The sequence below is a fragment of the Pseudomonas sp. TAE6080 genome (genome assembly GCF_018732265.1).
Classification (GTDB): domain Bacteria; phylum Pseudomonadota; class Gammaproteobacteria; order Pseudomonadales; family Pseudomonadaceae; genus Aquipseudomonas; species Aquipseudomonas brenneri.
In genome coordinates this window covers 460268-507158 of the sequence record NZ_JAHIDY010000001.1, presented here as the reverse complement: position 1 = coordinate 507158, position 46891 = coordinate 460268, and the positions used below count along the sequence as shown (strand labels likewise).

Annotated in this window: 61 protein-coding genes (1 of these 61 only partly in view); 11 read left to right on the top strand and 50 right to left on the bottom strand. The window is 58.5% G+C overall.

The genetic code is table 11. The features are described 5' to 3' along the window. Window positions 1–205: 205 nt before the first annotated feature. The 13 genes from KL786_RS02395 to KL786_RS02335 all read right to left on the bottom strand — a co-directional run bounded on the left by KL786_RS02395 (window position 206) and on the right by KL786_RS02335 (window position 8522). Complete coding sequence (locus KL786_RS02395) at window positions 206–712, bottom strand: phage major tail tube protein (protein ID WP_215516608.1); 507 nt, start codon at window positions 710–712, stop codon at window positions 206–208. Continuing rightward, window positions 712–1878, bottom strand: a complete 1167-nt coding sequence (locus KL786_RS02390) for a phage tail sheath protein (protein WP_215516607.1) — start codon at window positions 1876–1878, stop codon at window positions 712–714. Before KL786_RS02390 ends, KL786_RS02395 begins: the two co-directional genes overlap by 1 nt. Window positions 1879–1880: 2 nt before the next feature. Then, window positions 1881–2084, bottom strand: a complete 204-nt coding sequence (locus tag KL786_RS02385) for a hypothetical protein (RefSeq protein ID WP_032858404.1) — start codon at window positions 2082–2084, stop codon at window positions 1881–1883. Between the two features lie 90 nt (window positions 2085–2174). Then, window positions 2175–2411 carry a tail fiber assembly protein gene (locus KL786_RS02380; protein ID WP_090291892.1) on the bottom strand — a complete coding sequence of 79 codons (237 nt, stop codon included), beginning with the start codon at window positions 2409–2411 and terminating at the stop codon, window positions 2175–2177. A gap of 11 nt (window positions 2412–2422) precedes the next feature. Beyond that, entirely contained in the window at window positions 2423–3178 is a 756-nt protein-coding gene (locus KL786_RS02375) for a hypothetical protein (protein ID WP_215516606.1), read from the bottom strand. A gap of 33 nt (window positions 3179–3211) precedes the next feature. Continuing rightward, window positions 3212–3745 (bottom strand): phage tail-collar fiber domain-containing protein, encoded by a 534-nt coding sequence (locus tag KL786_RS02370; protein ID WP_032858408.1) that lies wholly within the window; start codon window positions 3743–3745, stop codon window positions 3212–3214. Further along, window positions 3742–4380, bottom strand: coding sequence for a phage tail protein I (locus KL786_RS02365; protein ID WP_154841805.1), 639 nt, complete (start codon window positions 4378–4380; stop codon window positions 3742–3744). Before KL786_RS02365 ends, KL786_RS02370 begins: the two co-directional genes overlap by 4 nt. After that, on the bottom strand, window positions 4377–5372 hold the full coding sequence (locus KL786_RS02360) for a baseplate J/gp47 family protein (protein WP_032858412.1): 996 nt from the start codon (window positions 5370–5372) through the stop codon (window positions 4377–4379). The genes KL786_RS02365 and KL786_RS02360 overlap by 4 nt, the downstream gene beginning before the upstream one ends. Further along, complete coding sequence (locus KL786_RS02355; RefSeq protein ID WP_215516605.1) at window positions 5369–5701, bottom strand: phage baseplate protein; 333 nt, start codon at window positions 5699–5701, stop codon at window positions 5369–5371. The genes KL786_RS02360 and KL786_RS02355 overlap by 4 nt, the downstream gene beginning before the upstream one ends. A gap of 9 nt (window positions 5702–5710) precedes the next feature. Beyond that, window positions 5711–6322 carry a phage baseplate assembly protein V gene (locus KL786_RS02350; RefSeq protein ID WP_215516604.1) on the bottom strand — a complete coding sequence of 204 codons (612 nt, stop codon included), beginning with the start codon at window positions 6320–6322 and terminating at the stop codon, window positions 5711–5713. Between the two features lie 3 nt (window positions 6323–6325). Next, window positions 6326–6838, bottom strand: coding sequence for a hypothetical protein (locus KL786_RS02345; RefSeq protein WP_215516603.1), 513 nt, complete (start codon window positions 6836–6838; stop codon window positions 6326–6328). 21 nt (window positions 6839–6859) lie between these two features. Further along, window positions 6860–7192 (bottom strand): phage holin family protein, encoded by a 333-nt coding sequence (locus KL786_RS02340; RefSeq protein WP_032858418.1) that lies wholly within the window; start codon window positions 7190–7192, stop codon window positions 6860–6862. A gap of 601 nt (window positions 7193–7793) precedes the next feature. Continuing rightward, window positions 7794–8522, bottom strand: coding sequence for a LexA family transcriptional regulator (locus KL786_RS02335; protein ID WP_082445537.1), 729 nt, complete (start codon window positions 8520–8522; stop codon window positions 7794–7796). Between the two features lie 832 nt (window positions 8523–9354). Between KL786_RS02335 and KL786_RS02330 the strand changes: the two genes are divergently transcribed. Then, entirely contained in the window at window positions 9355–9894 is a 540-nt protein-coding gene (locus KL786_RS02330) for a hypothetical protein (RefSeq protein WP_215516602.1), read from the top strand. A 442-nt stretch (window positions 9895–10336) separates the two neighbouring features. Here the strand turns inward: KL786_RS02330 and KL786_RS02325 are convergent, their stop codons facing one another. The 3 genes from KL786_RS02325 to KL786_RS02315 form a co-directional block, all read right to left on the bottom strand. Further along, entirely contained in the window at window positions 10337–12328 is a 1992-nt protein-coding gene (locus KL786_RS02325; RefSeq protein WP_215516601.1) for an acyltransferase family protein, read from the bottom strand. Between the two features lie 271 nt (window positions 12329–12599). Further along, window positions 12600–13877 carry a translesion error-prone DNA polymerase V subunit UmuC gene (gene umuC / locus KL786_RS02320; protein ID WP_215516600.1) on the bottom strand — a complete coding sequence of 426 codons (1278 nt, stop codon included), beginning with the start codon at window positions 13875–13877 and terminating at the stop codon, window positions 12600–12602. After that, window positions 13870–14295: a LexA family protein gene (locus KL786_RS02315; protein WP_215516599.1), complete on the bottom strand. Its 426-nt coding sequence runs from the start codon at window positions 14293–14295 to the stop codon at window positions 13870–13872. The genes umuC and KL786_RS02315 overlap by 8 nt, the downstream gene beginning before the upstream one ends. Window positions 14296–14396: 101 nt before the next feature. Here KL786_RS02315 and KL786_RS02310 point away from each other — a divergent pair, with 101 nt between their 5' ends. Further along, the gene (locus tag KL786_RS02310) at window positions 14397–15098 is read left to right on the top strand and encodes an SOS response-associated peptidase family protein (RefSeq protein ID WP_215516598.1); all 702 of its coding nucleotides are present in this window, start codon (window positions 14397–14399) and stop codon (window positions 15096–15098) included. On the opposite strand, the gene KL786_RS02305 is transcribed toward KL786_RS02310, so the two are convergent. The 34 genes from KL786_RS02305 to KL786_RS30015 all read right to left on the bottom strand — a co-directional run bounded on the left by KL786_RS02305 (window position 15095) and on the right by KL786_RS30015 (window position 42708). After that, window positions 15095–15280 (bottom strand): hypothetical protein, encoded by a 186-nt coding sequence (locus KL786_RS02305; RefSeq protein WP_215516597.1) that lies wholly within the window; start codon window positions 15278–15280, stop codon window positions 15095–15097. The genes KL786_RS02310 and KL786_RS02305 overlap by 4 nt on opposite strands. Window positions 15281–15363: 83 nt before the next feature. After that, window positions 15364–16158, bottom strand: a complete 795-nt coding sequence (locus KL786_RS02300; protein WP_215516596.1) for a DNA adenine methylase — start codon at window positions 16156–16158, stop codon at window positions 15364–15366. Between the two features lie 149 nt (window positions 16159–16307). Further along, window positions 16308–16850, bottom strand: a complete 543-nt coding sequence (locus KL786_RS02295) for a lysis system spanin subunit (RefSeq protein ID WP_215516595.1) — start codon at window positions 16848–16850, stop codon at window positions 16308–16310. After that, window positions 16832–17395, bottom strand: coding sequence for a glycoside hydrolase family 19 protein (locus KL786_RS02290; protein ID WP_215516594.1), 564 nt, complete (start codon window positions 17393–17395; stop codon window positions 16832–16834). The genes KL786_RS02295 and KL786_RS02290 overlap by 19 nt, the downstream gene beginning before the upstream one ends. A gap of 63 nt (window positions 17396–17458) precedes the next feature. Next, on the bottom strand, window positions 17459–18502 hold the full coding sequence (locus KL786_RS02285; protein ID WP_215516593.1) for a phage late control D family protein: 1044 nt from the start codon (window positions 18500–18502) through the stop codon (window positions 17459–17461). Window positions 18503–18518: 16 nt separating this feature from the next. Beyond that, the gene (locus tag KL786_RS02280; RefSeq protein ID WP_191947129.1) at window positions 18519–18725 is read right to left on the bottom strand and encodes a tail protein X; all 207 of its coding nucleotides are present in this window, start codon (window positions 18723–18725) and stop codon (window positions 18519–18521) included. Continuing rightward, window positions 18700–19545: a phage tail protein gene (locus KL786_RS02275; RefSeq protein ID WP_215516592.1), complete on the bottom strand. Its 846-nt coding sequence runs from the start codon at window positions 19543–19545 to the stop codon at window positions 18700–18702. Before KL786_RS02275 ends, KL786_RS02280 begins: the two co-directional genes overlap by 26 nt. Before the next feature lie 9 nt (window positions 19546–19554). Continuing rightward, entirely contained in the window at window positions 19555–22065 is a 2511-nt protein-coding gene (locus KL786_RS29820; RefSeq protein WP_215516591.1) for a phage tail tape measure protein, read from the bottom strand. 140 nt (window positions 22066–22205) lie between these two features. Beyond that, window positions 22206–22508, bottom strand: coding sequence for a phage tail assembly protein (locus KL786_RS02265; RefSeq protein ID WP_215516590.1), 303 nt, complete (start codon window positions 22506–22508; stop codon window positions 22206–22208). Window positions 22509–22522: 14 nt separating this feature from the next. After that, window positions 22523–23026, bottom strand: coding sequence for a phage major tail tube protein (locus KL786_RS02260; protein WP_215516622.1), 504 nt, complete (start codon window positions 23024–23026; stop codon window positions 22523–22525). 18 nt (window positions 23027–23044) lie between these two features. Further along, entirely contained in the window at window positions 23045–24217 is a 1173-nt protein-coding gene (locus tag KL786_RS02255) for a phage tail sheath subtilisin-like domain-containing protein (RefSeq protein ID WP_215516589.1), read from the bottom strand. 91 nt (window positions 24218–24308) lie between these two features. Further along, window positions 24309–24761, bottom strand: a complete 453-nt coding sequence (locus KL786_RS02250) for a phage tail assembly chaperone (protein WP_215516588.1) — start codon at window positions 24759–24761, stop codon at window positions 24309–24311. Between the two features lie 3 nt (window positions 24762–24764). Beyond that, window positions 24765–26690, bottom strand: a complete 1926-nt coding sequence (locus tag KL786_RS29350; RefSeq protein ID WP_252193541.1) for a phage tail protein — start codon at window positions 26688–26690, stop codon at window positions 24765–24767. Further along, a complete protein-coding gene (locus KL786_RS02240; protein WP_215516587.1) occupies window positions 26687–27292 on the bottom strand; it encodes a phage tail protein I in 606 nt (201 codons plus the stop codon). The genes KL786_RS29350 and KL786_RS02240 overlap by 4 nt, the downstream gene beginning before the upstream one ends. A 1-nt stretch (window position 27293) precedes the next feature. Beyond that, a complete protein-coding gene (locus KL786_RS02235) occupies window positions 27294–28175 on the bottom strand; it encodes a baseplate assembly protein (protein ID WP_215516586.1) in 882 nt (293 codons plus the stop codon). Continuing rightward, window positions 28172–28498 carry a GPW/gp25 family protein gene (locus tag KL786_RS02230; RefSeq protein WP_215516585.1) on the bottom strand — a complete coding sequence of 109 codons (327 nt, stop codon included), beginning with the start codon at window positions 28496–28498 and terminating at the stop codon, window positions 28172–28174. Before KL786_RS02230 ends, KL786_RS02235 begins: the two co-directional genes overlap by 4 nt. Window positions 28499–28503: 5 nt before the next feature. Then, window positions 28504–28803: a hypothetical protein gene (locus KL786_RS02225; protein ID WP_215516584.1), complete on the bottom strand. Its 300-nt coding sequence runs from the start codon at window positions 28801–28803 to the stop codon at window positions 28504–28506. Window positions 28804–28862: 59 nt separating this feature from the next. After that, window positions 28863–29420 carry a phage baseplate assembly protein V gene (locus tag KL786_RS02220; protein ID WP_215516583.1) on the bottom strand — a complete coding sequence of 186 codons (558 nt, stop codon included), beginning with the start codon at window positions 29418–29420 and terminating at the stop codon, window positions 28863–28865. After that, the gene (locus KL786_RS02215; RefSeq protein ID WP_215516582.1) at window positions 29417–29953 is read right to left on the bottom strand and encodes a hypothetical protein; all 537 of its coding nucleotides are present in this window, start codon (window positions 29951–29953) and stop codon (window positions 29417–29419) included. Before KL786_RS02215 ends, KL786_RS02220 begins: the two co-directional genes overlap by 4 nt. Beyond that, window positions 29946–30602 carry a phage tail protein gene (locus KL786_RS02210; RefSeq protein ID WP_215516581.1) on the bottom strand — a complete coding sequence of 219 codons (657 nt, stop codon included), beginning with the start codon at window positions 30600–30602 and terminating at the stop codon, window positions 29946–29948. Before KL786_RS02210 ends, KL786_RS02215 begins: the two co-directional genes overlap by 8 nt. Beyond that, on the bottom strand, window positions 30599–30919 hold the full coding sequence (locus KL786_RS02205) for a head-tail joining protein (RefSeq protein WP_215516580.1): 321 nt from the start codon (window positions 30917–30919) through the stop codon (window positions 30599–30601). The genes KL786_RS02210 and KL786_RS02205 overlap by 4 nt, the downstream gene beginning before the upstream one ends. A 2-nt stretch (window positions 30920–30921) precedes the next feature. Beyond that, the gene (locus tag KL786_RS02200; RefSeq protein WP_215516579.1) at window positions 30922–31917 is read right to left on the bottom strand and encodes a major capsid protein; all 996 of its coding nucleotides are present in this window, start codon (window positions 31915–31917) and stop codon (window positions 30922–30924) included. A gap of 62 nt (window positions 31918–31979) precedes the next feature. After that, window positions 31980–32318, bottom strand: coding sequence for a head decoration protein (locus KL786_RS02195; RefSeq protein ID WP_169900688.1), 339 nt, complete (start codon window positions 32316–32318; stop codon window positions 31980–31982). Continuing rightward, the gene (locus KL786_RS02190) at window positions 32315–33463 is read right to left on the bottom strand and encodes a head maturation protease, ClpP-related (protein WP_215516578.1); all 1149 of its coding nucleotides are present in this window, start codon (window positions 33461–33463) and stop codon (window positions 32315–32317) included. The genes KL786_RS02195 and KL786_RS02190 overlap by 4 nt, the downstream gene beginning before the upstream one ends. Continuing rightward, on the bottom strand, window positions 33460–34941 hold the full coding sequence (locus KL786_RS02185) for a phage portal protein (RefSeq protein WP_215516577.1): 1482 nt from the start codon (window positions 34939–34941) through the stop codon (window positions 33460–33462). The genes KL786_RS02190 and KL786_RS02185 overlap by 4 nt, the downstream gene beginning before the upstream one ends. Next, entirely contained in the window at window positions 34941–35147 is a 207-nt protein-coding gene (locus KL786_RS02180; protein WP_120733737.1) for a phage head-tail joining protein, read from the bottom strand. Before KL786_RS02180 ends, KL786_RS02185 begins: the two co-directional genes overlap by 1 nt. A gap of 1 nt (window position 35148) precedes the next feature. After that, on the bottom strand, window positions 35149–37173 hold the full coding sequence (locus KL786_RS02175) for a phage terminase large subunit family protein (RefSeq protein ID WP_215516576.1): 2025 nt from the start codon (window positions 37171–37173) through the stop codon (window positions 35149–35151). Between the two features lie 3 nt (window positions 37174–37176). Beyond that, window positions 37177–37773 carry a terminase small subunit gene (locus KL786_RS02170; protein WP_191947146.1) on the bottom strand — a complete coding sequence of 199 codons (597 nt, stop codon included), beginning with the start codon at window positions 37771–37773 and terminating at the stop codon, window positions 37177–37179. A gap of 206 nt (window positions 37774–37979) precedes the next feature. Beyond that, window positions 37980–38324 carry a phage holin family protein gene (locus tag KL786_RS02165; protein WP_215516575.1) on the bottom strand — a complete coding sequence of 115 codons (345 nt, stop codon included), beginning with the start codon at window positions 38322–38324 and terminating at the stop codon, window positions 37980–37982. Window positions 38325–38843: 519 nt separating this feature from the next. Next, window positions 38844–39209: a PA0613 family protein gene (locus KL786_RS02160; RefSeq protein ID WP_120733746.1), complete on the bottom strand. Its 366-nt coding sequence runs from the start codon at window positions 39207–39209 to the stop codon at window positions 38844–38846. Next, window positions 39202–41424 (bottom strand): VapE domain-containing protein, encoded by a 2223-nt coding sequence (locus tag KL786_RS02155; protein WP_215516574.1) that lies wholly within the window; start codon window positions 41422–41424, stop codon window positions 39202–39204. The genes KL786_RS02160 and KL786_RS02155 overlap by 8 nt, the downstream gene beginning before the upstream one ends. Beyond that, a complete protein-coding gene (locus KL786_RS02150) occupies window positions 41414–41752 on the bottom strand; it encodes a TraR/DksA C4-type zinc finger protein (protein ID WP_463988061.1) in 339 nt (112 codons plus the stop codon). The genes KL786_RS02155 and KL786_RS02150 overlap by 11 nt, the downstream gene beginning before the upstream one ends. Next, a complete protein-coding gene (locus KL786_RS02145) occupies window positions 41634–42158 on the bottom strand; it encodes a phage regulatory CII family protein (RefSeq protein ID WP_162947755.1) in 525 nt (174 codons plus the stop codon). Before KL786_RS02145 ends, KL786_RS02150 begins: the two co-directional genes overlap by 119 nt. Before the next feature lie 160 nt (window positions 42159–42318). Further along, window positions 42319–42708, bottom strand: coding sequence for a helix-turn-helix domain-containing protein (locus tag KL786_RS30015; protein WP_215516572.1), 390 nt, complete (start codon window positions 42706–42708; stop codon window positions 42319–42321). A gap of 102 nt (window positions 42709–42810) precedes the next feature. On the opposite strand from KL786_RS30015, the gene KL786_RS02135 reads away from it, so the two are divergent. The 9 genes from KL786_RS02135 to KL786_RS02095 form a co-directional block, all read left to right on the top strand. Next, window positions 42811–43560 (top strand): XRE family transcriptional regulator, encoded by a 750-nt coding sequence (locus tag KL786_RS02135; protein ID WP_215516571.1) that lies wholly within the window; start codon window positions 42811–42813, stop codon window positions 43558–43560. Between the two features lie 250 nt (window positions 43561–43810). Further along, complete coding sequence (locus tag KL786_RS02130; RefSeq protein ID WP_215516570.1) at window positions 43811–44401, top strand: hypothetical protein; 591 nt, start codon at window positions 43811–43813, stop codon at window positions 44399–44401. A gap of 9 nt (window positions 44402–44410) precedes the next feature. Next, on the top strand, window positions 44411–44695 hold the full coding sequence (locus KL786_RS02125; protein ID WP_215516569.1) for a phage antirepressor KilAC domain-containing protein: 285 nt from the start codon (window positions 44411–44413) through the stop codon (window positions 44693–44695). Window positions 44696–44720: 25 nt separating this feature from the next. Continuing rightward, window positions 44721–44858, top strand: a complete 138-nt coding sequence (locus KL786_RS02120) for a hypothetical protein (protein ID WP_215516568.1) — start codon at window positions 44721–44723, stop codon at window positions 44856–44858. Then, complete coding sequence (locus tag KL786_RS02115; protein ID WP_215516567.1) at window positions 44851–45177, top strand: pyocin activator PrtN family protein; 327 nt, start codon at window positions 44851–44853, stop codon at window positions 45175–45177. The genes KL786_RS02120 and KL786_RS02115 overlap by 8 nt, the downstream gene beginning before the upstream one ends. 50 nt (window positions 45178–45227) lie before the next feature. Then, window positions 45228–45809 carry a hypothetical protein gene (locus KL786_RS02110; RefSeq protein WP_252193540.1) on the top strand — a complete coding sequence of 194 codons (582 nt, stop codon included), beginning with the start codon at window positions 45228–45230 and terminating at the stop codon, window positions 45807–45809. Further along, on the top strand, window positions 45806–46027 hold the full coding sequence (locus tag KL786_RS02105; protein WP_215516566.1) for a hypothetical protein: 222 nt from the start codon (window positions 45806–45808) through the stop codon (window positions 46025–46027). The genes KL786_RS02110 and KL786_RS02105 overlap by 4 nt, the downstream gene beginning before the upstream one ends. Next, the gene (locus KL786_RS02100) at window positions 46024–46566 is read left to right on the top strand and encodes a phosphohydrolase (protein ID WP_215516565.1); all 543 of its coding nucleotides are present in this window, start codon (window positions 46024–46026) and stop codon (window positions 46564–46566) included. Before KL786_RS02105 ends, KL786_RS02100 begins: the two co-directional genes overlap by 4 nt. A 259-nt stretch (window positions 46567–46825) precedes the next feature. Continuing rightward, window positions 46826–46891, top strand: partial view of a hypothetical protein gene (locus tag KL786_RS02095; RefSeq protein ID WP_215516564.1) — the 5' end (the start) only. The gene runs 213 nt beyond the window's last position; 66 of the gene's 279 nt are visible here — the first part of the coding sequence; its start codon is at window positions 46826–46828; its stop codon lies off the right edge, out of view.

Genomic DNA, 46891 nt, shown 5'->3' with positions numbered 1-46891 from the left:
TGAGTTTGAATTGATCTGAATACTTGCTCATGTGAACACCCCAAGAAATTGGATTGGTGTCCAACTTCTTGGGGGCAGTCCACAATGTGGGAGCTGGCTTGCCTGCGATACAGGCAGCGCGGTCTTTCAGTTGAACTGAGGTGATGCAATCGCTGGCAAGCCAGCTCCCACACTGACCGTGCCTATTTCAGATCCGTAAAAAGGCTTACGGCATCAACACCGCACGCCGGGCATCACCGAGGATGTCGACGCCGTTGAGCACGAACTTCTGGGTGCGCACGTCGATGTCGATCACCGGCACGCCGTTGTCCAGGCGATGGTAGGTGCGGCAGGACAGATCCAGGGTGGTGGTGGCCTTGTCGCCCATCTTCAGCTTGGCTTCTTCCAGGGATTTGAGCTTGCCGCCGACGGTGTGGTAGGTGAAGTAGGTCTTGCCGTCCTGGTCCTGGCCCGCCTCACGCACGTTGAGCAGGATGTCTTCGCCCAAGCGCACGCCCAGGGCCAGCATGATTTCGGGACCGGCGCCTTGCAGCACCAGCTTGGCGCTCAGCACCTTGGCGCTCTTGGCCATTTCCTCGGCGATAAAGCGCCCGCCGGACATGGGCTCCATGTCGAACTCGATCTTCGGCGGGGTGAATTCCTCGACGGTCGCCGACAGCGGCAGGCCCTGGAGAGTGGCCGCAATGGCCTGTCTGACTCGGTTGGTAAACATTAGAGAACGTCCTCCAGGAACTGCTCGATGATTTCATCGCGGGCATTGAGTTGATAAACCATGTGTTCGTTCGGCGCGTAGCGGCCGTAGTCGATCACGATGAACCAGGTGCCGTTCTTGTACTTCTCGACACTGTTGAGTTCCGGGTGCAGGTACACACTGCCGCCCGGGATGGTTTCGTCGGCCACCAGGGTTTGCAGCCAGTCGTTGATGCGCTTGACCTCCTGGTCCATGAACGACTTGGTCAGGTTGTGCGCCATGGCTTTCTGCCCGGCCTTGACCAGCTTGCGGCTGATGGCGTCTTCCAGGCCGACATAGCTGATGAACATGCCGGTGATGGAACGGTTACCCAGCAGCGAGAAACCGCCGAGGATGGTGCGGGCGTAGTAGCTCACGCCGTAGCGGTTGAGCAGGTCGCCTTCGGTGGAGGTGTCGAGGATGTTGTACTCGACCACCCGCGACACGTCTTCGGCGAAGGTCACCTGGTTGCCCGGGCTCTCCCACTGCTTGACCTTGGCCAGCGCGGCGATGGCCAGGGACGACGGCGCGAGGAACACGTTTTTCTTCGCCGCCTTGGAGTACACCGACGGCATGTTGTGTACCAGCAGGCAACGGTCGAAACCCAGGTCGGCACCGCCCAGCTCACCACTGTAGGTCACTTGATCGGCGACGCTGGCGTCTTTGCCGTCCAGCACCACACGGGCCTTGATGCGCTTGCCGAAAGCGGCAAATTCACCGGCCACAGCCTTGGTGCCGGTGAAGCCTGGAGCACCAATGATGGTCAGGTCTTCCGGGACACTGCCAAGTGCTGCGAGGCCCAGCTTGCGACCGGTCACCGGCTCGTTGCCGCCGATCACGTTGTTGAGGGTATCGGCGGGGGTCGCACCCTCTTCGACGATCACCACATAGACCGGCACCTTGACCACTTTGAGGATCTGGTACACCGCATGAAACAGCGTGCCCGACTCAGTGCCGGTGGGGTCCAGCAGAGCCTGGGCGGTGAAACTGTTGATGCGGAACGGGGCGTTTTTCGGGATCGACAGATGCGCATTAGGCGCAGTGCCGACCAGACCGATCACGTTGTCACCCAGGCCACCCATGGCCTCGGGGGATTCGCTGGCATTGACGGTGATGCCGTTATGCTCGAAGTTCAAAACCTCAGCCATGATTATTCAGCCTTCTTGGTGACGGCCTTCTTGGCCGGTGGGGTGTCTTGGGCGGCAGCCAGCACGCTGGTCAGTTCCAGGCGGCCGGCGGTGCGCAGGGCGGTTGCTTCGACGTCCAGCAAGTCCAGTTCCTGGCCGACGGTGGACCAGTGGCCACCTTGGGTGGGGAATGGGATGAGGACGGTGTAGGTTTGGCGGTTGGCCATGGTGGGAATTCTCCGGGTGCAAAAAGCGCAAAGCCCCTGCGGGAGGGACTTTGGGCGGGCGAAAAAAAACCGCTTTCGCGGTGGGGGGGATTACTTCAGGAAGGCCGGTTTTTCGGGCCAGATCACGGCGTCCGGATCGGCGCCCTGATCGGGGATATCGCGCAGGGCCTTGCGGTAGGCGACGAAGACCGGGCGGTCCTTTTCCGTCATGGGGTAATCGGGCATCGCGGCGTAATCGCTGGCGGCGAGATCGGCGTCGCGGGATGCGCGGATTTCCTTCCACTTGATCAAAGGATGTAGTTCAGCAAGTGCAAATACAGGTTTCATTAACGCTCTCCTTAATCCAAAGCCAACATGTATGACCAATCAGCTGGATGAGTAACAACACCCGTACAGGCGCCTGCAAGCATCACCTCAACTTCCCCATCTGCAGAGATACACATCGGGTGGATAAACCAGTAATGGCCAAACATTCGAGTCGGTTGCATAACCACTGAACACCAACGCCACTTGCCCTTTTCAGCCCCTGTACACCACGCGTTATTAACTTCACCACTAACAATCCGAACAAAAGCACCTATCGTCAGGCTAGAGTTCAGAATCAACGGGCGGCCACCACTTACCTTTCCGTCATCGACAGACCTTGGATAAGCGAGCCAAGCAGAACCTCCCGTATTACTCGACCATTTCATTTGCCAGACGTGAATGACATTTCTCCAATATTCAGAGGCCCTAATATCAAAATCAGGAAACTGTTCCCGAACATCCGCTTGGACTTGTCGCATAAAATCGATATCTGCTTGGGGGCGCCCAGCTTGTTGAGAAAGAGTAGTGATTGCCCGCAACTTCTTTGTAGTTACCTGCTGATGGATATCCCATCCCTCAATCAGATTGCCCGTGGCATCCGGCGCCATACTAAAATTTTGTGTAAGCGCCAGCCTGGGCAAGCGCTGATCCAAACTTGCAATCTGTTCACGGTAAGTTCGTTGCGCTACTTCAAGGGCTTTATCAATCTCGCCGATCTTACCCGTCACAACACCCGTCAGATTATTTGCCGCGCTGACAACCGCGGCCAATTGCTGTTCAGTACTCAATGTTTAAACTCCTTGTAGTGCATTGATCTTGTGTTAAGCCTTCGCTTCAAGCGCCATCAATCGAAATAAAGCTCCGATGCCTCGTGCCATGTTGTCGATACTGGCCGTCGAGAGTGACGCCAACTCATCCACCACCAGGATGTTGAGGTTTTCCGACCCCACGATCACGGTGACGCTATCCGCCGGCAACGGCGAAATATCCAACGTAAACTTCTGCAATACCCGCGCCGCCGCCGCCTTGTACGTCAGCAACTTCCCCGCCACCGAGTACACCGCCAACAGCGTTCCACTGGCGAGGTAAAACCCGAATTCGCCAATCTCATATTCACCATCGCCATCAAACAGCGCGGCCATGCGCAGTTGGCGCTGGCCCAGGTCTTCGTAATCCACAATCGCCACGCGCTGGCGCTCATCGCGCAGGGCGGTTTCGTTGCCGGTGGGGTTGTAGCGGCCGGTGCCGGCGGCGATGTGGGTGATTTCGCCTTTCAAGCCTTGGTTCTTTGCCTGCAACACTTCATCCAAACCCTTGGAGGTGAAGCGCACCAGGCGCGTAATGTCATCGGTCATGGCTGCGCCCTGAGGTCGTAGTCGTTAATGGTGTAGTGCTGGGCCACGCCCGCACTGTTAAGCCCTGAACTCAACATGAGTTGCGGCAAGGCGCCCCGCAGCGACAGCTCGCTGTCGCTCAGCGCCGCATGGGCGACGCTGGTGATGGGCAGCCTGCCCACCACCTCATGCACCAGGGTGATGGTGGCCAGGTCGCGCTCGCTCTTGGCCGCGTTGATGCGGCGGATCAAGCGGTTGTGGTCACCACTGGACCAACTGCGGCCGATGATCGCCTGCACGTCGAAGGTGTAGGGCTGGGCCAGCGGGCGCTGTTGGTACCAGGCCAGAATGTTGGGGGTGAACCCCAGGGATTCGACCGCGTGGCTCAACGCCTTGGGCGTACCGGCCTGGCGCTGGATCTGCCAGGACAGGGCGACCGTGAGGCGCTTTTCGGTTTCGTCGGCAGCGGCGTTCCACTCACTGACGCCGCGGTCGGCGGCCAGGTAAGGCAGGAACGCCTGCGGCGTGTGCAGCGGATTCATCAGCGCCGGGAACGGCGGCTCGACCCGTTCGAGCAACTTGCCGAAACCCAGGTCCAGCGCCTTCTCCAGCGGTGAACTGTTGGCCGGCAATAAACTGGATGTGTGCTCACTCATAGCGTCAGCACCTGCACCTCGACACCCGTGCAATACGGAGCCTGGAAGGCCGTGGTGATGATCGGCGCCAGCGGTTCGAGAATCTCCAGTTGTGTAGCCCCGGCGGTGTGGATGGTGTAGTCGATCCAACTCGGGTCCACGCGCCCTTCAAGGCGGTGGCAAGATTCGGCATAACGTTGCAGCAATTGCTGGGCCGCCACTTGCGTCAGCCCCGAGTCCGGGCCGGCGTTGATCCTGGCGACCACGCGGATCTTGTAAGGCACGATCTGCGCGCCCTGCACCGTCACCCAATCGGTTTCCGGGCGCACATCAGGCCGGGCGAAATGGCGGCGCACACCGTCAAGCAAGTCCGTCGATGGCGTGCCATTACCCGAGCGCGAGAGCACTGTGACCATGACCTCGCCAGGTGCCGTACGCCGGGCGTTGCCATCCTTGACCTGGGCGGCATAACCATCCGGGTCGAAGGTATAACTGACTGTCACCACGCCAGCAGCGGCACTCTGCACTTTCACCACCGGCCGCTCGCCAAGGGTGAACACCTCGCGACGATACTGCATGCGTGAACCCGCAGCCGGCGCGTGGGGCGCCAGGTAGTAGCGCAGCCGCGCATCATCGTCACTTTCGAGGGTCGGCGGCACGGGCGGGAACGCCGCCGGGTCGCCTGGGTCGAGCACCTGGCGCTCCAGGCCCATGTCGGCCAGGCGCGCATCCAGGTTGCTGCCAGTGGCCCACCACGCCAGCATCTGCTGGATCCGCGCATTGTATTTGCGCTCATGGGTTTGCAGGCGCACGCAAAAGGCTTCCAGGGCCAGGGTCAGCAACTCGCTTTCGTTGTCCAGGCTGACCTTGAGTTTGGCTGCGCTTTGCGGGGCGCGGGTGGCCACGTAATCGACGACAAACGCCTTGAACTGCGCCAGCAGCGGTTCGAATTCGTCGACGGCGATGAGGTCGGGCGGCGCCAGTTGGTTCTGCCCGGGGATCAACATGCTCATGTCACCACCTCGAAGGATTGCTTGCGGTTTTTCCAGGTGCCGGCAAACCGCAACAGCAGGCCTGCGCCCTGGCGATTGGCGACGATGACTTGCGGGGCAAAATCGGCGATGCCGTTCTGCGGGTTGTAAAAGGCCTGGGCGGCGTGGCTTTGGGCGAGGATCAGCAGATCATCGCCCAGGTTCTGCCCCAGCAGCTGCGGGATCATCGAACCGTAAAGCGGGCGTTTCTGCCGCGTGCCCAAAGGTGTGGTCAGGGCCCGGGTGGCGCGCTGGACGAATTGCAGCCAGTCGTCCACCACGGCCCCGGTGTTTCTCTCAATTCCGATCATGGCAAATCCTTATGCCGTGCTGATAACTCGGCCCTGGTGATCGACCACCGGGCCACTCAAGTGCACGCCGGAGGCATCCAGCAGGATGCCGACGGCACCTACATTCAGGGTAAGCGTCTCGGCAGTCATGGCCAGACGGGCAGCCCCCAGGCGCAGTTCGACCTGCTCGCGCGAACCGCTGAATGCGGTGGGCCCGTTGCTCCAATTGAGCACATGGGCGGCGGCGTCGTAGGCGCTTTGTGTACCGTCCGCATGCTGCCGACGGGTCAGCGTCGCAACACTGGACAGCGGTGGAAAACGATCACTGTTGAGGCCAAACAACGCCACCGACTGCCCCCCACCCTCGCCACCGCCATAGTTGAGCAGCAGGCATTGCTCACCCACCGTGGGGATCCGCGTTTCCGTCTGCGCGCCGGCACTGGGGTTGAAAAAGCGAATCGCCGGGGTCAGCAACTCACCATGACTGACCTTGCAGGTATTGCTGGCCGCATCGACCTCCTGGCACACGCCGATCCGGCAAAAGCTCTCGGCACGCCGATAGAGGTCTTCAAGCTGAGTTTCCATCTGCGCCAAGCGCTCGACGATGGGCGCCAATTGCAGGCGTAACAGTGCATCGAACATGGGCTACTCCTGCAATGGCCGGTATTGATCGGGGTCGTCGATGTTCGACACTTCCCAGGTGCGGGCAAACAGCGGCTTGCCGATGGGGTCGTCGAGCAGTGGCGGGCCGAGGTAAAGGGTCTGGCTGAAGGACACGGTCCAACTGTCATAGTTGGTTTCGGCCCCCGCCAGGCTCGACGGCAGCGCGACGATATTCACCGGCACATCGCACTGGGCCGGCGGCAACTGCCAACGGTTATCCAGTACCAGGTCCATCAGCCGGCTCGCCAGGTCACAAGCGTCAAAGGGTTGCGCGCCCTGGGCGGCCATGACTGTGAGCGAGATCGACAGAACATGGGCCTTGCGCCCTTCAAGGGAGCGCACGCCGGGGCCATTGCGCTCGACCGTGATCGCCACGCCGGTTTCATCCGTCGCCAGAAAGCCCGGCGGGCTGCCCACCCGCAGATCGGGGAACGCTGCACGCAGCGCCTCGCCGACAGCAATCGGCAGCTGTGAAGGTTTTTCAATGAGGGTCATGGTGTGGCTTCCTTGCAACAATCACTTTGAATCCGGGGGTTGGTTGACCCCGATGCGCTTGGCGGCCCAGCGCTCATACAGGCCGATGGCCACGTCGGCACCGGCCATGGCGGTCAGGCACCCGAGGGCGCCCGCCGTCCAGATCGACATGCCGGCGGCATACAGCAGCATCAGTGCCGATACCCCGCACACCATGCACGCCCCGGAACGCAGGGCCAGGCGACGGACCAGCGACCAACCACGGGCGCCCTCCTTGTCGGCGCGCCACATTTCCCCGGATACCCCGCCGATCAGGGCCAGAATAATCACCAGCCAGATAGGCATTTCTGCCAACGCTTGCTGCTCGTTTGTCATGTCACGCCTCCTGGAATGCGTAAAACCGGCAGGTGGCCGGTGCTTTGATCAATAAGTGGTTTGATGTGTCGGTAGGCATTCCAAAAAGCCCGGTTGCCCAGGCTTTTCAGTAATGCGGTCCTTGCGATCTTTCGGCGCTACTGGCGCGGTACGGATCTTTCCTCGATGTTTTTCCGACCACGATCCCTGTCTGCCGGATAACTGCTTCTGGTGCTTTACGCTGCACACCCGGGTCAGTTGCCAACCCTCTGAACCGTTAAGGCCGGTTCATCGCTGCCTGTGGTGAAACCGTGAAACTAAAGAGCGTCGGCATCCTTGCCGGTGCTGCCTGGCGTCCTTGCCATCACTCGGTGGCGTCCTTGCCAGTGTTGCGTGCCTTCCTTGTCTTCCCTGGCAGCATCCTTGCCGCCTCCACCAGACCTTGTTGGCTGGCTTGAGATGAAGAATATGCATGTATGGATATACAGTCAATGCATAAATGCATTTATTTCCACTCAAGCAATGCATATCAGCATAAACATCTTGAAAGACAGCCACTTGGCGGTTTTCCGCAGGCGAAAAAAAGCCCGCTGATGAGCGGGCTGTTTCTTACAAAGGAGGTTTAGCGGGCGTACATGCCCCACCAGAAAACGTGACCGAGGATGCTGATCTGTTCTTCCTGGATATCCTGGAAGCTGTAGTCCTCATCCGGATGCTCATCACGATTGAAACTGCGCAGGCGAATCCCCGAAGGCAGGCGATAGAGTTGTTTGACCCGCAATTGGCCGTTGTGGTTGATGGCATACAAATCGCCATCGACGATATCGCCAATCCCGCTCTTGCCAGCATTGACCCCCACCGTCGCCCCATCGCGCAATACCGGCAGCATGCTGTTACCGCGCACCGTCACACACTTGGCCTGATCGAATTGCACACCGTTATGCCGCAGGCTGCGCTTGCCAAACCGCAGGCTGGCCTTCTCGCTTTCCTCGATGACGAATCTTCCTGATCCAGCAGCCAATTCAACCTCACGCAAAAAGGGGATCGACACCTCGTCGTCATTGACGGGGGTATCGTCGTCCCACAGGCTTATATCCTTGAGCTCCGAATGCATCGGGTCACGCTCATCCAGCCGCACCGGCGCTGCACGCCCGCGCAACTGGTCAGTGCTGATACGGAAATAATCAGCGATACGCGAGATGTGTTTGTCCGACGGATCAACAATCTTGCCGCTGAGGATCCGGGACAGAGTGGATTGAGGCACGCCGGTACGCCGGTGAAGCTCCGTGGGGGAGATCCCGTCGTGGTCGAGCAGCTCTCTTAAGACGATTGAAACGTTGCGTTTTTGCATAACGGGGATAGTGACGGGAGTTTTTGGGGTTGGCAAATGCTAATTTGCATATTTTGTGCATGGCGTATGCACATCCACACCTAATGCCGATTTTCTGTAGGAGCGAGCTTGTCTCCGGGCGGCGTTCCGACGAAAAACCTCAGAGCACCGCGTTTACCCAGCAAGCGCGCATTATCGTTGACGTTCTTCGCGAGCAAGCTCGCTCCTACAGCCAAGATCGGCGTTAGGTGTACTCCGTCTGCGTTTTACCTGACCGTTTGTGAACTGCGAAGCACTGACCTCACATGTTAACCTTGCCGCCATCGCAAAAAATGCTGGGCCAAGCGCCCCCTTTGCCCCATCACTTTCAACGAATCTGCCTACTATCCAATGAGTAAAAACACGTCCGATCTGTCCTCCCACACGCCGATTGTGTAGGAGTATGTGGGGAATTTGGGGGGGTAGGCCCGTGATTGCGGGTTGTGACGCTCGCCCAAGGCAGGTTGCGTAAACGCATAATGGGCATTGGATGGCATAGATTGGCGTACGGTTTGCCCCATTTTTGCCCCATGCGAGGGTCTAGGACTCCCGCCTGCCCAAGCAGCACAATGACCGAAGCAATCTCATCTTACAGCCATGCCTCAACACCCAGGGTTCACGGTCGCGTCAGGCAAGCCTGATGATGGGCAATATGATTTTTGATGGGCTGCTTTCGGCCAAAAGCAGACCATGGACACACTGCTCATACGCCAGTAATGTGTGCCCAAGTCATGTCGCTTTTCCTCTTCGCCTCGCTCTCTGGAACTGCGCGCCGCAGCCCCTTAACCTAAACGTTAGCACTCACGGCAGAATAATGGTTATCCAAACAACTATCGGCGCACTGTTCTTCTCTGCTTACGCGAAAGGCCGGGCGCTGGCTACCGACGAAGCTATCTTTAAACATACGCAACTAGAACCTCGTCTTCCTCCAGGGATGAGCGTCGATTTACTTGAAGCAGTACTAGTCGTACTTAAACCCCAAGTACCAATCAACACCGTTACGATTTCTTGCAAGTGGGTTAAGATTCCAGGTCCTTGGGATGATCGACCATCTGGAGAATGCTTGGATGCACAATCTTGGGTGCTTGGTGAAAAACTTGTTCTCATTGGCACAGAGGACCTCGATAGTCTTAGCATTCGTTTAACAGAGCATGGCCTCTTAAGCGCGCCTTACCCGGTTAACTACTGCAACGATGGTTTTGAGATTTTGTTGCCACTGGTTCCTGCGTGCCGGATAACGTCGTTGCACTTCATAGTGGCATCCAATTCTTACCCAGAGCCTGTAGATTGCTCTGCTTGGTACGCCGTTGATGTACCTCACGGCCACGTATTGACCGCCGTAGGTGAGGGCTAACAACTAGTTCAAGTCACTCGCTTTGCTCATTCGGGACCGGCTAAAGCCAGCCCCTTAATCGTAGAGATGTTTGGTGTTTCGCCCAAGTATGCGCAAGGTTTAGCGGTAGGTACCCTAGATGGAATTCAGTCGCATGGAGGAAATCCGGAGAATGGGCTCACGGTGAAATAGACAGTGGGAGTAGTTGTGGCGGGCCGGATCAACTTTGGCGCATTTTGTTCAAAAGTCCATAAACCGAATGACTGCTTAGGGTCGAATGTGGTCGTAGGGAAACCAATTCAACGATAGGGATTCGAACCCCTCCCAATCTACCTGTAGTCCGCTATAGACCACGAAAACGGGCCCACGCAAGAGGGCTAGACGCACAGATGATGCCCTAGTGAGCGTGCCGCACGTTGCCGCTCACCTGCTTCCGATCACCGACTTAATTGCCATGCTGGCTCTATGAGTTCGGCTGGCCTATTGCTTTAAACATAGGAACCAGAATTTGGCTTCCTCTTTCATTTAAATGATCGTCATCAAAATAAATTGGAAGCCCACCAACATCTCCCCAGCATCTATCCTTACCGCATAGATATGGAACCGGGTCCAAGATTTTTGCACCGCACTTTTCCGCAGCCAAATCGAGAGTTTTTAAAGAGGACAAGTTTCTTTCATTATATTGTTCAATCGTTACTGACACTCTGGTGGACACATCAAAAATCATTGATCGACCCATACTGGACGGGACATTAAACCCCATCTCTGGCACTGGCCGCACAATGTACACTTCTCTATCTTTAGAAAGCTCGCATACGGTTTCGAGGATGCCCTCTCTCATATCAGCAGCAAACCCATCGCTGTGTATATCTCCATTATCAGAAGTAAATTGTGATATCAACTTCGCTAACGGCGGATCAATTTCGTTTGGACCATGCACATAAAGTGAAAAGCGATTCACCAAAACAACGGGCACACTGCTTGGTAACTTCTTAGCTTCCGCGACAACCCAACTCAAATAATTAGTACACTTGTGCTCTTCATTTTTACTATATATACCACCAGCCAAAGGACATGCATTGGCGGCCCACTGCAAAACATCACCTTTTCCAATTGCTGCTTTTAGTGATGTGACCAAAGATGAAGAGTGACTATCTCCAATCATTACCGCTTTGACGCTGCCATCGCTCCCATATTTACAGTTAGGTACCGGACTGTCTTTCGAGCCGATACCAAATGACGCGGCCGCGCATTCTTCCAAGCGTGGGTTCTTGTTCAATGCCTCGTTAAAAATTGCGTTGGCCTGTGCGGAAAGCCGGCTTGGAAAACCATCTTGTTTCCGAACGAGAGTACTAAATGCGCTAATTGTCAAAGCACCAGCCAACAAAAAAACAACAGAGGGGACCATCGCTCTTTTCGACAATCTTATGCGTACGGGTGTTTCAACGTAACGATAGGAGATCCAGCCACAAAACAGAGCCAAAACTAATCCTACCAGCACCGCCAATGAATTACCCTTCAGGTTTAAAAACACCAGAACCACTACAATCGGCCAGTGCCAAAGATACAGCGAATAAGAACAGTCTCCTAACCATTGAGCTAGCCTTGAGCCGCTCCACCACGAATCTTTCCGTGCTGCAACTAACACTAATGCCGCCCCCAACACTGGCACTACTGCACGCCAGCCCGGCCACTGACTATTTTGATCAAATATAAAAATTGATAAAATTATTAGTAAAAAGCCAAGCCCCTCAATCGTTCTCCTAACCCCCTTAACCATCGCAACGTTGTTAGCCCACAAGTAGACAACCCCACCTGCGAGCAACTCCCAAGCCCGACTCTTAAGAAGATAGAACGCTGCAGTCGGCTTATGAGGAGTTATTGTTATGGACCAATAAACCGACAACACAAACCAAAGAAGCACGACTATTTTTAGTGTAGATATTTTTGGACGGATCTTCCACGCAATCAACATCACCAGTGGAAGAATCATATAAAATTGCCACTCAAGCGAAAGTGACCAGGTATGCAGCAATAAATTCTCATGAGAGGCAGGATCAAAATAACCCGATTCGCGCCTAAACTTTATATTCGAGAAAAAACCTAATGCACTCAGCGTGTACGCCCCAAGCGTCTTGTACTCATCTGGTAATAAAATAGCCCATCCGAGAATCAGAACGAAGCCACACAAAACAATTAGCGCCGGAAGAATACGCTTAGCTCTAGACACATAAAAGTCTAGTACCGAAAACCTCTTATTGGAAGTCAGAGACTCGGAAAGACCTTTCGCGATTATGCCAGTCATTAGATAACCAGAAATCACAAAAAAAACATCTACACCAATGAAGCCACCAGAAAACCCGAAAATACCAAAGTGATACAAAACTACAGAAACCACCGCCCAGGCACGCAGCCCATTTATATCACCCCGAAAGTTACTACTTTTAGCGTCCATGTTTTTCAACTTCTCAAGACATACACCCTTTATAACAAGGGCTCATTAAAAATAAGCAATACGCTCACGAATACAAACGTTACCAACTACCAACTACCTTTTGAACAGTTCATGTAGAAGCTGAAGTTGCTATTTCAAACTTTAATTTATGGGCGGTTTCCAAAAATATGAACATTCGAGCTACTGGGAGCAGCAGATATAAGTATGATTCCATGAATGATAGGATTTTGCCAGTAGCCGCGACATCTACGAGATGCAGAACTTTTCCCAATTACACACACGCAACCTTCCATAGCTGATCAAGTTTCGTTGTGTAGCTCTGACTCATCATCTCCCGCCTCATCCCCCAATCTGGGTTGGTCGGCACGCTAGCCGACCGCAGCGTTCCCCTTCCCCACCGTCCATTGATCTGATCCAGCACCGTCATCACCCTGGTAGCCTCCGCAGGCTGCGACACAGCGAATAGATCGTCGGTGTACTCGCCTGGCTGGCAAAGGTTGAGCAACATCACCTCGGCCTTGCTGTATTTAAAGCCTGGCCGGTAGATATGGTCGACAGCATCAACCGCAGCCTTTGTCAGCAGGCGCACGTCGTCGGTTGGATAAGGCAGGTCAACCACCACCCCGTTCGCATACTTGGCCTCTTCAGGATTGAACATCCCGGTACGGATGCAGACTCGGACCTTCTTGCACAGTGAGCCCTGGGCCCGGAGCTTTTCAGAAGCACGCATCATATAGGTGGCTAGCGCCTCCTTGATCGGCGGTAACTCGGTCAGGCGCTTACCGAACATCCGGCTGCAGCAGATCTCCTGCTTCAGCTGGTCGGGCTCGTCCAGCTCCAGGCACGACGTACCGGCCAGCTCTCTTGCAGTCTTCTCAATCACGATGCTGAACTTCTTGCGCAGCGTCCACGGGTCAGCCTTGGCAAGGTCCATGGCGGTCTTGATGCCAAGTGCGTCAAGATGGAGTTTCATTTTTCGGCCGACACCCCACACCTCGGCAACGTCGGTATTGCGTAGCACCCAGTCGCGCTTGGCCGGGTCAATGATGTTCACCACGCCACCGGTCTGGGCTTGCAGCCGCTTCGCAGTGTGGTTGGCCAGCTTGGCCAAGGTCTTTGTAGTGGCGATGCCTACGCCAACCGGGATACCAGTACCACGCAGCACCTGGTCCCGAATCTCTCGACCCAAAGTATCCAATCCACCTATGCCCGTCAGATCGGCGAACGCCTCATCGATGCTGTACACCTCGACCGCCGGCACCATCGCCTCGATCAGGCTCATCACCCGTTCGCTCATGTCGCCGTACAGAGCATAGTTTGACGAGAACGGGACAATGCCGTGCTGCTTGAGCTTGTGCTTGATCTGGAAATACGGCTCCCCCATTTTAATAAATGGCTTGGCATCGTAGCTGCGGGCAATGACACAGCCGTCATTGTTGCTCAGTACCACGATGGGTACCTTCGCCAGGTCTGGCCGGAACACTCGCTCACAACTGGCGTAGAAGCTGTTGCAGTCGATTAGGGCGAAGGTCGGCTCTTGCTTAGACATGGCTGCGCACTGTGCTGGTGATCACGCCCCAGATTGAAAGCTCGTCCCCCTCAAGGATGTACCGCGCCGGGTACTTGGGGTTTTCCGAAAGGAGGATCACCTCTTTACCACGCTTGCACAGGCGCTTGCAGATGGGCTCATTGTTCAGCAGGGCTACGACCACATGCCCGTGGGCCGGCTCGATGGCTCGATCCACCACGGCCAAATCGCCCTCAAATATCCCCACCCCTTGCATGCTCTCGCCAGTAATCACTACCAGGTACACATGAGGCGCACGGATGTTCAGGACCTCATCCAATGAGATGTGCTGCTCGATGTGATCCGCTGCCGGCGATGGAAAGCCGGCCGGAACCTGAAAGGAACACAGAGGCAGTTTTACGCCGGCTTCGGCGATGGGACCTAGAATGGTAAAGCTCATGGCGCGCCTTTCTACAAATACTGTACGAATGTACAGTTAACTTTGTAGGACGCTTGCGGTCAATTTTTCTGTGGGATATTTCGACAGGCGGAGAGGTGCGTATGTGCGGGAGATTCGTGCAGTACGAGGGGATGGCGATCTTTATCGAAGAGCTGAACCCACAGATAGAGCTATTCAGTGGATATGACGCCGCGCCGATCAATCGCTACAACGTCGCTCCTTCGACACGGGTGCAACTGCTGCACACTGTAAAGGATCGCATGCATATCGATGCAGCCAAATGGGGATGGGCGCCATTCTGGGCCAAGGGGAAACGCCCGGACCCGATCAACGCTCGCGTGGAGACGGTCACCACGGGCAAGTTCTTCAAGCAACTGTGGCCGAATGGCCGAGCCGTGGTGCCGAGTGAAGGGTGGTATGAGTGGGTCAAAGACCCCGATGATCCGAAGAAAAAACAGCCCTACTTCATTCGCCTGAAAAGCCAGAAACCCATGTTTTTCGGAGCACTCGCCCAAGTGAGTCTTGGCCTGGAGCCCCAAGAAGGCGACGGTTTCGTGATCATCACCGCTGCCAGTGACCAGGGGATGGTGGACATCCATGACCGCAAGCCCTTGGTACTGACACCTGAGCATGCCAGGGAGTGGCTGGATCCGGGTCTTGCCCCAGAGCGGGCCGAAGAAATAGCCAAAGAGTGCTGCCAACCAACCGAGGATTTTGAGTGGTATGCGGTTGGCAAAGAGGTGGGGAACGTGAAAAATCAGGGAGCCGAATTATTGCTCCCCTTATCCACGAAAGATGATTAGTCCTGCCGGCGCTGCTCGAGCAGTCGAGCGGCCGCCGGGAAGCCTACCCAGGTCGCGTTGTGGTCAAGCCCACGGCCAGCCAACACAACAGCAGCCAAGTCATTAAGGTCAATCTCACCTCGCGAGGCCGCCGCGAGAAGCTCAGAGGGCAGGACATTCAAATAGTGGTCAGCGGTTTCCATGGGGGTCATCCTTCGTTTGCGTGACCACAGTAACGCTCTACCGTAAACACATAGCAAGCCAATCAGATCGACGATTGAGACCATTAAAACAGCCCCCCAAGCGCTGAAGGCTCCCAGTTCATGATCACCAATTCTCCACTGACATCGGCCTTTCCCTGCCGTTGGTTTGTGGTGCTGTAACGGATGTCGACTGTTTCAAAATGGAAGCCTTCAAACACTCGGCGAATATCCTGGTGATCGTTGATGCTGACCATGACCTTCCCCTTGCAACGCCTCATAAAGTCAGCCATTCGCTCGTAATTCTCAAAGGGAAAGTCCACCCCGTAGCCGGCCGTCTGCCAGTAGGGCGGATCCATGTAGTGGAAGGTATGGGAGCGGTCATAGCGCTCAGCACACTCAAGCCAGCCCAGATTTTCAACATAGGTGCCGGACATACGCTGCCACGCTGCAGAAAGGTTTTCCTCGATCCGAAGCAGGTTGATTGCCGGACCAGTCGTCGCGGTACCGAACGTCTGCCCCGTCACCTTGCCGGCGAAGGCATGGTGCTGCAGGTAGAAGAACCGAGCGGCGCGCTGGATGTCGGTAAGGGTTTCAGGGCGGGTCATCTTCTGCCACTCGAACACCTGCCGAGAGCTGAGCGCCCATTTGAACTGGCGCACGAACTCTTCCAAGTGGTTCTGCACGACGCGGTACAACGTCACCAGGTCGCCGTTGATGTCATTGAGGACTTCAACTGGCGCGGCCTGGGGGCGCATGAAGTAAAGCGCGGCGCCGCCGGCAAACACTTCGACGTAGCATTCGTGCGGTGGGAAGAGAGGGATAAGGCGGTCGGCCAGGCGGCGTTTGCCGCCCATCCAAGGGATGATGGGTGTGGACATATAAAAGCAAGACCTTTGCTGTATGAATAAACAGTGCTAGGCTCGCTCCGCTTTGTGCACGAAGCAGGAGCCTTGGCTGGACTTGCAGGGACGATCTGCGGGGAAGGCGGCCGGGCTGGATGTTGACGCATCCTGCCCGGCCGCTCCTTTTACTTCGGCGTAGAAACTTCTTTTGCGTAGGCCTGACAGGCACGCAGGGCGATCAATCCTTGGTCGCCGGCATCGGTGATGGCGATAATTCGTTGAGCATGCGCTGGGTCAAGTTCGGCTCTCGTGGGGCCATGAACCATGCTGCCGGTGGCGGCGGTGGCTGGCACTGAACAGCCGCTGTTGGTTTCGGTGGCGGCGAGTACGACTGACAACCGCAGATCAGTAGTAGCCAGGCGATCACGCAGGCGAGCCTGCTTCGTTTGCTCATCGATCAATTCCTTGTGGTGGGTCTCATCTTTGCTCTGCAGGCGTCGCTCCAGCGCCAGGCGCTTGTCCTGCTCAGTGCGTTGTAGGCTGGCAGATGCCTGGGCCAGCTCGTTGAGGGTGTCAGCCTGGAGGCGCGCTTGGCGCTCCAACTGCTGACCGTACCGCCAGCCTTGGACGGTCCAGGCCAGTGCAGCAGATCCGCCGGCCAGCATCACCAACAGCAGGCCTACGGCGGCGATTCGGAATTGAGCGGGGATCAGGTCGAAGAGACGCATAACACCGCCCTCGCCCTACCCCAGAGCTGCAGCCGATCCTCCAAGCCGTTGAGGCCGCCATTGATCCTGCGGGTGATGGTGTTGAACTGCTCCTTGTCGGCCAGCAGGTTCAGCCCGTTCACCCACCAGAACCACGCTGCCGACTCTGCGGCCCACTGCGGCAGCTCCAACAGTTCCGGTGTGCGTAGCAAGCGCTCGTCACCAAATAGCGCCAGGCTGCAACGCAAGTAGTTGTTGTGCCCGGTGACCTGGATCAGTCCGCGACCACGATATCGCTGACCATCGCCATCGGCCTCCGGGGTATTGCCCAATCGGGTAGCAAGAGTGCCGGTGTCGTATTTACTGAGGTACTGATCGCCCCCCAATTCGCGCACGTATTGCAACTGGCCGGACTCATGCCCGACCTGAGCAAGGAAAGCCGCCTGGCGCTTCGGCGTATCGATCTGTCGATTTGCCATAGCTGCGTTTAGGGCAGATACAAAAACGCCCGCTTGGCGGCGGGCGTTGGGCATGATGCGTTGGAGTTGCTGCTCGGTGATGGACATCGCGTTTTCCCAGACAAAAAAAGACCGCTCGAAGGCGGCGGGTGATGAAACAGAAAGGCCAGGTCACAGCTCCAGAACTTTGACCTCCTTGGACTTTTTCGCTTTCTTGCCGACTGCCTTGGCTTTCCCCTTCTTCCCTGCATTGCATTCGACTGAGGTGCTCCAGCCGGACTGGGTGAATACCTGTTCCACCGAGTCCACCAGAAACACTCCGTCGAGGCCTTCCTTGAAGCCTTGCGCGTTAATCTGCCGTTCCGCGAACAGGTCCGTACGCCCGACCATCTCCAGCCGGACCTCGGCGGTTGAGCGGTTGAACGCTGCAAGGCGTGCCTTGGCTGCCTGCTCGGCGGCGGACTTGTTCGGATGGATGTGCCGATCGGTATGCACGGGTGGCAATCCTGCCGGCGCGTCGTCGTTGTCCAGAGTCAGGTTGACCAGCTCGCCGGTTTTCTTGTCCTGATACTTGGCCTTAACGGCCTTCTGCGTGGTGCGGTCAGTGAACCGGAACTGCCAGCGACTGACGTCGCCACGACGGATGATGACCGCCGACAAGGATTTACCGCTGGCTGTTTGGCCGCTTTGGCGAGGCAACACCAGCAACTTACTGTCGGCCACTTTCGCAGTGCAATCGTGATCCTTGGCGAGCCGAGTGATGAAATTGAAGTCTGATTCATTCAACTGATCAGCCCGAGGCACTACGGTTGCCACTGAACACTCGGGTGCCCAACCGTTGCGAGCAGCGATGTCGCTGACAATCCGCGACAACGGGACGTTTTCCCAACTGCCACTACGGGTGGTTTTGCCCGTTCCTCGCATGTCGCTGGCCTTGCCACGTATGACCAGGGTGTCGGGCGGGCCAGAGACCTCGATGTCATCAACGGTGTATCGGCCCAAGCGGGCCAGTGCGTTGCTACCATATCCGAGGTAGATCTCGATACCGGCGCCGCGCTTGGGCAATGTGACGGCGCCGTCACGGTCGTCGATACGCAGCTCGAACTCATCCGACTCCATGCCGGGTTTGTCCAAGGTACGCAGCAACAGCAGACGGTCATTGATCAATGCGGTGATATCGGAACCATCAGCAACAATCCGAAAGGTGGGTTTCATGCTTGTACCTCGTTGTTCAATCCCACAACTGCACCTGCTCGACCATCGGTTCTGCAACATCGGGAAAGCTGATTAACAGGCCCGCCCGAAACGGCTGACGCTCATCCGCCAACAGCCGATTCGCCGCCAGCACCGCCTCGACCGTGCCGTTCAGATGCCCGTACTGCTGAAAACACAAGGTATCCAGCAGGTCACCATCAGACGTTCTGCATATCGTCGCCATAGCGCGTGAACTCCAAACTGAAAGTTTGCTTACGCGGGATCCCGCCAGCCAGCAAGGCGCCCTGCTCTTCCTCCAGGCTGCGCAAGCACCAGGTGCCGAGCACGAAACCATAGCCGGTGGTAAGGTTGAGCGGTAGCAGCTTGGCCCCGATGGAGCGCAGGGTATCCAGTTGCTTCAGCCCGCCCTTGAAGGTGGGAAAGATCGCACCCTTGAGGCTCAATTTTTCCTCCCCCATACCCACTCCCTGCTGCGCCGGCCGGCGACTTAGGCGCTCTTGCGAGGCCCAGCGAAACTCTGTCTGCCGGCGAAGTTCGTCGAAGGCCGCCGTGTCCAGGTTGAAGTAGAACGGCTGGGCATTGGTTTGCAGCGGCTGCAGGATCAGCAAATGCGGAAACGGCTTGACCGCTTCCGCCATGGGTGTGGCATTGGGCGCCAGGGCGCTGGTGGGCAGGATGTTCGCCAGACGGGGATCAACCTTGCCGGCGATCTGGTTGATTGCCGTCCCGGCACGGTATGCCTGCTCCTTGAGGGTTTCCATGCGCTCATCCAGTCCCGACATCGTTCGCGTGCCCTTGTTATAGGTGGCGAGGACGGTGCCGACCTTCGACTGCGCGGCGCCGATCCCGCGCATGACACGCTGCAGCTTTTCACCGACACCCGGCGGCACACCGGGAAGACTGGCAAGCTCTTCAGCGGCGCCAGTGATTTCGCTGATCGCACCGTTCACCGGGCCGATCATGTCGTCGATGCTGCGCCGGCCCGCCTCCCCGGCTTGGACCAGGGATTTGAAGCCTGACTGCAATTGTTCCATGTAGGCCATGGCGGCTCCTTAAACGTGAGGGGCATCGAACAGGTTTCGCCGGGTTTGCTCCCGACTGAAGTCATCAAACATCTGCCGCATGTGCGGCATCATTTCCTGGGCCAGTTGGCGCGGATCCTTGACATCACCCTGGACGGTCACCTGTGTGGATGGGGAAAACGTCCATTGCTGATCGATGCGCGGCGGGTCTGCTTTCGCGACCGCCGCCGCACTGAGTACCGCAGGTGCGGCGACAGCTGCCGGTGCGACAGACAACGAGCGCGAGACATCACCCAGCGCAGGGCCAGGTGCAGCGGGTACCTTGAGCATCAACGGGCCAGACGACAACGAGGGCGCCATCTGACCCAGACGTGGCATGGGCACTGCACTGGGCGGCGGCAGGCGCAACGGTGACGGTTGCGCCGGCAGAACCAAAGGTTCATCCGGGCCGCCGAACGCCGCTTTACCCACAGCACTACCCAACTCACCACCACCCCAACTCCCCAGAAAACCGCCAATCAGACCACCTACCACGGTGCCGATCACCGGCACCACCGAACCAATAGCGGCACCCGCTGCTGCACCGGCAAGCGTGCCGGCCAAGGTGCCTGCGGCATTGCCGTAGCCTTCGGCCTTTTCGTCGCGGGTTTCAGCGTTCTGGTAAGTATCAGCGGCAATCAGCCCTGCCTCGATCAACGCAAAGGGCGCTGCACCTTTGGCGAATCCCAGCCCTTTGCCCATCATGACCTTGGGGTCAAGGCGACTCGCTGCCGCTCCGATGGCTGACGCCGGACCTGCACTGGGAATGCGGCCACCCCGGCCACGCTTACCCTTCCCTCGACCGCGCTTGCCTTCACGTCCGTCAATTCCCCCACCGCCTGCGCCTGACGGGTTGGTGACAAACACCCGCTGGATCACGTTGGGGTTGCCCATCAACGAGCCACGCCCAACGTTGAGCAAGCCCTTACCGATCTTGATCGCGTTGATCGCAGCGCCCAGGCCGATAACACCTGCAGCCAACACCGTCGCCCCGCTGATCACTGTCGGAAACTTCCCGGCCAGTTCACCCAACCCATAAGCCACCTTCGCCAGCCCGTCAGCCGCCAGGTCCGTCAACGGCCGCACCGCGTCCCCGATCCGGGTCATCGACGACTCAATACCTGCCGTCGCCGCCGACCACTTGCGATTCGACGTCTCCCGCGCCTTGGCCGCGTCCGCCTCGATCTTGGCCTTGCCATCGGTCTCCTTGATGGTCGCCATATCAGCCTTGATCTTGTCGCCGTATTTGATCTGCGCGAGCAAGCCGGCACTGGCGCTCTGATCGCTGACAATGTTCGCCAGCCCCGCCGCCTCAGTCAGCGCGATCATGGCTTGCTCTTCCTCGGCACTACCATCCGCCGAGGCCTTGATCTTGGCCTTGAGCGCTTCGATTTTCTTGGCCTTGGCCGGGTCCTGTTTCTTGATCAATTGCTCACTGAGCATGATAAAGGCATCGACCGGGTTGGCCGCCTTGCCGCTTTTGGTCGCGGCAAGGATCGAACCGGTCAGGTCGTAGCCTTCCTTGGCGAACCGTTCCTGGCTGGTGCTGCTGATCACCGCGTTGAGCAGGTTGTTCATGTTGGTGGCCGCCGCCGCCGAATCCTGCGTTTGCGAGAACTGCGACTGCAGGCTGGCACCAAGGAAGCGCACCGCCTCCGGGCCTTCCATGCCGAGACGTTTGATGTTGCCGAGCATGGCCGGCAGGTACTTGGCCATGTCCTTGGGACCGAATGCACCAATGTCACCGGCCGCCGCCACCTGGCCCAGCATGGCGCCCATGTCGGCCTGTTTAACACCGGCCTCCTTGAAGGAGTTGATCAGGGTGGCAATGGTTTCGGGCTCCATGCCCTGGCCGTCGATCAGGTCGGCGATCTGCCCGGCGTAGCTGATGGCGACATCCCACTCCACGCCCTTTTCAATCAGCGCCCCGACCGACCGCGCGAGCAACTGCTGGCTCATGCCCTTGTCTGCCGCGACCTTACTGATGCTGGCCGCCAGTTCGGCCTCGTCGCCGGTACCGGCGGTGTGTGCCCACAACGACATCTGGCGGATCTGCGCCTGGTAGTCGCCAGAGACCTTGGTCGGGATCGCCAACGTAGCGGTCAGTGCCGCCGCCTGGCCGAGGGAGCTTTTCATGCCCTCCTTGCCCTGCTGGATCTGCGTGTGGCCCAGCGCCTTGAGTTCAGCGCCCCGCGCTATCTGCCCGAGGGCTTGATATTCCTTGCGCAGTTTGCCGACCTCGATGCCCTGCTCCTTCAGCGTTTTGAGGTTGGATTCGAGCTTTTGCAGCAGGCCAGCGGCCGAGGCCGAGCCGGTGTCATGGGCTTTTTTCCATTCGTCCCGCAGGCGCACCGTATCGCCGATGGTGCTCTGCAGGACGCGGGCCTTGGTGCCTTGCTCGCTGAGTTTCTTGATGCGGCCTTCGACATCCTTGAAGGCAGCGCCGACCGTGGAGCTGACGGCGCCGCCGATGACCAGGCCGAGCGCCAGGTTGTTTGCCATGAGAGCACTCCAGGCTGGGATGTAGGGCTCAGTCCATGAGCCACCAGATCATCGTGGAAAAGGGCATGGTCTCGATTTCATTGGCGGCAAACGAATACTGCGTCGCCAAGCGTTTCGCGACCTGCTTTTGCAGGGCCGGGTTAAATCCCGTCGTCCTGCACCAGGCGAAAGTAGGCGGCTTGCAGCCGCTGGTAGTCCGTCAGCTTGAGCCCCTCCAGGTCCTTGATGCCGGACTCGGACAGCGAGGCAAACAGATGCATTTCGCGCGCTTCGTCATCGCCGCCTGCGGTAGCGTTGGCCGCCCGTACCTCACGCACGGTCGGTGATCGCAACGTCAGTCGGTCGACCACTACGCTGTTGATCTCACAGGGACGGGACAGGGTGACTGTCGCGCTATCGGCGGTGACAACGAGCCAGGCCGGCAGCTTTTTGAGGTCTGTCATTTGAAAGTTTTCCTTTACATGCCCAGGTCGCGACGGACACTGGCGAGTTGATCGACACCGTTGATGACGCGGACACAACCCAGCGGGTCGATCTCGTACATCAAGCGGCCGCCTACTTCGAGCTTGTAGTAGCTGACGCTCAAGGCGTACTTGAACTCGGACGAGTCGCCCGGTTTCCACTCACCCGGATCCAGCTCAGTAAGCATGCCGCGCAAGGTTGCAACCACCGATGTCGTGGCGCCCCTCTGCACTTTGAACGAGCCCCGGAAAACCGCGTTGAACGCAGTCTGATCGGCAAGGCCAAAAAACTTCATGGCCTCACGTCGCACTCCCTTGGTGCTGAAGGATGCCTCCATTTTTTCCATCCCCTGATCCATATCGATGCCGACATCCATACCGCCACCGCGATATTCATCGGTCTTGATCTTGAGCTTGGGCAGAGACAGCGTGGGCACGTCGCCGGAGAAGTTGACGCCATCGACAAACATGTTCATCAGGTACAGCGTTTGCGGAACCATAGCCATTGCGGGATCTCCTTAGCCGTTGGTGTCGAGAACTTCGGTCAGCCACTGGTTGGTGACCTCGACCCGGAAGTTGGGGTTTTCTGCAGGCGGCACATCAGTGAAACGAATGTTCCAGTACACCTTGCCCTGCTCCAGTTGGCTGGCCGTGTTCAGCTCTGGATCGGCGAACACCTCGAAGTTGATAATCGCTCCCTGGTTCTTCAGGTCACGCATGAAGTTCTGCAGCCCGGCGGTGACGTCGCCGACGTAGGTCTTGGTGATCGAGCGGTCGACTGCCCATTTGTGGCCGTACAGGATCGCGTCCATGACGATATCCATGGTGCGAACGCGGGTGACAAATGCCCATTTCGGATCACTGGAGCAGGTGCGGTTGCCCCACAAACGAAAGCCGTCATCGCGGATGATGGTGGTGATCTGCGCGTTATTGAGCAGGTTGGCTCGGCAGGTTTCGTCGCCGTCCAGGAATTCGATAGGCCGACTGGTACCAGTGACACCAACAAACTCTTTGTTCGACGGCGAAGCCCAGAAGCCGTATTCGGAATCGGTCCAGGCAAACAGCCCGGCGACCCAGGCAGAACTAGGTGCATCGACGCCGGCACTGAGCGCGGTGTCCCAGTACTGCACGCCAGGGTCGACCAGAAACACACGCTTGCTACCGAAATTTTCGCGGTATTCCATCGCCGCTTCATCGGTGGTGTTCGGGCCGTCGATAATCGCCATGGCTCGCAGCTTGTCGCTCAATGCCACCAGCGCCGTGGCAACGGGCAAGGTTGCGGTGTGTTTGGGTGCGGCCAGCAAGCGGGGCTGGGCGTTGAAGCGGCTCTTGCCATCGAGCAGCGCCTGCATGCCGGTACGGGTACCGTTCGCGAGGACACCGCCGATGATGGCCGAGGTTTGCGCGGCAGCGTCTGCCAGCTTTGCTACACCGCAGGCGACGATCACGGCCTTAGAGCGAACGAAGATGGCCTGCACCGCTTTGGTGATTGCCGAGTCGGCGCCCCAGGCGGCGATGGCTTCGCTTTCGCGGGTGATCAGCATCAGCTGATTGGGCAAGGCAATGGCATCAGGGCCAGGGGTAAAGGTGTCGCAAAGGCCGATGATGGACGACGACGGCACCGCAATAGATCGCGAGCCGGTGTCGACGTTGGTGACGGTGACGCCGTGGAAAAATCCTGCTGCACTCATTGTGCGGTCTCCAGAAACGACAAAGCCCCGCATATGCGAGGCTTCTGGGGTTAAACAAAAAATTGCTGGTTAACGTAAGTACGTGCCGCTCTTACTCGGCTTGATCCGCGAGCCAGCCCGGTGGATTCGGGCGTAGATCAACATTAGGAAAACCCTCTACTGTCGGCCAATCCCTTAATGCCTGCCTGTATCTCAGTACCTCGGAAAACTGCTCAGGCGTGATCATGGTTTCCTGGCCCATATCTACCTCATCACGGTGACGGGTCACTATCCACTCGGTAGTGGATATCACCCGGTCTCGCCAGCGCCGCTCCTTGTCGGCCAGCTCCTCGCTGGTTGGAAGCAGGGGCGGCGCTGCAATCGGTAGCCCGTCTTCGTCCGGAACAACCCGGCCACCTTGCTCCCGGACCCGCAACATCCGCTCGAACACTTCTACGGACACCTCCCGCACTTCATCTGGCATCGAGCAGTCATCGCTGCCAGGTTCGCCATGGATGTCTGATCGGAAAAAGGTTGTGGTAGAAGGGCTGAAGTAAAATTTCATGCATTACCTCCCGAAAGCGATTGCGCGAAAACGACCCTCGGGGGAGAAGTTCCCGCCGGCGCTGATTACGAAACGATCTTTGGTGACGTCGCCGACAACAAAGCCGAGGTTATTTCCATATCCCCCTGATGTAGCGCTGAGCAGAACAGGAAATACGCCGAAGCATTCATTTGGGAAGGAAACGGGGAAGTAGCGAAGATCATTCGGCCCCGTGCTTTCTGTCACATCAAACACCTGCTGTATCCAGCCGTTCGGGAGTTTCAGAGTTCCGGTACCAGATGAACTCGAAACGGTCGCGTTTGAAGACGTCCATAACGGATCGCTTGTAGCCCAACGAATCGGGCCAGCTCCAGGTAGCGCCGTTCGAATATGCGCCACACCATTATTTGCACTGATACATACCGCGTTTTTTGTCCCATCATGACGCACCCAGTCCGCCCCGTCCCAATAGCAGTTCTGAGCCACAGTCGACTCTAACGGGGATGAGAGGAACGCATAGGTTCCGCCATGAACATCAATGCTTTCGCCTGGCAGCGGGTTGTGATTGCGAATTGCATCCGTAATCCCATAAGAGGCCAGAGAGTTTCCCTTGTTAGCCTTGGCATTCAGCCTGTAATCAACATCGACGACACGGTACGCATCCGTAATACCGTAACCAGCCAATGTCGTGGCATTGGAAGCCTTGCCGGCTAACAATCCCATTATGGTGGTGGCAAAGTTCGGATCGTTACCCAGTGCCTTCGCCAGCTCGTTCAACGTGTCCAATGCGCCCGGCGATGAATCGACCAGCCTGGCGACGGCGGCAGCAACGAAAGCGGTGTTGGCCGCTTGGAGCGAGTTTGTTCCTGGCGCAGCAGTAGGCACCGTAGGAATGCCCGTCAGCGCCGGGCTGTTCAAGTTGGCCTTGGCCGCTAACGAGGCGGTTACGGTGGTCGCGTAGGTATTGACCGCCGCCCAGACGAACGCACAATTTGCCAGCTCGCCGAAATTGCTACCAGGGGGCGCGGTTGGCGCGGTTGGTACACCGGTAAAGTTAGGGCTCGCCAGGTTGGCTTTTGACGCAGGGTCAAAATTCCCGTCGTGCCACACGTACCTCATCGCATACGAACCATCTCCAAGAACTCGGCGGAAAGCTAAAACATCGGAACCGCCACCTATGTGACCAAAAATATCGAATGCAATATTTCCACCCGGCCATTTCATCCGCAGAAATAACCCATTGCTGGAGACCGACGGCTTGTCGGTAGTTGCGGGGATATAGGTTCCCAAAGTGGTTACTGGTATGTCGGCGATGGCTCCAACAACGCCCGATTGTGGCGTAGAGGTGAGACCGTTGGTGATGCCATAGCCTGCGAGAGTCGTGGGGTTGCTGCCCGACACCACAATGCCCCGAGCATTGATCGTAACCCGATGATAAGTACCAGGCGCTTTATCCGCCGGCAGTACTTCACCAATCGAGCGATCCACATAATCCCGTGTCGCCAGCACAATCGCCGGATCGATCTTCAACACCACATTGGTAATGCTGGAAACGACGAAGTTCATCCGCACGATCTGCGTGCGACCCGAGCCCTGTGAGAGCACCGGCTTGAAGCTGGGCGCGCAGTTGGAGACCGCTACAAGATCACCCTCTTCGTCATACAGCCCAATCTCCCGAATCCACCAACCCCCTACATCTGCCGGGATGACTTGTTCGGCGATGATGACGGCAGGGTTTACAGGATCGATGGTGAGTTGATTCAACGGCGCCCTGCGGCGTTCATTGATCAGCTTGGTTTGCGTAGCACTGGGCACCGGATCGGTACCGTTAGCATCTCCTACACCCAAAGCCGTGAGCTTCCAAGGAAGCCCCAGGGCATTGGCGTTTGCCAGTTTGGCGGCTCCCACATTGGTGAGGATCGCCATGAATTGCGAGTTCTGATCAATCATGGGTACACGTCCAGGGTGTCAATACTGTGTTCGCGTCCAGCCACACTGATGTAGCCGGTGACTTCAATGTCACGCTGTACAGGGGGATAGACGTCGATTACGTCGCCTTCGTAAACGGCAACACCTATATTTATGGCGCCTTGGGTTTCCAAACTGATCGCTAGGCCCGTCATGTGACGGCTGACCGGTTTGGCATCATCAATAAGCCGCTCCAGCTCCAGATAGGCCTCTTCGGTGATTCCGGTATCCAACACGCCGACCTTCAAGGCAAAGGTGCCGGGGACGCCCTCGGGCTTCGTCTCCCACCACTCCAGCACCTCGATCAGGTAACCCAGCGGCTCCACCACCCGCCGCAGTGCGCCGATGGTGCCCTTGTGGGCATGCACGTAGAACGCCGAACGAATGGCCGAGCGCTTGACCGCTTCGGTCCAGCGGGTATCCCAGCGGTCGACGGACCAGGTCCAGGCCAACCAGGGCAGCAAGTGCGCCGGGCAAGTGTCCGGGTTGTACAAGGTGCGCAACGGGATCTCGGTTTTCTCAGCCATCGCGGCCTCGATGGCGCGCTCCAACTGGGTGCTGCTCAGGGGTAACAAACTGCTCATGTCAGCCTCCAAGCACCACAGTGAACCCGGTGCAATATGCGGCCTGGGACTTGCTCGGTTTCAGGTCAACCCAGTTTTTCAGCTCGACCCGGCCAACACCGCTGATATGCACCTGGGCATCGACACCAGAACGGGCGACTTCCAGGGCCAGCCGTTTACGGGGGTTGACCCAGGCGGCTAGGCGCTTCTCAGCTTCAGCCCGGATCGCTTCGTTTTCCGGGCCGGCACCGATCATGTGCAGCACCGCATCGATCCGGTACTCCAGGATCTCAGCGCTTCGCACCGTGAGGCGGTCGCCCACCGGGCGGATGTCATCGTCGCTGAGTTTCCTGTGCACCTGATCAAGCAGCGCCTGATCAGCTCGTCCGCTGCCGGTCAGACTCAGCACCGTCACGACCACATCCGCAGGGGCCGGGCTTTCTGCCGTGGCGTCGGCCACCAGCGCCGAGGCGTTGCGAGCGTGGAAGATGTAGCTGTTACGTGGGCCGGCAGTGGTCAGTCCCTCATAGACCAACTGGATACGCTCGCGCAGGGCATCGTCAGATTCCCTGACTTCCTCAACGGGCGGCACGGCCAGTAGGTTGGCTGGCTGAATCACCAGCCGCTGCAACTTGACGTTGGCCGCCAGCTGATCGAGATCCTCCTTTTCGGCATAGGCCAGCAACAACGCCTTGGCCGCATCATTGACCCGTGCCCGGTTTTGCATCTTGCCGTAGGCGAACAGCTCCAGCAGCTTGACCACCGGATCGCTCTCCAGCGCCGCCGACCAGTTGTCGCCCATGTACTCGCGAAACGCCGCGAGCGCTTCGTCATACAGCGCCTCATAATCCAGCGACTCCAGCACCTGCGGGGCCGGCAGTGCCGATAAATCCACCGTACTCATGCCGACACCTCCAGCAGTTGCCGCTCGCCCAGGTATTCGCCGGTCAGCTTGAAGTCGATACGGCCGCCAACGACGGCGACGACCTGCACCTGTTCCAGTTTTAGCCGCGGCTCCCACCGCTGCAGCGAACGGGCGACCTCGGCCTGTACCGCGCTTTTCCAGCCTTCGTTCACCGGTAGGTCAACAAAGCGCCGCAGGAGGCTGCCGTACTCAGGCCGCATCCGCCGACTGCCCACAGGCGTGGCGAGAATGTCCCCAATGGACTGCCGGAGATGGTCGAGCCCGGACAGCGGTTTGCCGGTGCGGCGATCCATTCCGATCATCGGGGCTACTCCGTTATAGGGATAAAGTCAGGATGAGCACTGAGACACTCGAACTGCTCGTCATCAAACGTTGCAGCGCAGCCTCCTGAAACTGGAATGGTTTGCCCTCCTGGCGTAACCACGATTCGCGAGGTGTAGACCGTGTCACGAAAAAAACAAGCCGGGCCTATATAAGTTGGCTCTTGGTTAGTTTTGTCGGCCCCCTGTGCATTACCAGGAAAACCTTGCGGCAACGGATTCAAACCCGATACCGGCAAAGCTTCAATCAAGGAGGTTGGTTCGAGTTCGCGTTTGGTCTTGCTCATAAATGGAAACTCCAAAAACGCAGAAACCCGCACGCGGCGGGTAAGGGATAATGGGTCTATCAATGTTTGTGGTTGGCCGTATTGCCGCCCGCATCAATCACTTTTCCGGCCGTGCTGATGTCGCCGGTCGCGTCTAATGTGCCGTCGATACTCACCGAGCCCACCAGGTTGATTTGACCGGACACCAATCGCGCACTGTCCGGCGTCATCTCCAGCACCGAGCCGCCGACCTTGATGGTGACGGCGCCGGCCGGCAGGTCGATGGTGTAGCTGTTGGCCTGCCAGTCGTAGACCAGCGAGCCGCCATCCTCGAAGCGCCAGACCTCCACATGGTCGCGGTTGTCTGGCTGGGCACCGGCATTGCCGTACAGGCCTGGGATGAAGGTGCCCATCGCTGGCTCGCCACTGGGGCTCAACAGCACGCCCTGCTCTTTCAAGCTCGGCGCCCGCCAATGGCGCGCCTTGCCTGCAGCTTGAGAGTGCCAGCGTACCCAGGCACTGACCCAATCGCCCGAGCGCACCCGCACCATGCCGGTGGAAAGGTCGACCGCTTCCACCACGCAGGGCATGAGCATGGAGGCGATCATGCGATCATGCTGGGCGACGGGATAGCTCATCGCAGATCCTCCGGGGCGACGTACTTCCCTTCATTGCCGACGCCAGTATCTTCATTGAAACCAATCCGCAAGCTACCTGGCGGCTCATCCGGCCACGGCCATTCCTCTGCGCCCAGGCAGATGGTCTGGTCCCACTCCACCAACCAGACGAAATAGCCGTCCAGTTCAGGCTTGGTCCAGTCCTGGGTAGATCGCACAAACTCGGCGCAATCTACATCCAGCCCCCAGCACTGGCCCCGCAGCAACACGGCCAACTGAGAGGCCAGTTGCACCGCCTGGCGTTGCGGGTCGAGGCTGATCGAGTCGACGACGATGCGCGCCTCGAACTTGCAAACCAGCGACGTTTCCCCGGAGCCGATATCCTGGCCGGGTTCCATCTCGGCCAGCTCCAGCAGCACCACGGGCGTGGGGATGGTGGTGTCTGCCGACAGGTCCGGCCAGAATGTGGCGCCCTGGATTCCCGGCAAGTGCTCCTGCAGGTGTTGCTCGATGGCCTCATACAACTGATCGAGGCTGAATGGCTGATCAGACACGGGCGGTCCCCTTCAGATACTTCTGCAGTTCAAAGTTGAGTTCCTGCTTGAGGATCTCCAGCAAGCGCTCATCGGCGCGTTTCACCCAGCTGTCGAAGTGCGGACGCACCTGATCCAGCGAGACCTTGGCTTTTGCCAAGGGGAAGCGGTTGTCGCTTTCCTCAACAAAACCCGAGCGCCGCCGGCCCTGTGAACTGTCGGGATAGTCCGTGCTGTTGAAGTGCTTGCTGGAGGTGCGGATCCAGATATCAGGACTGTTACCGTAGACCTGCTTGAAGAACGCGCCCTGATACCGCCGCCCCGCCACCGAAACCCCGGCGCGAGTTTGTCGAGCCCGGCCGATGCGGCTGGCCTCGATGGCGTTGACCCCGAACCACAACTTGCCGCGCATGGTGCCGCTACTCACCGGGTAGGCCCGTAAGCGCTGCCGGACGGCGCCGATGGCGATCCGTTCCTGCTTGCCCACGGCCCTGGCGATGTGCGTGCGCAACCAGCCCAACGTCTTGTTGATGGCCCGCCGCTGGGCCGCCGCTGCCGCTTTCGGCACCAACTGCCCGAACTCGCGCAACGCTTGGGAATGCACGGCGGACGGCTGAATGTTGATCATCCCGCTGTCGCGTTTCTGCTGTACGTAGCTGCCAACACTCATGGGCGCCTCCTCAAAATCAGAGCCACCAGTCCATCACCGCCGGGCTCCAGCTGCAGCAGGTCGTAGTCGCCGCCGCCGTCCAGCACAGGCAGATCGACAGTGACCCGCAGGCCTTTGCTGAGCCCGTCCGAATCCTTCACGCGGATCTCAAAACGTGGCTCGCGGATAGCGGTCTGGACCTTGCCGAACTGCGGGGCCTTCCAGGGTGCGCTGAACATGCCCAGCACCGGCTCGGCGCGACCTTCGATCAAGGCGGTATCGCCCAGGGTGTCGAAGATCACGTCGTCGATGTCGTCGATCAACTCGCGGAAGGCCACGGTCAGAGTTCCAGCAGGATCTGCGCCCGAGGCCGCGTGCAGAGGTGCAGTGGGTTGGACTGCGCCTCACCGGCCACGCCCTTGTTGAAAGGCAGCGGCTCGATCTTGCTGTAGTACGGGATGCCCTGGGTGTTGACCGTTTCCATGTAGTCGGCCGGCGCAAAGGACGAAATGTAAAGCTCAGGCACGCCCTCGGGGATCAGCAGCGCCTTGTCGTCGTGGACAAACGACACGCCGGCAATCTTGCCGCGATAGCGCTCCCAGACAATCCCGCCGAACTCGAAGCTTTCGCGGGCATCACCGCGCAAGGCGGCGGCCTGTTGGCTATTAAAGTAAGTCTCTTTGACCGAACGGTGGACGATCAGTTTGTTCCAAAAGTTCTTGCCGCAAAAAGCGCGGGAGCCAGTGCTGGTGATGCTGCCCAAGGCGTCCTCTTGCATATCCAAGGCTTCGCCACATTTGACCCGCAACTCAGTGTCAGGACTGTTCAGGCCCATCGGCATCTTCTGGCGTTGCACACCGAAGGTCTTATAGATGTCCAACAAGACCGTCTTGCCATCGGCATCCAGCACCTGGCCGTTCAACGCGCCCATGCGCTGAAACTCATGGGTGGCGTCCAACTGTCGCCGGGCCTTTGCCAGGCGCTTGTTGACTACGTCCTGCACCGCCTGCAACTCACTGCGTGTACCGAAGGCACGGATACCCTGGATCTCATCCGCCTTGATGGTGAAGCGCTCAGGCAAATGCACGGTGTTGAACGGGATCAGTTGACGTCGGGACCCCGCGACCACCAGGCCAGACGTGCCACGCTCACCGGCTGGCACCAGAGCCAGGGTCTCGCCGTCCTTCTCGATCTGCACGGTCAGGGTGCTGATGCCCTCTTCGCGGAACAGATTGAGGCCGCTAATGCGACCAGGCAGGTATTCCTGATCATTGATTGCAGCGGTCAACGAGGAAACGCTGAACGCATCGTCTTCAAAAATGGCAATCTCGGCCATGGGGTACTCTCCAGAAATGAAAAATCCCGCACTCGGCGGGATGAATAAACGGGGGGATCGCCTTAGCGGACGATCACGAAATTGGCGGCCAAGGCCTTTTCACCTGCGGGATCGAGGCCAGTTAAGTGGGCTTCGCTGACCTCGGCCAACCGCACCACGGCACGACCGCGACGAGGGACATCCGACTCGCCCAGCGGCCCCCAGAGGATCGCGACAGCGTTTTCGGTGCCGTCTTCTGCGGTTGGTGTATACGGCGCGAACTCGCCCGAGAGTGTTACCAATCCAAGGATCTGGCCGGGTTGCAGCGCTGGCCCTGCTGCGACGTTGATCGCTTCACGGGAAATATTGCCGGCGCCTTCGGACAGCAGGAACTCACCTGCGTGCATCGATTCAGTTTTCATGCTCTTGCTCCTTTCGAGGTTCCGTTCTGCGCTGCCTGACGGGATGCCCAGATCGCTTGGGGGTCGGCCTGTTTGGCCTTGATTGTCGGTGCTGGGTCATCCCCCAGCGGCAGGCTGTTGTCGATTTCAAAACCGCCACCTTTGCCAACCAGCTTGTCGAACAGACGCGCCCGGACAGCGGCCTCGTCCAGGCCGGCGCTGATGAACTCGCCGGTCAGCTCTGGCAGACGTGCGGCAACACAAAGGCTATGCAGCGCCTTCGCTTTGATCAGTGCTGCCTGGATCACGGCCTCGCTTTCAAGCTTGGTCGTAGCGAGCAACGGCTCCACCAGGTTGCTGATGCCCGCTGCTGCACAACCCTGCGTCACCATCAGCGCCAGCTTGGCCGCGTCCAGCACAGGGGCCGGCGGGTCGCCTGGTTCCGGCGGTTCTGGTTCTGGTTTTGGCTCCGGCTCGTCTTCGAGCTGGGCGAGCAGCTCGGCGGGGGCGTTCTGGAAACGCTGCAGCACACTGCCCTGGCCGAGACAGGCTTGAACCTTGAGCCCGTCGCCTACCTCATCGGCCAGCCCCAGCTCCACTGCCTCGTTGGCGGTGAGCCAGGTTTCCGCGTGGACCATGCGCCGCAGCTCCACCTCGTCGATGTCCGGCGCCTTGGACTTGTAAGCCGCGATGATCGCTTCCAGGGTCTGGTCCAGCACATCGGCGACCCGGCGGAAGTCTTCAGCATCACCACCGCTGAAGGTGTAGGGGTTGTGGATCATCAACATGGCGTTGGCCGCGATCACCACCCGGTGCGCGCCGCAGACCGCGACACTGGCCGCGCTGGCCGCCAGGGCATCAATACGGCCGGTGCAGCGCTCGCCCAAGCGTGACAGCGCGTTGTGGATCGCCAGGCCGTCGAACAGATCGCCGCCGATGCTGTTGAACGCCACGATGATCGGCGATGTGCCGTCATCCATGGCACGCAGATCCTGCACGAACTTATTGGCCGTAACACCCCACGCGCCGATCTCGCCGTATACGAAGATCTCAATGCTGCGTTGCTCGGCTTCGCCGCTGGCCTGGAGGGTGTACCAACTCTTGTCCGCGACCTTTACCGGCTTGCCAGCCTTGTCATAAATGCGCGGGATCGCTTTTTTGCTCATGGTTGTTCCTTGTCATCAATCGGCTCGATGGCATCAAGCGTGGTGTAGTTGAGGCCAAGATCATTGGCCCTGGCGAGGTCAGCGGCGTTTTCCGCGTCGATGGTTTCGGCGTCGTAACCGTTGCGTAGACACATCTCACTGCGCGAACCGAAGCCCGCCTGCACTTCCATCCGCCGCGCCTGCACGTCCTGCACCGGCTGGATATAGGCCCAGCCTTGCGGTACCCAACGGGTGCGCAGGTATTCGCGCCGACGCTGCGCGTAATCCTCCAGCACCAGAGCACCAGACAGGACCGCCATGTCCATCCAGGCAGCTCGCACCGGACGGCATAACTGATGCACATACACGCCGAATTGCAGTTGCTCCAGGCGCCGCCGGAACTCGTTGAGCACCACCCGCAGCGCCCGGTCGTTGACCTCGCGCATGTCGCCCGTGAGGATCTCGTAGGGCGTGCCCGAACCCGCCGCCGCAGCCATCAGCTGCTGACGCATAAAGTCCGGGTAGTTGTTGCCGGCGTCTGGTGGTTTGGAAAACTCCACCTCTTCACCTGGCCCTAGCTCCTGCATGGTGCCGGGCTCCAGAGCGACCATCGGCGTGAAGCCGTCGCGGTCCAGATCCAGCGGTTTGCCGGTGGTGGGATCTCGTGGCTGTTGCGTGGCTTCCGGCGCAGGCCTGCTGATAAAACCCGCAAATAGGTTGGCAACTTCCTGCCGGAACAACACCGCGTCATCGTAGTTATCCAGGCTGCGCAGGCGTTTCAGGACCGGCGCCAAGCGAGGCACGCCACGCAACTGGCCCGGCTCCACCGGCTCGAAGATGTGCAGCACCTGGGTGGCCGGAACGCGCACCAACTGGTTGTAACCGCTGTTCAACGACGACGAATCGCGAGGATGAGAGCGGTACATCCAGTACGCCACGCGCTTGCCTGCTGGGGTGAACTCGATCCCGGCGCGGATGATGTTGCCGTTTTTGGTGGTCTCGAATTTGTCGTGCGGAACGAACTCCGGGGCCAAGGCTTGAAGTTGCAACGGCACCGCCAGCCCTTCGTCCATGCTGCGTGGCCGCAACCGGACAAAACATTCACCGGCCGTTTCCACGGTGCGAGCCACCAGGGCTTGCATGCCATAGAAGTCGGTCAGCTCGTCGGCGTCTGCCTCGTCTACCCAGTCATCCCACAGTTGCTGTTTCACCTTGCGTAGCGCGGCATCGTTGGTGGTCGGCCTGGGCGTAATGCCCGTGCCGATCAGGTTGCTGACGCGCTTGTCGATGACGTTGAACGCATAGGGATCGTTGCGCACCGCCGCCCTTGAGCGCGCCCGCAAGTTGCGAAGAGCCGGGGTGTTGATGCTGTTGATTCCGTTGTCGCTGGCTTCCCAACTGGCCGAACGGCGGCCCTCCCCGGCGCCTTCGTAACTGGCCTTGATGTTCGACGGCAACAAGAATCCACTGCGCGAGAGCGTCGGAAAATTTCGGGCCATTAGATCCCCTTGCCTCCATGAGTGAGCCGGATCACGCGAGAGCGGGGCCCGGCGGAATCGGTCAGCGACGTGCGGATCTGGTCGCGGGCCTTGAGTAGTTCGTCAATGGAACGGTATTCCACCGTGCGGTCGCTGTAGCGCACGGTCTTTTCACCGCGTGCGATGGCGCGCTCGATGGCTTCGAGGTGCTTCGGGGTAAACGACATATCAGCGTCTCTTCAGGTAGCCGCTGGTGGAGCTGCGGCGTTGTTGGGGTGCAGCGGGTTGCGGTTGGGCGACCTGGGCAACGGGTAGCGGCGCCGGTTGCGACTGGCGCGCCGCGACGGGTCCAGGCGTTTCGTTGTCGGCGAGGCGCTCACCCTGAACGGGCTTGATGCCCAACGGTTCGTCAAACAGGCCGGACTGCGCCAGCGCCTGCCGTACCCGCTCCCAGTCGTGTTCTTGGTAGCGGTTGATACCGAGGTAATGTGCCATCGCCAGGCAGTACACCATCAGGTCGAGCGCTTCGTTGCGTTCGGCCTTGCCCTTGACCCACTCGATACGCTTGTAGCCTTTAACGTACCGAGCCACCTTGCGCTCGGCCACGCACTGGGCGAAGAACTCGTCCGGCAGGTCGTTGGCAAAGTGCAGCGAACCAGGGCCGTCCTCGAAGGCGTAGCGGTTGTAAATCCAGTCCTTCGCGGTGTCGGTGCCGACAAACCACAGCTCGGCGCCGCCGCGTTCGGTCTGGCCCTTCCAGGTCACGTCGACCATGGACGGCCGCTGAGCAATCACGGGCTTGCCGGGCTTGCTCGCGCCCTTGATGGCGAAAATGTTGCGCCAGCGCCGCACACGGCAGAACTGGTACACCTCGTCGGTGTGGTGACCGCCGGAGTCGACGCCCGTCGCCAGGATCGCCAACGCAACACCGCAAGGGTGCCGGTATCGAACCTTGAGTTTTTCGTCCAATACCGCCCAGGTGCGCTCATCCGCAGGGTCGCCCCAGATCACCTGGTGGTCGACCACCCAACGCTCCATGCCCACGCCGAAGCCCATCACCATCAGTTCCAGGCGGTTGGCCTGGACGTCGACGGCGCCGGTCAGCATCAGTACGCCCACCGGCATGCTGCCGAGGGTGTAGGTCTCCAGCCGCGCCCGAGCGACCAGCACCTCGGCCTTGGTTTGCTCTTGCGCGCTGTCCCAGACCTTGGCGAGACGGGTGTTGTAGAACACCTGCATCAGGCCCATGTCGCCCTTGGCTTGAGCCTTCTTGGCGTCTTCAAACTCCTCGGCCAGTGACGGCCAGTCCTTCCAGCCAATCGGCGAGTACAGCGCGTTGAGGTGAAAGCCCACCGTCTTGCCGTCGCCGTTTCCATGGGCGCGCCACTCGCCACGGGCGAGCATGTCAGTCTTGTGGTGTTCCTCGATCAGCACGTCACATTCAGGCGCGGCGCACTGGTAGTGAACCGTGCTGTAGTCCTTGCTGTAGAGCAGCCGCTCCCACTCCAGCACCTGCATATGCCCGCAGGTTGGGCATGGCACGTAGTAGTAACGCTGGTCGCTGGACTCGAACAGATCCGAGATTCGCGAGGCGCCCTTGATCGTGGGCGAACTAGAAAAGTAGATCTTCGCGTTGCGGCCAAAGTTGGTCGCCCGCGTTTCCGCCAGAACGATGGGGTCACCTTCCTGGCCGACATCGTTTTCCCAGCGGTCGACCTCGTCGCCGTAGATGTAGCGTGCCGAGAGTTCGGACAGGTTCGCCGCAGAGCCCGCCGTGGTGACGTACAGGGCGCCGCCCTCGAACTCCTTGGTATCCATGGTGTTGCGGGCATCCCGCGAGCGGCTGGCCGCTACACGCTTCGCCAGTTCCGGGGTGGCCTTGATGGTCTTGCTGATCCGCCCGGAAACCCGCTTGGACAGGCTCAGACTGGGCAACAGCGCCAGGATGTTAGACGGCGCCATGTGGATCAGGCCGCCCATCCAGTTCAAGGCGATCTGCGTTTTCATCAGCTGCGAAGCCACCATGGTGACTACGCGCCGACACGGGTGAGCCGGTGACAGGCAGCGCATCGGCTCGCGGGCATATGGCGTCCGCTCGGTGCGGTACTGGCCCGGTTCCGGCGCGCCAGTGTCTCGCGGGATGCGCATGTACTCATCGGCCCACTCGTCGATCCAGAGGTCTGGATCAGGACGCAGCCCACGGAAATACGCCTCACGGTACGCACGGTCACCGTCAGGAATTTCCGTGGTCATAGGTCAGCTCGTCGTCATCGCTCGTTCAAGGTCGGAGGAGGACATGCGCTCAGCCTCTTCCAGTGATTTACGGAGTGTCGCCGCCAGGTGTTTCTCGATGTCCCAAGGGTCGGTCATGGCTGCCAGCTTGTGGGACAGCTGGGGCAGCAGGCCGAACAGTTGGTCGCGCAGATGGCGCCCCGCGTTGTAGGCGCCCAGCTCGACAGCATCCCTGGCAACCAGCGAGCCCTGTGCCTTGTGCAACTCGATCTCGGCCAGTTGCGCCAGGTTGTGTTCGCGCATGGCGCGAGCCTTCTGGAAGTCGTGGCCCTTGGCTGTGATGGGCTGCTGCGGCGCAGCCGTGTTAGTCGGCTCGACCTGGGGGGACAGTTGACTGTAAACGTCACGCTGGATCCGGTCCTGTTGGTGTCGAGCCGCGACGGCGGCCTTGCTGGGGTCGGCGGTTTCGAGGATCAGTGCTTCGGTTGCCAGCACGTCCACCTGTTTGCCATCCGGCGACAGCACCAGGCGGTTGTTGCCTTTGAGCCAGGTGATGTAACTCGGCGTCCTGCCGATGCGAGCCGCGAAAGCGCTTTTTGACAGGAACAGTGGATCCGTCATAAGCCCTCCTTTTCAACGGCTTTTCAATGGAAACCTTTCAATTTCAATGGATTGAATTTCAGTAAGCTGGCAGCCCTGCCGCTAACGCTTTCCCGCGGGTTTCATGCCCCGTGTCCCTCGGATGCCGCCAGGGTCCCCGGCGATTTTTCGGCGCTTTATTTTAGTGCGACTCGCTACAGGCCACGTATTCCGTGACCTCCAGCGCATTACACCTGACCACCGCCGGAGGGTGGCACATCACACACGCCCAACCGCTTGGCGGCCCAGCGTTCGTACAGGCCAATCGCGACGTCGGCGCCGGCCATCGCGGTGAGGCACCCAATGCTACCCGCTGCCAGGACCGACATGCCCGATGCATGCAGCAACATCATTGTGGAAAGCCCGCAGACTACGCAGGCTCCGGATCGAAGCAGCAAGCGGCGAACCAATGACCAGCCGCTCACCCCTGCCTTGTCGGCCCGCCATGCTTCGCCCGAGATGCCGCCGACCAGGGACAGTACGATCACCATCCAGATCGGCATATCAATAAGCGCTTGCTGCTCGTTCGTCATCGCCCTACCCCATAAACGCAAAAACCCGGCGCAATGGCCGGGTTTAGTGTGGTGGTGAGTGCCGCTCTCTGCGGCCGCACCTATCGAAGATGACTACTTTTTACAGGTGGATTCCGGTGGCAGCAAGACCGTTTTAATGCCACTCGGCCAATGTCTGGGCTACGCCCTGGCAATGTCGGTGAATATCTTTATTCCGGCTTCCAGCGCCTGCGGCGCTGTCTTACCTGCCCTACCATCCTGAATAAAGGTAGGACAGCTACAGGCCCCTGAATTCGGGGCTTTGCCCTACTGCCCTACCTTTTTTAACTTTTCCTCGTGTAAAGAGAGAAAAACTAAAAGCACGCATGCGCGCCCATGGCGCGTGATGCATCGCGCTACGCTCACATGCGCGGAGTGCGATAACAGGTAGGGTAGTAGGACAGGCCACGAACTGCGCGGCCTGTAGCTGTCCTACCTTGAAAAATGGAGGTAGGGCAAGGCCGGACAGTAGGTCTGGTGCAGGCTTTGATATAGGAGTGATCACGCAGCTTTTCCCATCAGCATGCCGGCAATGTGAAGGTGAGCTTCATGCAGACGTTGATAGTAGGTATCCCGGCTGCACCCACAGTGCGTGTACTTCTGAGACAGGAAACTTTCGTGGTTGCAGTAATGCTCCCAAACGACCACCGATAGCTGCGCAGGCAAGTGTTTGTTGACGATCAACTCGATATCGGCCGACTCGTCCAACAAGATCCGACTACCGCGAGTACCGCGTATCAGCTCGCCCTTACACTCCATCAGCATGGCGATCATGTTGCCGCCACTTGGCCCACCAGAGTCTTCCGGCACTGGCGAATGCAGATCCTGCGCCCAGAGCTTGAGCATTTCATCGATTCGCTTAATCAAAGCAAGGCTCCTCGTCCCGTGCGCTATCAACCTGCAGAGCTGATGCATTGCCCCAATCATCTGGCTTCTTGTAGGCATATGGCCGAATACCACTTTTAGGCAACGGCGGCAGTCGCACCTTTCGCCATCCGAGGCGATGCATGATTGCCCCCACACGCATTTGCTCGGGCTTACCCCAATGGCCGTAATCGAGTTTCAGCGCGCCAGCTAAAATATCCTCTCCGCTTGCTGTCGCGCCGATCTGAGATTCTTCCAGCCACTTGACGACCGGCCCCTCCCACTCATCCACGACAAAGCGCGATTCCTGCGCCTCGGCGAATAGTGGCGCCTCATCCCGATTGACCCACCAAATGTCACCGGACTGATAACTGAACATCGCTTCGGCCCAGAGCTGGTCGCGGACTTCGCGTAACTGTTCCAAATCGACCTTGGTACATGCGACAGGCCAATAACGCCGGTTACCCGTGGCGTCTTTGAGATATTCGTCTTGGTTCGTTGTACCCACAAAAACACACTGGCGTGGCACGTCCATCGTTCTTCGGCCATAGCTCTCGCGATAGGTGTCAGTCGAAGCAGAGAAGAACTGCTTAGCCTTTGTCGACTCAGCTTTGTTGAAACTGTCCAGCTCCCCCAGCTCAATGATCCACTTACCACGGATCGCCTGGAAGCCATCTTTATCGCCCAGGGCGAAAGGTGTATCCATAAACCAGGCACCGCCTAGCACAGACATTGCTGTTGATTTACCAGCGCCCTGCGCCCCTTCGAGGATCATCACCGAGTCAGCCTTACAACCTGGCTGCATCACGCGCCCGACCGCTGACACCATCCAGCGCTTACCAACTTTTGAACTGTAGTCAGTTGCTTCAACGCCCATGATGTCAGTCAACCAGGTAGCCAACCGTGGAACACGGTCCCATTCCAGACCATGGAGGTAATTGCGTACAGGATGGAAGGCATGATCATGGGCAACCACACTAACTGCTTCGATCACGCTGCTGGACTTGACCCGAAGGTTGTACTGTTGCGCGAGCCACTTCATTACAAGCATGTCGTCGATATCTGCCCAGTCGCCGACACCGCCTCCGTATGGTGCCGCCCGTAACTTGACGATTTTGGAGCTGAAAGCACTAAAGCCAATCACGCCGGCCCAGCGCTCATCGTTGCCGAGAATTAATTCGACGTTCTGCATGTGCGATATCAGGGAGCCTTTTTCAGTTCGGGCCAATTGGTCTTTCCAACCACCAGCTGCAGGAGGCTTGACCACCGCCAACACCTGGCGGCGGACAGCCTCCAATCCCTCAGCAACATGCAGGTCGTTGAAGTCCGTCCACTTGACCTCGCGCTCGACAGAGAACACAGGGGCGACTACCTGACCACCGACAATCAGCGCGGCGTTGGTGGCTTTCTCCTCACCTGGGTTCCACGGATCACCGTTTGGGCGCTTGGTTTTCCAGTCATCGTCGCGGCAGATGATCAGCGGACAACCGGGGAAACGCTCGCGCATGGCCTTGGAGACCGGCAGAAGGTTACCCGCGTCAAAGGCGATGGCGACAGTGAGCGAAGTCGCCATGTGCAGGCTTGCGCCCGTGGCGTAGCCCTCACATACCAGTACCGGCTCGCCTGGTTCAGGGTGAGGGCCGATGAGGTGGAAGGCGCCTTCCTTCGACATGCCGTACGGCCAGTACGCCTTGTCGCGCCCGGTGTCCTCTTGCTTAACGGGGAAAATCACCTGCAGGCCGACGATCTGGTCGCGCACGTTGCACATAGGCACTAAAAATGCGCCGGTACGGGGCGCATAGCGAACCTTGAACCCTACTATCTGCTTTCGATCCAGATAGGCGCTCTTGCCCTTTTCAGGCATGCGTTTGAACAGACCGGCCGCACGGTTGGCAGCTCGGCGTGACGCGTTGGCCGCAACCTCGGCAGCTTTCCGCTTGGCATCTTCCTGTCGAGCACGCATGACTTCGCGCTCTTCGGGGCTCATACGCCCGGCCTTGACCCTGATCTTTTGGGTGTCGCCAGAGCGCCAGTCACCGAAGCTGCCGAAGATCAGCGTCTCGTTTTTTTGGGTCCGGTGTTCATGGACCACGTACCAGCCGTTTTTTTCCTTGCCTTTGTCCTGAGTGGTTTTACAGCGGGTCAGCTTACCGAACACTAAAGGCTGTTCGGGTTCCAAGCCGTAATCCGCGAATTGATTGAGGACTTCATCGAGCATAACGTGCAGCCCTCAGATCTTCCACAGACTGGCATTCGACGCAGAAGGTGCATCCGGGCTGAGCTAAACGCCGGCCTTCCGGGATCGGCTCTAGACACTCAGCACAGATTTCAAGCGAAGGCGCCGCATTAGCGGCCTTGAGTGCAGCACGTTTGGCCAGGATATGATCCAGACCGTCCTGCACCAGCTCATTGGCAAAGTCAGCTATATCAGCCACGGCCCGCCCCCCGGGTTGTCTGGTTGACGTACTGAGCACGGTTGAGCATGCCCAACAGCCCCTGGATTCCGCGAAACACTTGCAGGCGAATCTCGGCCAACTCCTGGTCATTCACGACACCGTCGCCAATGCTTTTGGCCCAGGTGTCAGCCAGATCAGCCACCTGGCGGAAGTAGACCGCAATGCCGGTGGTCAATGTCTCCGGCATGTCGTTGGTGTACGCCTCGGCAAGCTCCTGCCAGGTCGTGTCGCCGACCAGCGCGTGCACCGCATCGAGAATGCGACGGTCCTTGGTCAACTCCAGGATCTCGCCGAACTCTCGGACGTTGATGACATGGTTAGGATTGGTATTGGTCGGGGATAGTTTGTGCTGCAAGGTGGTTCGATTTCGGCCGGTGGTGGCGGCGATTGCAGCAGCGCCGCCTGGGTAGTCCCGTGCGGCGTGGTACAGCGCTAATTCGAGCGTCAGGACTTCCCGTTGTGCTCGATCAACGCAACTCAGAGCAATTCGGCTCATGGCATTAATCCTTATAAGTTGCCAGTGCCGCGCGACGTGCAGTGGTGTTACATTTGCCGCGTGGCTTGAAAGGGCCCAAACGCCGGCAAGATCCTCAAGATCGAAACCGGCACCGTGCCGAGGTGAGTGATCCGTCTCTCACCTCTGGCGCAACAGCTGCCTAATCTGTGGTGGAAAAGGCAGCAACCCAAGACATCCGTGTCTTGGCAGCGCGATAAGGGGAGGTGGTTTGCATGTGGTGTGCCCTCCTACCTTTGTCGCGACCCGACAGCACTGTGGTGGTGTGTGCCGGGAGGAACTGGGCGGCCCTTGGGTCGCCTTTTTTCTGAGCCGCTTGCGCAACTATCTGTAGTGGAGGGAAAACCTCATCAAGCGAACAAGTGGCTCCGAGCTTGTTGAGCGCAACGATGATGGCTCGGCACTCAGCAAGTCCGGGAGTACGACGGCCAGCCTCGTAATTGCTAACACGAGTCTGGGTCCATCCCAAAGCAGTGACTAGTTCCCTCTGCTTTACACCCGCGATCTCTCGATACTCAGCAATGCGATTCATGTAGTGATCTCCAGTAACTCGCCGCCATACTAAGCACGATTCGTGAACTTTTCAACACGCAAAGTGCGAAAAAAAGATTTCATAGCGTGGTAAAAAAAGCACATGAACACATTAGGCAATCGCATCAAGCAGTATCGGAAGGCAAAAGGCATGAGCCAGCAGGCTCTAGCTTTTGCTTGTGGCTGGGAATCCCAATCTCGAATTGGCAATTATGAAAAAGGAACGCGCCAACCCAACCTTCAGGATCTAGAGAAACTCGCTGGAGCCCTGGGTGTTTCGTTTCCTGATTTGGTGGCGGGCCGTGATCGCTCTGAAATCGAGTCATTTCCAGATGCTATCCAGGGTCGAGTGCGCTCAGAAGATCGCCTCGTCATGGATTACGGGCGCTCAAGAGATAAAGGAAAGCCGGTTAGCAGCAGTATCGGATGGGCCAAGGACGGAAAAGTGCCGGTGCTAGGTAATGCTCAACTAGGGAATGAAGGTTTTTTTGAAGCTCTCGATTTCCCCCCAGGTCATGGTGACGGGTACTTGAACATCCATAGCGACGACCCTGATGCGTACGGTTTGAAGGTAACGGGAGACAGCATGCTGCCCCGTATCAAAAACGGGGAGTTTGTGCTGATAGAACCTAATAAAAGCTTCTGCAGTGGCGATGAAGTCATGGTGCGAACGTCTTCAGGACGGACAATGATTAAGGAATTTATCTACCTTCGCGATGGGATGTACAGGCTAGACAGCGTGAACGCTGAACACGACCCCATTCACATAGCGGAACAAGATGTATTGGAAATCCACCTAGTAGGCGGAATCCTGAAATCATCACGCTTTCTGCACAGCTCCGCAGATTTTTAATCACGGTATGTATTGACAATAAACAGCACAATGCGTGATATTTGCCTCACTCTTCCACCACAGAGCGAGGCAACACCATGCACACCACAGCTACCCTGCACGTCCACCCGGCCGCTGCTAACCCTTCCCGCGTCTTCGAAATCCGCCGCCTAGCACAAGACTGCGGCTGCACTTTCATTGCATCCAAACCCAAGCTCAAGCAACACAACGTACCTGCCCCATTTGATCCAAATGGCGGAGGGCATGCTGCATGAGCACGTTCAAAATCGACAATCGCACCCTTGCCCTACTGCACGCCCAGGTCAACCTGAGCGAAACCTTTAATCACACCTTGCGTTCCGCTCCACGTCGCGAGTCACTCGCCTTTCGCCTGAAAGTCGAGCGCAACAAAGCCGACACGCACTTCACCGTTGAGCTGGGAAGCGAACGCCACACGCTGACCCTTACCAACAGCAAAAAAATGCATCTCAAATTGGCCGACCTCATTGAAGAAATTGCCAATGGCCCCGTCGATTCCAGCAATCCACCTGAGTCGCCGACCGCACCTCACGCAAGCCGCCGCTATGGCACCTTTGAGGTGGAACACAAACAGCAGGTGTTCGAGTTGGTGCGTACCGGAGGCGCGATCAGACTCGACCTGGGCTTTGAGCAGCCCATCAATCTGGCGATTCACCGCAACAAAACACGGACCGGTATCACCACCATCATGAGCATCGGCGTGAAGTCGCCGCGCACCAAGTGCTTCACCGTCTATGGGACTGATATCGAGCTGTACGGCATGGTCGCCGAATCCATCAACCACCTGGCCGCAGCAGCGACACCTGCCGCGCATGCAGCCTAGGAGGCCGAGATGGAACGTAGTCTGGAAAAAACCGCCAAGTACTTCGACCTAACCCGCCCCAAGCTGATCGCCCTAATGCGCGAAAAGGGCTTGCTCAACGACCGCAACCTACCGGCCTTCCCCGTCCGTGATCGCGAGTACCTACGGGTTAAAAACAGCAACTGGTATCACGAGACCGCCGGCATGCAGTACAGCCAGTCGACCAAGGTCCGGCAGGCTGGCATGCGCTGGTTGGCCGAGCAACTCGGACTCGAATTGCCAGCCATCCCGGCAGACAACCGTGACGTGGCCTAGGGAGTATGCCCGCCAGATCGTCGCCATGCGCACACGCGAGGAGCGCAACGCTGCGCTTCTCGAAGTGCCGGAGCATTTGCGGGAGCTGACCAAACGCCACTGTTTGAATGCCTGGAACCACCCTTCACGACTCAAACGCAAGGAGGCCGGTGCTCATGAGTAACTCCAGCCAAACACCGCTACGACTGTTACCCGCACCAGAGAGCGCCACCGTCGAGCTGGTGTACCGAACCTTCGGTGACGTACTGATCCCTTTGGAGGCAGTGCGCGTGAAGTACTTTCGAAATCTCAATGAGCAAACCTTTGCATCCGATCTAGATAGCGGACGCCTACCACTACCCGTGACCACGCTGAAGGATAGTCGTAAGTCCCCTAAGTACGTCCACGTCCGCCACCTAGCGGCGTGGATCGATATCCGCGCCTATCTAGCTGATGAAGAGCAAGCGAAAAAGCAAACCTGTTCAGTTGGGCAGAACAACTAATCCAGAAATAGCTGTCACCACCAGCAAAAAAACCACCAGGAGCACACCACATGACTGCAATTGAAACCTGCGCGCTGATTACCATCGTTATCGCACTCGCGATCCTCTATTGGGTCGGCTATCGGGGAGGCCTGATTGATGGCCGCATCGAAGGTATCGACGAAGGTAAAGCCATTCAGCAATCCGATAATTCAGGGGAGATTCAAGACCTGAAGCTTTTGCTTGATCAGGCCCAGGACCACCATAAGCAACTGTATTCCCACTATAAGCAGGCACTGGCGGCGTCGAAACTGGGGGAACCAGCGCGTCAAACCCTCTTGGAGATCGCCGAAAAGCTGCGAATTGCGGCAGAAACATTCAGCGCATTCCGTACCGGTAAAAAGCTAGAGCGCGAGTCACTTTCCCTCCGCGACCAAGCTCTTGCCATGGCAGCGTTACTAGATCCTGCGGCACCAAAGTTGGAAGCGGCCCCAGCGAGCAGCTCAATCACTGAGCCCCAAGGTCAGTGGGTGATAGAGCGCGGGCCGATAGAAGCAATGTGCCCTGCAGAAGCCCGCAAAGCAGCGGAGTTCTTTCGAACCGAAGCGGAAACTTACGCCCGAAACAAAAAAACAGTCGGCGGTGAAGTATGAGCCGCGCCATCCACATGCTGCGCTTGTCACCACAAGCCGCCGGAACACTGCAACAGCAGCACGCCAAGGCCGCTAAAGAATTGCGCGCCCTAAACCGCTACAACAAGGAGTTCGACCGACAGCTGAAAGCCCTGATTGGGTATGACGCCGTGCGCCAATTGCACAAGGCGACCGACAACGCCCTGCTGTTGGCCGATCTCGTGAAGGAGGCCGCATGAACTGGATCCTGACCTCCACCGGCAAACGCTTTGATCTGTTCGAGCCCGACACCGACATGATCGACCCACGGGACATCTCGCACGCGCTGGCCCACCTGTGCCGCTTCAACGGCCATACCCGTGAGTTCTACAGCGTAGCCCAACACAGCTGCATCGTCGCCGAGCTGGTGCCGGAAGAACACAAGCTCGCGGCCTTGCTTCACGACGCCACCGAGGCATATCTGGGTGACATGACCCGTCCACTCAAACAGTGGATGCCCGACTACCGGGGCTTCGAGGACGTGATCTGGATGCGCGTTTGTGAGCGCTTCAACCTAGCCCTCGAACTCCCGGCTAGCGTGCACCGTGCCGACCTGATTGCACTTGCGACCGAGCGCCGCGACCTCATGCCAACCGATCCGGCTATCTGGGATTGCTTAGTCGGCATCGAACCCATGGTTGAAATCATCCGCCCATGGCCTGCCGCAGAAGCCCGCATCACCTATCACCAACGCCTGATGGACCAACTCGCTATTGAACATCGGAGGAAAGCGGCATGAAGAACCACCAGGACAACGCCAAAGCCCTGCCCGCTTTGCTCCGCACTGCAGGTGGCGTCGACACCCAAGAAACAAACAGTCTCTGCTGCGCAGCAGCAGGCGTTATTGCCCCTTCCAGCGCCACTGCCGAGGCACTTATACCCCACGAAAAGCTGCGCGGGGCAGCGCCCGCTGATGCAACGCTAAACGCTCAGGAACGCACGCTCGCGCAGCCTGCCGTGGGGTATACGCCCTCCCACCAGATTACCGGGAGTCCCCTATGACCAGACATGTTGGAGTTGACTATTGGTACCTGCGTTACATGGCGTCGAGCATCAGGACGGCT

What these genes read in the sequence shown, in the direction of transcription:
- KL786_RS02235 (WP_215516586.1), bottom strand. Translation starts at nt 28,175, where the DNA reads ATGAGTACGGTGGATTTATCGGCACTGCCGGCCCCGCAGGTGCTGGAG.
- KL786_RS02225 (WP_215516584.1), bottom strand. Translation starts at nt 28,803, where the DNA reads ATGAGCAAGACCAAACGCGAACTCGAACCAACCTCCTTGATTGAAGCT.
- KL786_RS02265 (WP_215516590.1), bottom strand. Translation starts at nt 22,508, where the DNA reads ATGACAGACCTCAAAAAGCTGCCGGCCTGGCTCGTTGTCACCGCCGAT.
- KL786_RS02135 (WP_215516571.1), top strand. Translation starts at nt 42,811, where the DNA reads ATGAACACATTAGGCAATCGCATCAAGCAGTATCGGAAGGCAAAAGGC.
- KL786_RS02125 (WP_215516569.1), top strand. Translation starts at nt 44,411, where the DNA reads ATGGAACGTAGTCTGGAAAAAACCGCCAAGTACTTCGACCTAACCCGC.
- KL786_RS02310 (WP_215516598.1), top strand. Translation starts at nt 14,397, where the DNA reads ATGTGCGGGAGATTCGTGCAGTACGAGGGGATGGCGATCTTTATCGAA.
- KL786_RS29820 (WP_215516591.1), bottom strand. Translation starts at nt 22,065, where the DNA reads ATGGCAAACAACCTGGCGCTCGGCCTGGTCATCGGCGGCGCCGTCAGC.
- KL786_RS02300 (WP_215516596.1), bottom strand. Translation starts at nt 16,158, where the DNA reads ATGTCCACACCCATCATCCCTTGGATGGGCGGCAAACGCCGCCTGGCC.
- KL786_RS02180 (WP_120733737.1), bottom strand. Translation starts at nt 35,147, where the DNA reads ATGTCGTTTACCCCGAAGCACCTCGAAGCCATCGAGCGCGCCATCGCA.
- KL786_RS02390 (WP_215516607.1), bottom strand. Translation starts at nt 1,878, where the DNA reads ATGGCTGAGGTTTTGAACTTCGAGCATAACGGCATCACCGTCAATGCC.
- KL786_RS02325 (WP_215516601.1), bottom strand. Translation starts at nt 12,328, where the DNA reads ATGGACGCTAAAAGTAGTAACTTTCGGGGTGATATAAATGGGCTGCGT.
- KL786_RS02145 (WP_162947755.1), bottom strand. Translation starts at nt 42,158, where the DNA reads ATGAGCCGAATTGCTCTGAGTTGCGTTGATCGAGCACAACGGGAAGTC.
- KL786_RS02250 (WP_215516588.1), bottom strand. Translation starts at nt 24,761, where the DNA reads ATGAAATTTTACTTCAGCCCTTCTACCACAACCTTTTTCCGATCAGAC.
- KL786_RS02380 (WP_090291892.1), bottom strand. Translation starts at nt 2,411, where the DNA reads ATGAAACCTGTATTTGCACTTGCTGAACTACATCCTTTGATCAAGTGG.
- KL786_RS02360 (WP_032858412.1), bottom strand. Translation starts at nt 5,372, where the DNA reads ATGAGCATGTTGATCCCCGGGCAGAACCAACTGGCGCCGCCCGACCTC.
- KL786_RS02170 (WP_191947146.1), bottom strand. Translation starts at nt 37,773, where the DNA reads ATGACGGATCCACTGTTCCTGTCAAAAAGCGCTTTCGCGGCTCGCATC.
- KL786_RS02275 (WP_215516592.1), bottom strand. Translation starts at nt 19,545, where the DNA reads ATGGCCTACATGGAACAATTGCAGTCAGGCTTCAAATCCCTGGTCCAA.
- KL786_RS02110 (WP_252193540.1), top strand. Translation starts at nt 45,228, where the DNA reads ATGACTGCAATTGAAACCTGCGCGCTGATTACCATCGTTATCGCACTC.
- KL786_RS02370 (WP_032858408.1), bottom strand. Translation starts at nt 3,745, where the DNA reads ATGACCGATGACATTACGCGCCTGGTGCGCTTCACCTCCAAGGGTTTG.
- KL786_RS02200 (WP_215516579.1), bottom strand. Translation starts at nt 31,917, where the DNA reads ATGGCCGAGATTGCCATTTTTGAAGACGATGCGTTCAGCGTTTCCTCG.
- KL786_RS02280 (WP_191947129.1), bottom strand. Translation starts at nt 18,725, where the DNA reads ATGGCGACGATATGCAGAACGTCTGATGGTGACCTGCTGGATACCTTG.
- KL786_RS02255 (WP_215516589.1), bottom strand. Translation starts at nt 24,217, where the DNA reads ATGAGTGCAGCAGGATTTTTCCACGGCGTCACCGTCACCAACGTCGAC.
- KL786_RS02130 (WP_215516570.1), top strand. Translation starts at nt 43,811, where the DNA reads ATGAGCACGTTCAAAATCGACAATCGCACCCTTGCCCTACTGCACGCC.
- KL786_RS02340 (WP_032858418.1), bottom strand. Translation starts at nt 7,192, where the DNA reads ATGACAAACGAGCAGCAAGCGTTGGCAGAAATGCCTATCTGGCTGGTG.
- KL786_RS02120 (WP_215516568.1), top strand. Translation starts at nt 44,721, where the DNA reads ATGCGCACACGCGAGGAGCGCAACGCTGCGCTTCTCGAAGTGCCGGAG.
- KL786_RS02335 (WP_082445537.1), bottom strand. Translation starts at nt 8,522, where the DNA reads ATGCAAAAACGCAACGTTTCAATCGTCTTAAGAGAGCTGCTCGACCAC.
- KL786_RS30015 (WP_215516572.1), bottom strand. Translation starts at nt 42,708, where the DNA reads ATGAATCGCATTGCTGAGTATCGAGAGATCGCGGGTGTAAAGCAGAGG.
- KL786_RS02355 (WP_215516605.1), bottom strand. Translation starts at nt 5,701, where the DNA reads ATGATCGGAATTGAGAGAAACACCGGGGCCGTGGTGGACGACTGGCTG.
- KL786_RS02115 (WP_215516567.1), top strand. Translation starts at nt 44,851, where the DNA reads ATGAGTAACTCCAGCCAAACACCGCTACGACTGTTACCCGCACCAGAG.
- KL786_RS02165 (WP_215516575.1), bottom strand. Translation starts at nt 38,324, where the DNA reads ATGACGAACGAGCAGCAAGCGCTTATTGATATGCCGATCTGGATGGTG.
- KL786_RS02345 (WP_215516603.1), bottom strand. Translation starts at nt 6,838, where the DNA reads ATGACCCTCATTGAAAAACCTTCACAGCTGCCGATTGCTGTCGGCGAG.
- KL786_RS02105 (WP_215516566.1), top strand. Translation starts at nt 45,806, where the DNA reads ATGAGCCGCGCCATCCACATGCTGCGCTTGTCACCACAAGCCGCCGGA.
- KL786_RS02290 (WP_215516594.1), bottom strand. Translation starts at nt 17,395, where the DNA reads ATGTCCATCACCGAGCAGCAACTCCAACGCATCATGCCCAACGCCCGC.
- KL786_RS02315 (WP_215516599.1), bottom strand. Translation starts at nt 14,295, where the DNA reads ATGAGCTTTACCATTCTAGGTCCCATCGCCGAAGCCGGCGTAAAACTG.
- KL786_RS02305 (WP_215516597.1), bottom strand. Translation starts at nt 15,280, where the DNA reads ATGGAAACCGCTGACCACTATTTGAATGTCCTGCCCTCTGAGCTTCTC.
- KL786_RS02230 (WP_215516585.1), bottom strand. Translation starts at nt 28,498, where the DNA reads ATGATCGGAATGGATCGCCGCACCGGCAAACCGCTGTCCGGGCTCGAC.
- KL786_RS02210 (WP_215516581.1), bottom strand. Translation starts at nt 30,602, where the DNA reads ATGAGTGTTGGCAGCTACGTACAGCAGAAACGCGACAGCGGGATGATC.
- KL786_RS02285 (WP_215516593.1), bottom strand. Translation starts at nt 18,502, where the DNA reads ATGAAACCCACCTTTCGGATTGTTGCTGATGGTTCCGATATCACCGCA.
- KL786_RS02350 (WP_215516604.1), bottom strand. Translation starts at nt 6,322, where the DNA reads ATGTTCGATGCACTGTTACGCCTGCAATTGGCGCCCATCGTCGAGCGC.
- KL786_RS02190 (WP_215516578.1), bottom strand. Translation starts at nt 33,463, where the DNA reads ATGAGCAAAAAAGCGATCCCGCGCATTTATGACAAGGCTGGCAAGCCG.
- KL786_RS02100 (WP_215516565.1), top strand. Translation starts at nt 46,024, where the DNA reads ATGAACTGGATCCTGACCTCCACCGGCAAACGCTTTGATCTGTTCGAG.
- KL786_RS02185 (WP_215516577.1), bottom strand. Translation starts at nt 34,941, where the DNA reads ATGGCCCGAAATTTTCCGACGCTCTCGCGCAGTGGATTCTTGTTGCCG.
- KL786_RS02365 (WP_154841805.1), bottom strand. Translation starts at nt 4,380, where the DNA reads ATGAGTGAGCACACATCCAGTTTATTGCCGGCCAACAGTTCACCGCTG.
- KL786_RS02295 (WP_215516595.1), bottom strand. Translation starts at nt 16,850, where the DNA reads ATGCGTCTCTTCGACCTGATCCCCGCTCAATTCCGAATCGCCGCCGTA.
- KL786_RS02220 (WP_215516583.1), bottom strand. Translation starts at nt 29,420, where the DNA reads ATGAGCTATCCCGTCGCCCAGCATGATCGCATGATCGCCTCCATGCTC.
- KL786_RS02395 (WP_215516608.1), bottom strand. Translation starts at nt 712, where the DNA reads ATGTTTACCAACCGAGTCAGACAGGCCATTGCGGCCACTCTCCAGGGC.
- umuC (WP_215516600.1), bottom strand. Translation starts at nt 13,877, where the DNA reads ATGTCTAAGCAAGAGCCGACCTTCGCCCTAATCGACTGCAACAGCTTC.
- KL786_RS29350 (WP_252193541.1), bottom strand. Translation starts at nt 26,690, where the DNA reads ATGATTGATCAGAACTCGCAATTCATGGCGATCCTCACCAATGTGGGA.
- KL786_RS02175 (WP_215516576.1), bottom strand. Translation starts at nt 37,173, where the DNA reads ATGACCACGGAAATTCCTGACGGTGACCGTGCGTACCGTGAGGCGTAT.
- KL786_RS02260 (WP_215516622.1), bottom strand. Translation starts at nt 23,026, where the DNA reads ATGGTTCCGCAAACGCTGTACCTGATGAACATGTTTGTCGATGGCGTC.
- KL786_RS02240 (WP_215516587.1), bottom strand. Translation starts at nt 27,292, where the DNA reads ATGAGCAGTTTGTTACCCCTGAGCAGCACCCAGTTGGAGCGCGCCATC.
- KL786_RS02155 (WP_215516574.1), bottom strand. Translation starts at nt 41,424, where the DNA reads ATGCTCGATGAAGTCCTCAATCAATTCGCGGATTACGGCTTGGAACCC.
- KL786_RS02195 (WP_169900688.1), bottom strand. Translation starts at nt 32,318, where the DNA reads ATGAAAACTGAATCGATGCACGCAGGTGAGTTCCTGCTGTCCGAAGGC.
- KL786_RS02150 (WP_463988061.1), bottom strand. Translation starts at nt 41,752, where the DNA reads ATGACCAGGAGTTGGCCGAGATTCGCCTGCAAGTGTTTCGCGGAATCC.
- KL786_RS02330 (WP_215516602.1), top strand. Translation starts at nt 9,355, where the DNA reads ATGGTTATCCAAACAACTATCGGCGCACTGTTCTTCTCTGCTTACGCG.
- KL786_RS02385 (WP_032858404.1), bottom strand. Translation starts at nt 2,084, where the DNA reads ATGGCCAACCGCCAAACCTACACCGTCCTCATCCCATTCCCCACCCAA.